58 protein-coding genes (2 of these 58 running past the window's edge) are annotated in these 54,109 nt (G+C 72.3%); 34 read left to right on the top strand and 24 right to left on the bottom strand.

What is annotated here, in order from left to right:
• Together ACH4TL_RS21950 and ACH4TL_RS21945 are read left to right on the top strand one after the other, a co-directional pair.
• Positions 1-59, top strand: partial view of a Uma2 family endonuclease gene (locus tag ACH4TL_RS21950; protein WP_398316239.1) — the end only. It extends 550 nt beyond the left edge of the window; the window shows 59 of its 609 coding nt (coding positions 551-609); its start codon lies off the left edge, out of view; its stop codon occupies positions 57-59.
• Between the two features lie 76 nt (positions 60-135).
• Positions 136-819 (top strand): vancomycin high temperature exclusion protein, encoded by a 684-nt coding sequence (locus ACH4TL_RS21945; RefSeq protein WP_398316241.1) that lies wholly within the window; start codon positions 136-138, stop codon positions 817-819.
• Between the two features lie 23 nt (positions 820-842).
• Here ACH4TL_RS21945 and cutA read toward each other — a convergent pair whose 3' ends face one another.
• Positions 843-1,166, bottom strand: coding sequence for a divalent-cation tolerance protein CutA (cutA, locus tag ACH4TL_RS21940; RefSeq protein ID WP_398316243.1), 324 nt, complete (start codon positions 1,164-1,166; stop codon positions 843-845).
• Between the two features lie 108 nt (positions 1,167-1,274).
• On the opposite strand from cutA, the gene ACH4TL_RS21935 reads away from it, so the two are divergent.
• The gene (locus tag ACH4TL_RS21935) at positions 1,275-1,634 is read left to right on the top strand and encodes a cupin (protein ID WP_398316245.1); all 360 of its coding nucleotides are present in this window, start codon (positions 1,275-1,277) and stop codon (positions 1,632-1,634) included.
• 105 nt (positions 1,635-1,739) lie between these two features.
• Here the strand turns inward: ACH4TL_RS21935 and ACH4TL_RS21930 are convergent, their stop codons facing one another.
• Positions 1,740-4,292: a CBM35 domain-containing protein gene (locus ACH4TL_RS21930; protein WP_398316247.1), complete on the bottom strand. Its 2,553-nt coding sequence runs from the start codon at positions 4,290-4,292 to the stop codon at positions 1,740-1,742.
• On the bottom strand, positions 4,289-5,344 hold the full coding sequence (locus ACH4TL_RS21925) for a LacI family DNA-binding transcriptional regulator (protein WP_398316756.1): 1,056 nt from the start codon (positions 5,342-5,344) through the stop codon (positions 4,289-4,291). Before ACH4TL_RS21925 ends, ACH4TL_RS21930 begins: the two co-directional genes overlap by 4 nt.
• A gap of 108 nt (positions 5,345-5,452) precedes the next feature.
• On the opposite strand from ACH4TL_RS21925, the gene ACH4TL_RS21920 reads away from it, so the two are divergent.
• Both ACH4TL_RS21920 and ACH4TL_RS21915 read left to right on the top strand, forming a co-directional pair.
• Positions 5,453-7,585 carry an alpha-galactosidase gene (locus ACH4TL_RS21920; RefSeq protein WP_398316249.1) on the top strand — a complete coding sequence of 711 codons (2,133 nt, stop codon included), beginning with the start codon at positions 5,453-5,455 and terminating at the stop codon, positions 7,583-7,585.
• Positions 7,586-7,629: 44 nt separating this feature from the next.
• Entirely contained in the window at positions 7,630-7,980 is a 351-nt protein-coding gene (locus ACH4TL_RS21915) for a hypothetical protein (protein WP_398316251.1), read from the top strand.
• A gap of 34 nt (positions 7,981-8,014) precedes the next feature.
• Here ACH4TL_RS21915 and ACH4TL_RS21910 read toward each other — a convergent pair whose 3' ends face one another.
• Complete coding sequence (locus ACH4TL_RS21910; RefSeq protein ID WP_398316253.1) at positions 8,015-8,923, bottom strand: hypothetical protein; 909 nt, start codon at positions 8,921-8,923, stop codon at positions 8,015-8,017.
• A 53-nt stretch (positions 8,924-8,976) separates the two neighbouring features.
• Positions 8,977-9,582 carry a TIGR04222 domain-containing membrane protein gene (locus tag ACH4TL_RS21905; protein ID WP_398316254.1) on the bottom strand — a complete coding sequence of 202 codons (606 nt, stop codon included), beginning with the start codon at positions 9,580-9,582 and terminating at the stop codon, positions 8,977-8,979.
• A 176-nt stretch (positions 9,583-9,758) separates the two neighbouring features.
• Between ACH4TL_RS21905 and ACH4TL_RS21900 the strand changes: the two genes are divergently transcribed.
• Entirely contained in the window at positions 9,759-10,931 is a 1,173-nt protein-coding gene (locus ACH4TL_RS21900; RefSeq protein ID WP_398316256.1) for a GDSL-type esterase/lipase family protein, read from the top strand.
• Here ACH4TL_RS21900 and ACH4TL_RS21895 read toward each other — a convergent pair.
• On the bottom strand, positions 10,912-11,556 hold the full coding sequence (locus ACH4TL_RS21895) for a 1,4-alpha-glucan branching protein (RefSeq protein ID WP_398316258.1): 645 nt from the start codon (positions 11,554-11,556) through the stop codon (positions 10,912-10,914). The two genes, ACH4TL_RS21900 and ACH4TL_RS21895, sit on opposite strands and share 20 nt — an antisense overlap.
• Positions 11,557-11,610: 54 nt before the next feature.
• Complete coding sequence (locus ACH4TL_RS21890) at positions 11,611-12,273, bottom strand: hypothetical protein (protein WP_398316260.1); 663 nt, start codon at positions 12,271-12,273, stop codon at positions 11,611-11,613.
• A gap of 98 nt (positions 12,274-12,371) precedes the next feature.
• Between ACH4TL_RS21890 and ACH4TL_RS21885 the strand changes: the two genes are divergently transcribed.
• Positions 12,372-12,647, top strand: a complete 276-nt coding sequence (locus tag ACH4TL_RS21885) for a hypothetical protein (protein WP_398316262.1) — start codon at positions 12,372-12,374, stop codon at positions 12,645-12,647.
• A gap of 36 nt (positions 12,648-12,683) precedes the next feature.
• Here ACH4TL_RS21885 and ACH4TL_RS21880 read toward each other — a convergent pair whose 3' ends face one another.
• Complete coding sequence (locus ACH4TL_RS21880; protein WP_398316264.1) at positions 12,684-13,157, bottom strand: rhodanese-like domain-containing protein; 474 nt, start codon at positions 13,155-13,157, stop codon at positions 12,684-12,686.
• Between the two features lie 92 nt (positions 13,158-13,249).
• Here ACH4TL_RS21880 and ACH4TL_RS21875 point away from each other — a divergent pair, with 92 nt between their 5' ends.
• Positions 13,250-13,714 carry an Lrp/AsnC family transcriptional regulator gene (locus tag ACH4TL_RS21875; protein WP_398316266.1) on the top strand — a complete coding sequence of 155 codons (465 nt, stop codon included), beginning with the start codon at positions 13,250-13,252 and terminating at the stop codon, positions 13,712-13,714.
• Here the strand turns inward: ACH4TL_RS21875 and ACH4TL_RS21870 are convergent.
• Both ACH4TL_RS21870 and ACH4TL_RS21865 read right to left on the bottom strand, forming a co-directional pair.
• Entirely contained in the window at positions 13,709-14,260 is a 552-nt protein-coding gene (locus tag ACH4TL_RS21870) for a YciI family protein (RefSeq protein ID WP_398316268.1), read from the bottom strand. The two genes, ACH4TL_RS21875 and ACH4TL_RS21870, sit on opposite strands and share 6 nt — an antisense overlap.
• 75 nt (positions 14,261-14,335) lie before the next feature.
• Positions 14,336-14,791, bottom strand: coding sequence for a nuclear transport factor 2 family protein (locus tag ACH4TL_RS21865; RefSeq protein ID WP_398316270.1), 456 nt, complete (start codon positions 14,789-14,791; stop codon positions 14,336-14,338).
• A 126-nt stretch (positions 14,792-14,917) separates the two neighbouring features.
• Here ACH4TL_RS21865 and ACH4TL_RS21860 point away from each other — a divergent pair, with 126 nt between their 5' ends.
• Positions 14,918-15,535: a TetR/AcrR family transcriptional regulator gene (locus tag ACH4TL_RS21860; protein ID WP_398316272.1), complete on the top strand. Its 618-nt coding sequence runs from the start codon at positions 14,918-14,920 to the stop codon at positions 15,533-15,535.
• Here ACH4TL_RS21860 and ACH4TL_RS21855 read toward each other — a convergent pair.
• Positions 15,514-16,296, bottom strand: a complete 783-nt coding sequence (locus ACH4TL_RS21855) for a sulfite exporter TauE/SafE family protein (protein WP_398316274.1) — start codon at positions 16,294-16,296, stop codon at positions 15,514-15,516. The genes ACH4TL_RS21860 and ACH4TL_RS21855 overlap by 22 nt on opposite strands.
• A 152-nt stretch (positions 16,297-16,448) precedes the next feature.
• On the opposite strand from ACH4TL_RS21855, the gene ACH4TL_RS21850 reads away from it, so the two are divergent.
• From ACH4TL_RS21850 to nirD, 8 genes are all read left to right on the top strand, one after another.
• Entirely contained in the window at positions 16,449-17,756 is a 1,308-nt protein-coding gene (locus tag ACH4TL_RS21850; protein ID WP_398316276.1) for an ATP-binding protein, read from the top strand.
• Positions 17,756-18,199 carry a roadblock/LC7 domain-containing protein gene (locus ACH4TL_RS21845; protein WP_398316278.1) on the top strand — a complete coding sequence of 148 codons (444 nt, stop codon included), beginning with the start codon at positions 17,756-17,758 and terminating at the stop codon, positions 18,197-18,199. Before ACH4TL_RS21850 ends, ACH4TL_RS21845 begins: the two co-directional genes overlap by 1 nt.
• Positions 18,196-18,555 carry a DUF742 domain-containing protein gene (locus ACH4TL_RS21840; RefSeq protein WP_398316280.1) on the top strand — a complete coding sequence of 120 codons (360 nt, stop codon included), beginning with the start codon at positions 18,196-18,198 and terminating at the stop codon, positions 18,553-18,555. Before ACH4TL_RS21845 ends, ACH4TL_RS21840 begins: the two co-directional genes overlap by 4 nt.
• Positions 18,539-19,258, top strand: coding sequence for a GTP-binding protein (locus ACH4TL_RS21835; RefSeq protein WP_398316282.1), 720 nt, complete (start codon positions 18,539-18,541; stop codon positions 19,256-19,258). Before ACH4TL_RS21840 ends, ACH4TL_RS21835 begins: the two co-directional genes overlap by 17 nt.
• The gene (locus ACH4TL_RS21830; RefSeq protein WP_398316284.1) at positions 19,255-20,547 is read left to right on the top strand and encodes a cytochrome P450; all 1,293 of its coding nucleotides are present in this window, start codon (positions 19,255-19,257) and stop codon (positions 20,545-20,547) included. Before ACH4TL_RS21835 ends, ACH4TL_RS21830 begins: the two co-directional genes overlap by 4 nt.
• On the top strand, positions 20,544-21,770 hold the full coding sequence (locus ACH4TL_RS21825) for a cytochrome P450 (protein ID WP_398316286.1): 1,227 nt from the start codon (positions 20,544-20,546) through the stop codon (positions 21,768-21,770). The genes ACH4TL_RS21830 and ACH4TL_RS21825 overlap by 4 nt, the downstream gene beginning before the upstream one ends.
• Before the next feature lie 98 nt (positions 21,771-21,868).
• Positions 21,869-24,481 carry a nitrite reductase large subunit NirB gene (nirB, locus tag ACH4TL_RS21820; protein ID WP_398316288.1) on the top strand — a complete coding sequence of 871 codons (2,613 nt, stop codon included), beginning with the start codon at positions 21,869-21,871 and terminating at the stop codon, positions 24,479-24,481.
• Complete coding sequence (gene nirD, locus ACH4TL_RS21815) at positions 24,478-24,852, top strand: nitrite reductase small subunit NirD (RefSeq protein ID WP_398316290.1); 375 nt, start codon at positions 24,478-24,480, stop codon at positions 24,850-24,852. The genes nirB and nirD overlap by 4 nt, the downstream gene beginning before the upstream one ends.
• Here the strand turns inward: nirD and ACH4TL_RS21810 are convergent.
• The 4 genes from ACH4TL_RS21810 to ACH4TL_RS21795 form a co-directional block, all read right to left on the bottom strand.
• The gene (locus ACH4TL_RS21810) at positions 24,835-26,040 is read right to left on the bottom strand and encodes a CU044_5270 family protein (RefSeq protein ID WP_398316292.1); all 1,206 of its coding nucleotides are present in this window, start codon (positions 26,038-26,040) and stop codon (positions 24,835-24,837) included. The two genes, nirD and ACH4TL_RS21810, sit on opposite strands and share 18 nt — an antisense overlap.
• A 1-nt stretch (position 26,041) precedes the next feature.
• Positions 26,042-26,578 (bottom strand): RNA polymerase sigma factor, encoded by a 537-nt coding sequence (locus tag ACH4TL_RS21805; RefSeq protein ID WP_398316294.1) that lies wholly within the window; start codon positions 26,576-26,578, stop codon positions 26,042-26,044.
• Positions 26,579-26,721: 143 nt separating this feature from the next.
• A complete protein-coding gene (locus tag ACH4TL_RS21800; protein WP_398316296.1) occupies positions 26,722-28,155 on the bottom strand; it encodes an endo-1,4-beta-xylanase in 1,434 nt (477 codons plus the stop codon).
• Between the two features lie 15 nt (positions 28,156-28,170).
• Positions 28,171-29,241 carry an endo-1,4-beta-xylanase gene (locus ACH4TL_RS21795; RefSeq protein ID WP_398316298.1) on the bottom strand — a complete coding sequence of 357 codons (1,071 nt, stop codon included), beginning with the start codon at positions 29,239-29,241 and terminating at the stop codon, positions 28,171-28,173.
• A 121-nt stretch (positions 29,242-29,362) separates the two neighbouring features.
• Between ACH4TL_RS21795 and ACH4TL_RS21790 the strand changes: the two genes are divergently transcribed.
• The 5 genes from ACH4TL_RS21790 (at position 29,363) to ACH4TL_RS21770 (ending at position 36,462) form a co-directional block, all read left to right on the top strand.
• Positions 29,363-30,406, top strand: a complete 1,044-nt coding sequence (locus ACH4TL_RS21790) for a LacI family DNA-binding transcriptional regulator (RefSeq protein WP_398316300.1) — start codon at positions 29,363-29,365, stop codon at positions 30,404-30,406.
• A gap of 544 nt (positions 30,407-30,950) precedes the next feature.
• Positions 30,951-32,261: an ABC transporter substrate-binding protein gene (locus ACH4TL_RS21785; protein ID WP_398316302.1), complete on the top strand. Its 1,311-nt coding sequence runs from the start codon at positions 30,951-30,953 to the stop codon at positions 32,259-32,261.
• Positions 32,261-33,160 carry a carbohydrate ABC transporter permease gene (locus tag ACH4TL_RS21780; protein ID WP_398316304.1) on the top strand — a complete coding sequence of 300 codons (900 nt, stop codon included), beginning with the start codon at positions 32,261-32,263 and terminating at the stop codon, positions 33,158-33,160. The genes ACH4TL_RS21785 and ACH4TL_RS21780 overlap by 1 nt, the downstream gene beginning before the upstream one ends.
• Positions 33,161-33,216: 56 nt before the next feature.
• On the top strand, positions 33,217-34,065 hold the full coding sequence (locus ACH4TL_RS21775; RefSeq protein WP_398316306.1) for a carbohydrate ABC transporter permease: 849 nt from the start codon (positions 33,217-33,219) through the stop codon (positions 34,063-34,065).
• Positions 34,066-34,101: 36 nt separating this feature from the next.
• Positions 34,102-36,462 carry a glycoside hydrolase family 3 N-terminal domain-containing protein gene (locus ACH4TL_RS21770; RefSeq protein WP_398316308.1) on the top strand — a complete coding sequence of 787 codons (2,361 nt, stop codon included), beginning with the start codon at positions 34,102-34,104 and terminating at the stop codon, positions 36,460-36,462.
• 25 nt (positions 36,463-36,487) lie between these two features.
• On the opposite strand, the gene ACH4TL_RS21765 is transcribed toward ACH4TL_RS21770, so the two are convergent.
• Positions 36,488-36,877 carry a hypothetical protein gene (locus ACH4TL_RS21765; protein ID WP_398316310.1) on the bottom strand — a complete coding sequence of 130 codons (390 nt, stop codon included), beginning with the start codon at positions 36,875-36,877 and terminating at the stop codon, positions 36,488-36,490.
• A 203-nt stretch (positions 36,878-37,080) separates the two neighbouring features.
• Positions 37,081-37,209, bottom strand: a complete 129-nt coding sequence (locus ACH4TL_RS21760; RefSeq protein ID WP_398316312.1) for a hypothetical protein — start codon at positions 37,207-37,209, stop codon at positions 37,081-37,083.
• A gap of 167 nt (positions 37,210-37,376) precedes the next feature.
• Between ACH4TL_RS21760 and ACH4TL_RS21755 the strand changes: the two genes are divergently transcribed.
• On the top strand, positions 37,377-38,306 hold the full coding sequence (locus ACH4TL_RS21755; protein WP_398316314.1) for an oxidoreductase: 930 nt from the start codon (positions 37,377-37,379) through the stop codon (positions 38,304-38,306).
• 162 nt (positions 38,307-38,468) lie between these two features.
• Complete coding sequence (locus tag ACH4TL_RS21750) at positions 38,469-39,263, top strand: putative protein N(5)-glutamine methyltransferase (RefSeq protein ID WP_398316316.1); 795 nt, start codon at positions 38,469-38,471, stop codon at positions 39,261-39,263.
• Between the two features lie 5 nt (positions 39,264-39,268).
• On the opposite strand, the gene ACH4TL_RS21745 is transcribed toward ACH4TL_RS21750, so the two are convergent.
• The 6 genes from ACH4TL_RS21745 to ACH4TL_RS21720 all read right to left on the bottom strand — a co-directional run bounded on the left by ACH4TL_RS21745 (position 39,269) and on the right by ACH4TL_RS21720 (position 43,994).
• The gene (locus ACH4TL_RS21745; protein WP_398316318.1) at positions 39,269-39,643 is read right to left on the bottom strand and encodes a hypothetical protein; all 375 of its coding nucleotides are present in this window, start codon (positions 39,641-39,643) and stop codon (positions 39,269-39,271) included.
• Positions 39,643-40,143, bottom strand: coding sequence for a roadblock/LC7 domain-containing protein (locus tag ACH4TL_RS21740; RefSeq protein ID WP_398316320.1), 501 nt, complete (start codon positions 40,141-40,143; stop codon positions 39,643-39,645). The genes ACH4TL_RS21745 and ACH4TL_RS21740 overlap by 1 nt, the downstream gene beginning before the upstream one ends.
• A gap of 38 nt (positions 40,144-40,181) precedes the next feature.
• Positions 40,182-41,009: a transcriptional regulator gene (locus ACH4TL_RS21735; protein ID WP_398316322.1), complete on the bottom strand. Its 828-nt coding sequence runs from the start codon at positions 41,007-41,009 to the stop codon at positions 40,182-40,184.
• Positions 41,006-41,413, bottom strand: coding sequence for a hypothetical protein (locus ACH4TL_RS21730; RefSeq protein WP_398316324.1), 408 nt, complete (start codon positions 41,411-41,413; stop codon positions 41,006-41,008). Before ACH4TL_RS21730 ends, ACH4TL_RS21735 begins: the two co-directional genes overlap by 4 nt.
• Positions 41,414-41,612: 199 nt before the next feature.
• Positions 41,613-42,962: an MFS transporter gene (locus ACH4TL_RS21725; RefSeq protein ID WP_398316326.1), complete on the bottom strand. Its 1,350-nt coding sequence runs from the start codon at positions 42,960-42,962 to the stop codon at positions 41,613-41,615.
• 45 nt (positions 42,963-43,007) lie between these two features.
• A complete protein-coding gene (locus ACH4TL_RS21720; protein WP_398316328.1) occupies positions 43,008-43,994 on the bottom strand; it encodes a zinc-binding dehydrogenase in 987 nt (328 codons plus the stop codon).
• Between the two features lie 252 nt (positions 43,995-44,246).
• Between ACH4TL_RS21720 and ACH4TL_RS21715 the strand changes: the two genes are divergently transcribed.
• Positions 44,247-45,038 (top strand): IclR family transcriptional regulator, encoded by a 792-nt coding sequence (locus ACH4TL_RS21715; RefSeq protein WP_398316330.1) that lies wholly within the window; start codon positions 44,247-44,249, stop codon positions 45,036-45,038.
• A gap of 19 nt (positions 45,039-45,057) precedes the next feature.
• On the opposite strand, the gene ACH4TL_RS21710 is transcribed toward ACH4TL_RS21715, so the two are convergent.
• Complete coding sequence (locus ACH4TL_RS21710) at positions 45,058-45,495, bottom strand: MarR family winged helix-turn-helix transcriptional regulator (RefSeq protein WP_398316332.1); 438 nt, start codon at positions 45,493-45,495, stop codon at positions 45,058-45,060.
• Between the two features lie 220 nt (positions 45,496-45,715).
• Here ACH4TL_RS21710 and ACH4TL_RS21705 point away from each other — a divergent pair, with 220 nt between their 5' ends.
• The 9 genes from ACH4TL_RS21705 to ACH4TL_RS21665 form a co-directional block, all read left to right on the top strand.
• Entirely contained in the window at positions 45,716-46,537 is an 822-nt protein-coding gene (locus ACH4TL_RS21705) for a CoA transferase subunit A (RefSeq protein WP_398316334.1), read from the top strand.
• The gene (locus ACH4TL_RS21700; protein WP_398316336.1) at positions 46,534-47,322 is read left to right on the top strand and encodes a CoA-transferase subunit beta; all 789 of its coding nucleotides are present in this window, start codon (positions 46,534-46,536) and stop codon (positions 47,320-47,322) included. Before ACH4TL_RS21705 ends, ACH4TL_RS21700 begins: the two co-directional genes overlap by 4 nt.
• Positions 47,319-48,527, top strand: coding sequence for a thiolase family protein (locus tag ACH4TL_RS21695; RefSeq protein WP_398316338.1), 1,209 nt, complete (start codon positions 47,319-47,321; stop codon positions 48,525-48,527). The genes ACH4TL_RS21700 and ACH4TL_RS21695 overlap by 4 nt, the downstream gene beginning before the upstream one ends.
• Before the next feature lie 52 nt (positions 48,528-48,579).
• A complete protein-coding gene (gene pcaH / locus ACH4TL_RS21690) occupies positions 48,580-49,347 on the top strand; it encodes a protocatechuate 3,4-dioxygenase subunit beta (protein WP_398316340.1) in 768 nt (255 codons plus the stop codon).
• Positions 49,347-49,931, top strand: coding sequence for a protocatechuate 3,4-dioxygenase subunit alpha (gene pcaG / locus ACH4TL_RS21685; RefSeq protein WP_398316342.1), 585 nt, complete (start codon positions 49,347-49,349; stop codon positions 49,929-49,931). The genes pcaH and pcaG overlap by 1 nt, the downstream gene beginning before the upstream one ends.
• Positions 49,918-51,207 (top strand): 3-carboxy-cis,cis-muconate cycloisomerase, encoded by a 1,290-nt coding sequence (pcaB, locus tag ACH4TL_RS21680; protein ID WP_398316344.1) that lies wholly within the window; start codon positions 49,918-49,920, stop codon positions 51,205-51,207. The genes pcaG and pcaB overlap by 14 nt, the downstream gene beginning before the upstream one ends.
• A 189-nt stretch (positions 51,208-51,396) precedes the next feature.
• Positions 51,397-52,587, top strand: coding sequence for a 4-carboxymuconolactone decarboxylase (gene pcaC, locus ACH4TL_RS21675; RefSeq protein ID WP_398316346.1), 1,191 nt, complete (start codon positions 51,397-51,399; stop codon positions 52,585-52,587).
• 95 nt (positions 52,588-52,682) lie between these two features.
• A complete protein-coding gene (locus ACH4TL_RS21670; protein ID WP_398316348.1) occupies positions 52,683-53,948 on the top strand; it encodes an ABC transporter substrate-binding protein in 1,266 nt (421 codons plus the stop codon).
• Positions 53,948-54,109: the 5' end (the start) of a carbohydrate ABC transporter permease gene (locus ACH4TL_RS21665; protein WP_398316350.1), read on the top strand. The gene runs 741 nt beyond the window's last position; the window shows 162 of its 903 coding nt (coding positions 1-162); the start codon lies at positions 53,948-53,950; its stop codon lies beyond the right edge, outside the window. Before ACH4TL_RS21670 ends, ACH4TL_RS21665 begins: the two co-directional genes overlap by 1 nt.

Here is a 54,109-nt window from a genome sequence, read left to right as displayed (position 1 = left end):
TCGACACCAGCGAGTTCGTTGTGCCCGAGGAGCCCGAAGGGGACGACTCCGCCGAATAGCCCGGCGCAACCGCCGCGCCCCTTGATCGCGTCACACAGCGCGATGGTGCTGGTGGGGGGCCAAGGGGAGGCGGGCATGCTAGAACGGGCACGGCGGCGGTTGCCGCGGACGCGGGGTGGGTGGCGGCGGGCGTTTCAGGTGACCGTGCTCGTCAGCGTACTGGCGCTGCTTCCCGCGACCTGGCTGCGGCTGAGCACCGACGGGCGGGTGCGGGCGGCGGTAGGGGACGTGCCGTCGGCGCCGGTCGGGGTGGTGTTCGGGGCGGGGCTGTGGAACGGGGAGCCGTCGCCGTATCTGGCCCACCGGCTGGACGCGGCCGTCGCGCTGTACCGGGACGGAAAGGTACGCGCGCTGCTGGTCACCGGGGACAACAGCCGCGACGACTACGACGAGCCGAACGCGATGCGCGCCTATCTGGTGAAGCGGGGCGTGCCGGACCGGCGGATCGTCAGTGACTTCGCGGGCTTCGACACCTGGGACTCGTGCAGCCGGGCCCGGCGCGTGTTCGGGGTGCACCGGGCGGTACTGGTGAGCCAGGGGTTCCATATCCGCCGGGCAGTGGCGCTGTGCGGGGCGGCGGGGATCGACGCGTACGGTGTCGCGGTGGACGAACCGCACGACGTGACGTGGGGCTACGGCGGGCTGCGGGAGACCGTGGCGGCGAGCAAGGCGGCGCTCGACGCCACGTTCCGGCCCGACCCGCATTTTCTGGGACCCCGGGAGCGGGGTATCAGTGATGCGCTGGCGGATAACAGGTAGCGGGTGACAGATTTTGATTTCCGTCAGCCGATTGTTGTTTCCGCGACCACCCACGCCAGATAGTCCTCGCTGCCCTGGGTGATCGGCGTCGCGATCACTTCCGGGGTGTCGTAGTCGTGCGCCTCACGGATGTGCGCCTCCAGCTCGTCGTACCGCGCGGCGGTCGTCTTGAACAGCACCTGCCACTCGGCGGCGGTCTCGATGGTGTCCTGCCATCGGTAGACGGAGGTCACCGGCTGACTGATCTGCGCGCAGGCCGCCAGCCGGGCCTCCACGGCGCCGCGCGCCAGGGCCTCCGCCTTCTCGGGGGTGTCGGTGGTCGTCAGGACGGTCAGGTAGTCGGCCACGGCTGCCTCTCTCCATGTCGCGCGGGTGCGAACTGGCGCGCATCACGCTAGCCGGTGACGATTGAGGGAACCCGGCGACGATCAGATCAGGCCGATCTAGGGGCACTCATGGATGACCTCACCGCGCTCGCGCGCCACCATCTGGACCAGGCGAAGGCCGATCCGCACGGGCGCAGCGCACATCTGTTCCTGCACGACGGGCCGCTGCGGCAGAGCGTGATCGCGATGGTCTCCGGTTGCGAGCTGGACGAGCACAACGCTCCCCCGGCGGCGAGTCTGCACGTGCTGCACGGTCATGTGCGCCTCACCGGGAGCGGGGTGCGCACGGACCTCATCGCCGGGCAGGTGGAGCGCATCCCGCACGAGCGCCACGGGATGCTCGCGCTGGAGGACTCGGTGGTGCTGCTGACCGCCGTGACCGCCACCGTGGGCTGCCCCACCCCCACCGAGGACGCGGCGACCGCCTGAGCGGCACGAAAGCGCGCCGCCCGGCGTCGTACCGCGCTGACGCCGGGGCCGGCGCTCGGTCCCCGGTGCGGTGCGCGTCGCACCGGGGCCATCATGTGCGCCGGGTCAGCCGATGACCGGGGCCAGGTCGATCCGGTCGAGGTTGGGGGCGTACGCCCCCGGGTTGGCGAAGGTGACCTTGTTGGTGCCCTTGGCGAGGTCGACGGGGACGGCGAGGGTCCAGTAGTCGTCCCAGCCCCAGGTGTTCTTGAACATCACGCGCCGGGGCTTCCCCTGGCCGACCGTGATGTCCGCACCGCGCGAGACGATGTCGGTGTTGTACGCGTGGCCGTTGTCGCGCCGCTCGTTGTTGGCGTAGCGGACGGCCATCAGATAGCGACCGGCTGAAGGGGCCTGGACGGTGAGGGTGGCGGTGTTGGACGCGCCGTTGCCGAGCCAGCCGACGTACGCGCCGCCCGAGGCGTGCGCGCCGGTCTCGGGCTTGGCGGTACCGGACAGGGCGCCGCTCTCCGCCTCGTACCCGCGCACGCCCGCCGTGTCGTCGCCCGCGCCCGTGACGTCCAGGGAGCTCAGCCGGACGGGGGTGGCTCCGGCCGGGGTGGCGGTGACGCGGTTGTTGCCCGCGGTCAGGTAGAGCCGCTGGGAGGTGGTCGTGGCCGCCCCGTGGGCGGTGAGCCTCAGCGGGCCGCCGGTCGCGCGCGGGGTCACCGTGTAGTAGCCCTCGCGGGGCGCGTAGACGTCGAAGACGGCACCGTCCCGGCCGTCCAGGACCAGCGCGCCGGTGCCGGTGCCGCTCGCCGAGCCGTAGTCGTAGGAGGGGCTGCCGGTGGTGTCGGCGAGCGTGGCCTCGTACGCGGCGGTGGGCTTCGTGGCGGCTGTGAGGTCGATGCGGTCGAGGGTCACCTCGGCGGTGTCATGGGTGAGGGCGATCTCGTGGCGGCCCGCGGAGAGGCGAACGGGGAGGGACTTGAGGCCGCGGTAGGTCCAGTTCTCGGTGGACGGGTAGCTGATGGTCCGGGCCGCACCGCCGTCGACGGTGAGCCGCTGGGTGGCCGGACCGCCGCTGTGATTGCCGTAGAGGACGCCCAGGTCGTAGTCCCCGGAGCGGGGCACGTCCACGGTGAAGGCGACCTTGCTGGTGTCCTGGTCGAGGGAGCCGACGTCCTTGGTGCCGGAGGCGGCGTAGCCGTTGGCGTCCGCGACGGTGCCCTGGGTGTAGACCTTGCCCGCCGTGATCGCCGCGTCCTCCGCCTCGTGCGCCGCGTGCCACGGCACCCGCGCGGGCTGCGGGGTGCCGCTGCCCGCCGGGGTGAGCACGATCCGGTACGCGGACATCCGGTCCATCGCCGTGAGCGGCACCCGCACCGAGCCGTCGGCCCCGACCGTGAGCTTCATCCGCGCCAGCGTGCGGGGGGCTGCGTGCGCGCCCTCGTAGCCGGACCAGGTGGCTTCCGAGACGGCGGCGGTGACCTGGCGGCCGAAGACCTTCGGATCGACATGGCCGATCGTCACGTCCGCGTCGCCCGACGCCCCGCCGAGCAGCACCTGCGCCTGCCGTTTGGCGGTGTCGTACGAGGCGAGGCCCTGGAGGGTGTCGACGGCGTTCGCGGTGGGCGGGGTGACCTTGACGGTCCGGCCGCTCATGGTGGCGTACCAGCGGAAGAACCACCACGCGCCGTTGGGGATGCTGGACTGGGCGACGCTGCCGGAGAGGTTGCCCGCGGCGTCCCAGTACGCCTGGTCGGCGTGGACCTTGTTGCGCTCGAACATGGAGACCCACTGGACGAGTTGGCCGGGGACCGACAGATCGCGGCGGTTGGCGTACTCGTCGATGTTGATCGGGCGCGGTGTGATCCCCGCGCGCTTCTCCAGCGCGCGGTAGTCGTCGTAGTGGCCCTGGAAGTCGCGCAGGGAGTCCGGCCCCAGCTCATGCCAGGTGGTGACCTGGGGCAGCACGTTCTCCTTCTTCGCCCAGGTCAGGAAGTCGCCCATCAGACGGGAGTGGTACGAGGACTCGTTGGGGCCCGCGATGCGGGCGTCCGGGTCGATGGCGCGGATGCGGTCGTGGACGGTCTTCCAGTCGCGGAAGAAGCGGTCGCGGTTCTTCTCGTACGTGGCCTGGTCGGCGACGCCGAGCTTGTACCAGATCTGGTCGGGCTCGTTGAACGGGACGTAGACGAAGCGCTCGCTGTTGGGCGCGTCGGCGATGTCGCGCACGACCTTGTCGACCTTGGTGAGGTAGTCGTCGATGCCCAGGTCCTCGTACGGCCACTTCGCGTAGATGTCCTGCATCATCACCAGGACGTCGCCGCCACCGTTGCGGAAGAACGACTTGGAGACGGTGACCGCGTCGCCGTTCGGGTGCTGGGCGCCGCCCTCCGGCTTCTGGGTGACGGTGGTGAGCTTCAGCGGCGCGAGGGCGGCGTCGGTCGGCACGCCGTCGTCGCTCAGGCCGTAGAGCGAGCCGTTGGCGCCGCGCAGGACGGGGCCCTCGGGGGCGGCGAGGTCGACGGAGAGGGGCTGGGCGGCCGTGGCCTTCGGAGCGGCGGGCGTGTCGGCGTCGGCTGGGACGGCCGCCGCGAGGAGCGCGGCTGCGAGGGCGGTGGCCGTGGCGGCCGTTCGTATCCGGTGTCCGGTGGGCCTGCTGGGCGTTCTCATGCGCGGGGGACCTCCGAGGGTGGGTTCGGCGGGGGGCCGGAGCTTTCGCGGACGATCAGCAGCGGTACGGAGACGGGGCGCGGCGCGATCGGTTCGGCCTCCTCCAGCAGGCCGTACAACCGGCCGAAGGCGGCCCGGCCGAGGCCCGTGAAGTCGAGCCGTACGGTCGTCAGGGAGGGCGTGAGGAACGCGGAGTGCGGGGCGTCGTCGAAACCGGCCACGCTCACCTCGTCCGGGACCGCACGGCCCGCCTCGTGCAGCGCGCGGATCACGCCGAGCGCGAGGTCGTCGTTGCCGCACAGGATCGCCGTGACGGACGGGTCGCGGGCCAGCCGCCGCCCCGCCCTGTACCCACCGGCCGGATCCCAGCTCCCGGCCAGCGGACGCGGCTCAGGCGCCCCGGCGGCGCGCAGCGCGTCCCGCCAGCCCGCGGTGCGCTGGCCGGTGCGGCGGGTGCTGGAGGGGATGGCGACGTAGTGCACGGTCTCGTGGCCGAGGTCCAGCAGATGGCGGGTGGCGGTGCGGGCCGCCTCGCGGTCGTCCGTCCACACCCAGGGGCGGTGCGCGGCGGGCGGCCGGGCGGGGGTCTCGACCACGCCCACGACAGGGAGTTCGGCGGGTACGGCGGCCAGGGCGCGTTCCCCGGCGGTGTCGTACGCCATCACGATCAGCCCGCCGCCGGTGTCGGCGGCCCGCCGCACCCCGGTCCGGACGTCGGCCACGGTGTCGGACTCCAGGACGCCGATGGCGACGGTGTAACCGGCCGCGCGGGCGGCCTCCTCGATGCCCTGGAGGGTGGCGGCGTAGCCGTAGTGGGTGGTGTTCGCGGTCAGCACGGTGACCGCGCGGGTCCGTCCGCTGGCCAGCGCGAGGGCGGTGGCGCTGCGGCGGAAGCCGAGGGTCTGGATCGCGGCGAGGACGCGTTCGCGGGTGGCCGGTCTGACGCTCGGATGGTCGTTGATGACCCGGGAGACGGTCTGGTACGAGACGCCCGCCGCGGTGGCGACGTCGCGGATGCCGGGCCGCTTGCCGCCTCTTGTGTGACCGGTCACATGCACGCCAGGATTGTGACTGGTCACACAGGGGCCGTCAAGAGATCTCGGCAAGACACCCCGAGGGCTCCGTACTCGTCAAGTGGCCGTCAACGGAAGGGGCGTGGCGTGCGGGAGACGTTCACATGGGGCCATGCGGGGCTGGCGGCCGCGTTCGCGACCGGGGCGGACGGGGTGCTCCGGCTGCTGCGGCTGGGTCCCCCGGACGACACCGCCGCGTCGGACGACGCCTCGCCGCTCCCGGTGGTGGAGGTGCTGGCACTCGGCCACGGCAGCGACTGGTCGGGGCAGCGCGGCATCGAGACGATCCTCGGCGCCCGCCTGCGCTACCGCGGCCACCGGGCCGGGACGGACGAGCACGGTGGACACCGCTGGCATCGACTGACGCTCGACCTCCACGACCCCGGCTCCGGCCTCGCCGCCGAGGTCCGGCTCTCCTCCCCCGACGGCCTGCCGGTGCTGCGCTCCGAGGTGCGGCTGACGAACGAGGGCGCCGACCCGCTCGTCGTGCAGGCCGTCCCCAGCCTCGTCCTCGGCGGCCTCCCCTCCCCCGACGCGCTCGACGTCCACTGGGCACACAACGAGTGGCTGGCCGAGTGCCGTTGGGCCGCCGTACCGCTGCGCGACCGGATCGTGGACGTGTCGCGCGCCGCCCACGGCCGGGACAGCCGCGCCGCCCTCATCCTCGGCAGCGTCGGCAGCTGGCCCACCGACGGCCATCTGCCGATGGGCGCCCTGACCGAGCGCGCAACCGGCCGGGCCTGGCTCTGGCAGGTGGAGTCGCCGGTGGGGTGGCGGTGGGAGGCCGGGGAGCGGGCCCACGGTACGTACGTCGCGCTCGGCGGCCCGACCGACGCCGAGCACCAGTGGCGCGAACGGCTCGCGCCCGGTGCGTCGTTCACCACCGTCCCGGCCGCGCTCGCGCTCGCCGCGCGGGGCGGTTTCGACGCGGCGATGGCCCATCTCACCGCGTACCGCCGGGCCGTGCGGCGACCGCATCCCGACCACACCGCCCTGCCGATCGTGTTCAACGACTACATGAACACCCTGATGGGCGACCCCACCACCGAGCGGCTGCTGCCCCTGATCGAGGCCGCCGCGCGGGCCGGGGCCGAGTACTTCTGCATCGACGCCGGCTGGTACGACGACACCGGCGAGTGGTGGGAGAGCGTCGGCGCCTGGCAGCCCTCCGGCCGCCGCTTCCCCGGCGGATTCCAGCTCGTCCTGGACCGCATCCGCTCCCACGGCATGGTCCCCGGGCTGTGGCTGGAGCCCGAAGTCGTCGGCGTGCGCAGCCCGGTGGCCGCCGCCCTGCCGGACGACGCCTTCTTCCAGCGCGACGGTGTGCGCCTCGCCGAAAACGGCCGCCACCACCTCGACCTGCGCCACCCCGCCGCGCGCCGCCACCTCGACGCGACCGTCGACCGTCTCGTCGGCGAGTGGGGAGTGGGCTACCTCAAGCTCGACTACAACATCAGCATCGCCCCCGGCACGGACTGGGACCCGGAGCACGGCCGTGCCGCCCCCGGCGCCGGCCTGCTCGCCCACGCCCGCGCGTATCAGCGCTGGCTGGCCGCCGTGCTCGACCGTCACCCCGCCCTCGTCATCGAGAACTGCGCCTCGGGCGGTCTGCGCATGGACGGTTCCTCGCTCGCCCTCACCCAGCTCCAGTCCACCAGCGACCAGCAGGACCCGCTCCGCTACCCGCCCATCGCCGCCGCCGCGCCGACCGCCGTGCCGCCGGAGCAGGGCGCGGTGTGGGCGTACCCGCAGCCCGGCTTCACCGACGACGAGATCCGCTTCGCGCTCGCCGGTGCGCTGCTGGGCCGCGTCCACCTCTCGGGCCACCTCGACCGGATGAATCCGGCCCAACTGGGCCTCGTACGCGACGCCCTCGCGGCCTACCGGCAGGTGCGCCCCGACCTGCCCTCGGCCGTCCCCTTCTGGCCGCTGGGGCTGCCGGGCTGGACGGACGCGTGGCTGGCGCTGGGGCTGCGTACCGGTGGCGGTCCGACCGGCCGGACGTACGTGGCGCTCTGGCGCCGCGAGGACGGGCCGCACGAACGGACCGTGCCGCTCCCCCACTTGGCGGGCCACCCGCTCCGCGTCGAACGCCTCCACCCGGCCGCCTCCCCCGCCGGGACGGCCTGGGCACCGGACCGCGCCGAACTCACCGTCTCCCTGCCGCAGGCCCCCGCGGCGCTGCTGCTCCGCCTGACCGCCGTAACAGAGGACGGCTGACAGAAATCAATCCATGTCATCCGCAAAGTGGCTAGGCTCGCCGCATGTCTTCCGTTCTCCTGGTGGGTTTCGATCCGCGGCTGGCACCCGGCGCGGACGCGGACGCCGTTCACTCCCTCATCGACACGGACCTGGGCCGCCTGCGGGAGCGCGGCGTCGACACGGCCACGGCGCTGATTCCGCTCGACGAGTCGGCGGAGTCCACGCTCGTCGGCGCGCTGACCGAGCGCCCCTGGGACGTCGTCGTCATCGGAGGCGGCATCCGTAAGCCCGCGGAGCTTCTGACCTTCTTCGAGAAGGTCGTGAACCTGGTCCGGCAGCACGCGCCCCAGGCGGCGATCGCGTTCAACACCAGCCCCGGCGACAGCGCGGAGGCCGCGACGCGCTGGCTGTGAGCGCCGTCCGGTCAGGCGGCGGGGCGTCGTACGGTCAGGCGGCAGGGCGCCGTAGGGCGCGGAGGACTTCGGCGTCGCTGGCCGGGTGGGCGGTGTGCAGCATGCGCCGCAGTTCGTCCCGGTCCGCGGGGCCGCTCGCGCCGTACGCGGTCACCGTGAGCCGCATCCCGTCGCGGTGCGCCGACAGGACGATCTCGACGACCCCGCCGCCGAGGTCGCGGGTCGCCTCGGTGACGCCGTCGCCGTCCTGACCGATGCCGTGCGGCAGCCGGGTCACCATGAACGCCACATCGGGCCGGGCGGCGCCCGCCGCGCTCGGGATGTACGGGAGGTAGTGCACCCGGAAGCCGTCGGCCGTCAGGGTCCCGTTGCCCTCGTCCACGCGGTATCCGGCGGGCGGGTCGGGCAGCAGCAGCTCCTGGCGGGCCAGCGAGGTGCCGGACATCAGCCCCCGCATCTCCTTCTCCTGCTGCGACTTGTGTGTGACGGCCGTGCCGTACGCCATCACCCCGAGCACCGCCACACCCGATATCAGACGGACCGTCACCCCCGCGATGAACAGCGCCGCCACCAGCGCGTACGGCACTCCGCACAGCGCGGCGCGCTGCGCGGGCCCGCCCACGTCCAGCGCGCCGGAGTGCCAGGCCCCGATCCCGGCCGAGAGCCCGACCGTGCCGCCGAGGAACACGGTCACGGCCCAGCCGAGCCGCCCGCTCGCCGTACGGCACGGCCGCACCACATGGCCCACCGGGGCCACGCCGACCGCGAGCACGCTGACCATGGCCGCCGCGCCGATCCCGATCGCGGGCAGCCGGTCGACGTCGAGTCCGAGCCCCTGGCCGAAGCTGATGCGGTAGGCGCGCGGCACCACCAGCGCCCCGGCCGCCCACACCAGCCCCAGGTACAGGGCGAGGTGCGTCCATCGTTTCCCCGTGGCCTTCACGCCTCGATCATGTCAGGGCGCCCATGGCGAACGCCTGAGCACCCCTACCTACTTCAGTCGCCGCCCCCGCCACCGCCACCGCCACCGCAGGAGTGGTGGCCGCCACCGGTGTCGTGGCCGTGGTGCGCTCCCCACTCGTCGAGGGTCTCGCCCAGGCGGATCAGACGGTGACCGAGGCCGGGCGTCGGCGGGGTCACCTCGCCGATGTTGCGCCGCAGGACGGCGTCCGGCAGTGCGGCGGGACCCTCGAAGACGTACGCGGGGTACGCACCGCCGCGCTCGGCCGCTTCCAGGTGCTGCCTGCCCGCGCGGGTGAGCCGCAGGCGCCTGGAGGTGAGCAGGCCGGAGGAGACCATACGGCGCTCGGCCTCCTCCACTTCTGGCCCGATCTCCATGGCGTTGAGCAGGGAGAGCGTGCTCCGGGAGCGGCGTCGGCACAGCGCGGCGACCGCGTACTCGATCGGGTGGGCGCCGGCGTGGTCGACCGGTCCGTCCAGCGTACGGACGCGGGAGGCGCGGATGCGCACCGCGCCGCGCTCGTGCAGCGCGACGAGGGCGGCTTCCACCATGCGCTGCGGCCCGCCGGTCAGATAGGCGACGTCGTAGAGATCCAGCGTCCGTGGTGCGGGCTCGGTGCCGCGCCGGAAAATACCCCTCATCGGAATGCCCCCTTCCATCCCTACTGCTTCCTCATCGCGGGTTTTGTCCGGTCGACAGGGTGACGAACCGTGATCGCGCCACTTCAGAGGGAGATTTGAGGTTGACTGATCGACTCCGCTTTGCCTAAAGCTATTAGGCAGATCCATAATCGCTTATGGCAACGGGAAGGATCGACATGACTGCCATGACCATCCCCATCACCGCGGAACTCCTGCGCGGCGCAATCGACTTGGAGCACACCGAGCACGGCCTGCTGCCGCACCGGCTGCCCGCCCGGGCCCGTGCGCAGTGCGCCGACGGGCAGTTGGCGATGGCGGAGGCCCAGCCCTCCGGCGTACGGCTGGTGTTCCGTACCCGGGCCACCGCCGTCGAACTGGACGCGCTCCGCACCAAGAACGCCTACGTGGGCGCCCCGCCACGCCCCGACGGCGTGTACGACCTGCTCGTCGACGGCCACCTGGCCGCGCGGGGCAGCGTGCCCGGGGGCAACGTCCGGACGATGGACATGACCACCGGGGCCGTCGACACCACGCCGGGTCCGGTCGGCACCGTACGGTTCGCCGGGCTGCCCGACCGCATGAAGGACGTCGAGATCTGGCTGCCGCACAACGAGATCACCGAGCTGGTCGCCCTGCGCGCGGACGCGGCCGTCGAGCCCGTGCCGGACCGGGGCCGCAGGGTGTGGCTGCATCACGGCAGTTCGATCAGCCATGGCTCCGACGCCGAGAGCCCCAGCACCACCTGGCCCGCGCTGGCCGCCGCGCGCGGCGGCGTGGAGCTGATCAACCTCGGCCTGGGCGGCGGCGCCCTGCTCGACCCGTTCACCGCCCGCGCGATGCGGGACACCCCGGCTGATCTGATCAGCGTCAAGATCGGCATCAATCTGGTCAACGCCGATCTGATGCGGCTGCGCGCCTTCGCCCCGGCGGTGCACGGCTTCCTCGACACCCTCCGCGAGGGGCACCCCGCCACGCCGCTGCTGGTCGTCTCCGCCACGTACTGCCCCATCCACGAGGACACCCCCGGCCCCTGCGCCCCGGACTTCTCCCGGATCAGCGAGGGGAGGCTCCAGTTCCGGGCCACGGGCGACCCCGCGGAGCGCGCGGCGGGCAAGCTGACGCTCACCGTCGTACGGGACGAACTGGCCCGCATCGTGCGGCAGCGCGCGGCCGACGACCCCCAGCTGCACTACCTCGACGGACGTGACCTCTACGGCGAGGCCGACTTCGCCGAGCTGCCGCTGCCCGACCAGCTGCACCCGGACGCGGCCGCCCACCGCCGCATCGGCGAACGCTTCGCCGACGCGGCGTTCGGGAGCGGCGGACCGTTTACCGCCGCGCCCGCGTGAGGGCGGCGAACACGCCGCGCTCCTCGCCGCCGTCCGGCAGCTGCCAGGTGGCGGTGGCATGCCCCTCGGCGGCCTCGGGCGCCTGCCCCGCCGCCCTGAGAACGCGCGTCACGTCGAGCGTCACGTCCTCCCCCACCACGACACGGGTCCCGTCCGGCCCGTTGGTCACGGACGCGGTGCCGTCCGTGACCGATCCGTCCGTCGCCTGGACGGTGACGGACGGGTCGGGGGCGTCGGACACGCTCTGCATCTGCGGCGTGGCGCGGCCCTGGAGCAGCGCGAGCAACTGGCCGACGAGCACCGGGTCATGGCCCCCGTCGTACACCCACCGCTGCCCCAGCACCCCGTGCTCCGAGGTGCCGACGAGCGCCTGCTCGGCCCCGGCGAGCGGGGCGCCGCGGTAGGTGAGCGGGAGGTGGTAGTGGACGGGACGGTCCCCGGCATCGTCCCGGACCACCATGAACTCGATCCCCACCTCCCCCTGCGGATCGTCGAGCCGGAAGCCCCCGACCCTGGACAGCTCCGGCGCGCCGCCCGCGCCGAGGTACCACGGCTGGAGGGGAAGCCAGGGCGTCAGAAGCTCCAGCTTGGTGGGCTTCATCGTGGTCTTGTGAATGACAGCCATGCCTCCTGAACCCCCTCGGCCGACGTGGTGTTCCCCGACCGGCACGGCGGCAGGTCAGCCGGGGTCCGGCATCTCGATGCCCCGGCGGCGCCGGACGTGACCACGGCGCCCCGCGAGGACCGCCATCAGGTTCCACGTGACCGTGCCCGCGATCAGACTGCCCAGGCGGCCCGTGGCGTCCACATCGTCCGCCTGCTCCATCGGCAACTCACCCTCCGGGTCACGGAGGACGTCCAGCCGTTCGCCCACCTTCGGAACCCAGGCGTCACCGTCGTACCCCAGCTTCTCCTCCAGCTCCTTCCCGTCCGTGCCACGGAGGGTGAAGCGGTGCTTGTCGCTGGACGTACCGGCCGCGCTGTCCGCCACGATCACCACGCTCTCGCGCACCCCACGCCGCTCCAGGGCCGCTTCGGGCGCGTACTGGACCGCCCCGACGAGGACGAACAGCGAGGGCGCCACGGACAGGACAGCCAGCCAGAACGCGCGGTGGAGCAGGGCGAGCAGAACGGCGAAGGCGAGGCACAGGAGCACCCCGACCGCGATGGGTACCGCCTCCGTACCCACCGCCAGGTAGGCGGCGCAGGTGGTGCCCGCCGCGGCGGCCCACGCGTACACCACCAGCGCGACCGTGCGGCGCGCCGATGTCCACGGGCTGACGGCCTGCCCGACCAGCCCGTTCCCCGGAGGGACCCCGTTGCCCCGTATCCCCGTTGCCATCCCCGCTCCTTGCCTTCGGCCCACCGCCCCCGCGGGTCTCATCCGCCAAGGGCGCCTGGTCGAGCGAACAGTATGAGACCGATGGCTAGAGTTGCCACATGACCTGGAGCGAGGAGGAGTACGTCGCGTATCTGCACGAAGAGCGGCGCCGCTACGCGTGGGTCATGCAGCGGTACGGCGGCCTCGCACCGGCCCGGGCCCGGGAGGCCGCCGTGGAGCACTACCCGTACGAGCCGCGCGAAGCGCCCTTTCGCGGGCTCGTCTTTCACGACGAAGCCTGGCACTGGGCGATGCGGGCGCTCCACGGGGACGGCTACTCGCTGGAGCGCCCCGACCTGATCGATCCACCAGCCGAGTACCTGGCTCTCGACTGACCTCTCATCGGTCCGTCGGCGCGCGAGAGGGCCCTCCTAGCAAGCGCAGTGGGCGGCCCCGACCGGCGCCGTCAAAGGGTCGGCCGCACGTCGCACCACGCCATGCGCGCCCTCGACGGGGAATCCCTCACGGACCCAGTACTCGATCCCGCCGATCACCTCCTTGACGTGGTAGCCGAGCCGGGCGAATGCGAGTGCCGCGCGGGTCGCACCGTCGCAGCCGGGCCCCCAGCAGTAGGTGATGACCGGAACAGCGGCATCCAGCAGCCCCGCAGCACGCTCTGGAATCTCGGCGGTCGGCAGGTGCAGCGCACCCGGCACATGTCCCTGCGCCCACGCGTCCTCTCCGCGTGAGTCGATCAGGACGAAGCCCGGATCGCCGGAATCCAGGGCGGCATGGACATCGGACACGTCTGCCTGGAAGGACAGGCGTGCGGCGAAAAAGGCCGCGGCCTCCGCGGGTGCTGCCGGCGGCATCCGCAGGGCCGCGCTGATCTGGGTTTTGGTCATACCTGGACGCTAGTTCGCACGCCCCTTCCCCAGAACCTCAGATCAACGGTCCCTCCCGTTCGAGGCCGGGTAATCCGTGGTATCAATCGGCGATGGCCGCTGATTCCCTTGACGCTACCGATGTGCGCCTCCTGGAAGCCTTGCAACGCAACGGGCGGGCCAGCTTCGCCGAGTTGGCCCGTAGCGTCTCCATGTCGCCGAGCGCCGTTACAGAGCGAGTCCGACGTCTGGAGGAGAGCGGCGTCATCTCCGGCTACTGCGCGACCGTGAGCCCCGAAGCCCTGGGGCTCGGCATCCTGGCCTTCATCCGGCTCCGCTACCCCACGAACAACTACAAGCCGTTCCACGACCTGCTCGATGTCACCCCCGAAATCGTGGAAGCCCACCATGTGACGGGCGAGGACTGCTTCGTCCTCAAGGTCGTCGCCCGTTCCATGCGGGACCTGGAACACACCACGGGCCGCATCGCCGCGCTGGGCTCCATCACCACGAACGTCGTCTACTCCAGCCCGCTTCCAAGCCGCTCAGTAGCGACGCCCCTGTCCCGGGGCTCATGACGGCCGCCCGCCGAACTGCCAACGGTGGACCTCGACGGCCGCGTACCGGTCCGGCGTCAGGACCGCGCGCGCCGCTTCCGGGTCCGGCGCGCGGACCAGCGCCGCCGTGCCCAGCCACGTGTCTCCGTCGTCGGACAGCAGCGGCCCGTAGGCGATCAGCTCGTCCCGGTCGGGCGGCACGGCGACGTCGACGGCCGCACCCGAGCCCAGGCCGAGCACCAGGAATCGGTTGCCCCCGCTCCGGCCCCCGGGGAAGTCCCACATCGTGCGCCCCAGCATGTTGCGCCACCGCCGCAGCAGGACGTCCCGGTACACACCGGCCTGGTAGCCCGGCTCGTCGAAGACGAACGAACGGGCGGCGGCCGGGTCGGCCAGGTCGACGATGTGCACGCTGCCGGTGGGCACCACGTCGGCACCGGAGAGCGTCGGCCCTCGGGCGATCATCTCCGACGCGTACCCGTCCATGTACGACCAGTGCTGTTGGACCAGCTCTTGGCGCAGCGTCAGCGAGCCGGGCCGATCCCGGTGGTAGCAGAAGAACTCCATGCCCGGCAGTCTTTCGGCCCTCGGGCCCCCGGTACAGCGGAAATCGGCGGGAGCCGATCCCGACGGCCCTGGCCTTCAGCCCGGTGTGGCGCCGCTGCCCCGCACGGCTGCGACGAGTTCGTCGAACTGCCCGCGGACCCGGGCGGCGGTGACGTGGTCGAAGTAGTCGCGAGAGCTGACGATCTGGCCGTCGCGCACCCGGAGCACGAAGATGCCGGGCAGCGCGAAGGGTTCTCCGGTCTCCGCGATCGTTCCCTGGTACTCGAACTCGGCGACGATGACCTCGGGGTCGGTCGTCTCGTGGATCGTGATGTTGGTTGCCCGACGGGGCAGCCGGGGGACTGTGTCGGTCGGCCTGAAGTGTTCGCGCAGTTCGTCGCGGGTGCGGAGCGCGGCGACGCGAAGTGGGTGGAAGGGGTGCACGACGTGGGTCTGCTCCGCGTACAGATCGGGCAGTTCGTTCCAACGGCCCTCCGCGACGCCGTTCACGAGCGCGAGGAAAACCTCTTGTGGGCTGGGGGGTTGGGGCATGGCACTCTCCTGTCGTCCGCGCCGACGTGCGGTGGTCCCGAAGTACGATCCGAAGTGCGGACTCCAATTATACGGAGTCACGACTCCGGATAGCAGCGGCGACAGCGGGATACGAGCGAAAGCGCGATGAGCACACCAGGCAACCGGGAGACGGGCGGCGGGCGGCCGCAACGCTCTGACGCGCGGACCAACCGCGAGCGGATCCTGAGCGTTGCCGAAGAGGTCTTCGGCAGGGGCGGCCGGTCCGCGTCCAGCGAGGAGGTGGCCCGCCTGGCGGGCGTCGGCATCGCCACTGTCTTTCGGCACTTCCCCACCAAGGCGGCGCTGCTGGAGGCCGTTCTCGTGCAGCGGTTCGATCGCCTGCGGGAACAGGCGGAGGCGCTGCTTGACGCGACAGACCCGGGGGTGGCGTTCTTCGGCTTCTTCCGCCATCTCGTCGCCGACGCCTCCGGCAAGATCGCCATCGGCGAGGCCCTGCGCGAGGCCGGTGGCGACGGCGGCGGCGACGCCGCCCGGGCATCGGACGGCATGCGTCGAGCCGTCGGCGCTCTGCTTCGGCAGGCCCAACGCGCCGGCGCCGTCCGGGACGATGTCGAACTGCCGGAGGTGTACGCCTTGCTCGTGGCCACGTCACGGGCCTCCGCGCACATCCAGCTCGCGGAGGAGGTACGGGACCGGATGCTCGCCATCGTCTTCGACGGCCTCGCGCCCGGTGGGGCGGGTCAGGACAGCCACTGGTCGTAGCCCAGCTTGATCACCAGCGAGACCACGACCAGGACCAGTACGCCGCGGACGAAGCCGCTGCCCCGCTTGAGGGCCATGCGGGCGCCGAGCATGGCGCCCGTCAGGTTGAAACAGGCCAGCAGGGCGGCCAGGCCCCAGAGCACCGTGCCCTGGGAGCCGAAGGTGATCAGCGCGCCCAGGTTGGTGCAGACGTTGACGACCTTCGCGGTGGCCGAGGAGGTCACCAGGTCGGTGCCCAGCGTGGCGGCCAGCGCGATGACCAGGAAGGTGCCGGTGCCGGGGCCGATCAGGCCGTCGTAGAAGCCGATGCCGAGGCCCACGCCCAGCACCGCGGCGAGGACGCGGTGGCGGGAGAGGGGGCCGGTCAGGGCCGGGGCGGTGCCGAAAGTGGGGCGGAGGAGGACGAACGCGAGGACCGCCAGCAGGACGACCATGATGAGGGGGCGCAGCACCGCGCCGTCGATACCGGAGGCGAGGGAGGCACCGGCGAGGGAGCCGAGGGCGGCCGCGAGGCCGATGCGTACGGCGGTCCGGACGTCCACCGGGGCCTTGCGGGTGTACGTGACGGCGGCGCCCGTCGTACCGCAGATGGCGATCGCCTTGTTGGTGCCGAGGATGTACGTGGGCGGGAAGCCCGGCAGCCCGACCAGCAGGGCGGGGAGCAGCAGGAGTCCCCCGCCGCCCACCACGGCGTCGATCCAGCCCGCCGCCCCGGCGGCCAGGCAGAGCAGGAGCAACGTCATCAGGGATATGTCAGGCATGGTCGGGAGCCTATGAGGCCCGGCGGGAGGGCGATCGGGCGGCCGTGCCTACCGCATATTCGGGCCGCTGTGAAGGCGTGATCCGTCACGGGTGAGAGTTTGGCAACTACCAGACGCAACTGATCAGTTGATGAGTAGTATCTGCCCGGTTCATGGCCGTGTCCCGGATGGAGGTGTCAACGGTGCTGTCGGGGACGGTGGCCGTCATCGTGGCGTTGTCCGTCACTCTGGCGCTGGTGCTGCTGTGGGTCTCCAGACTGCGCGGGGCCGTCCGCGGGGCCCGGGCGGCGACGGAGCGGGAGCGGGCCGTCGCCGGGCAGGAGCGCGCGACCGCCGAGCGGGAGCGGGCGCGCGCCGCCGAGCGCGCCGAGGAGATCGCCCGGCTGGCGGCCGTACGGGAGGAACTGGACGAGGCGGCCCGCCGCGAGCGGATGCTGCGCGACTCCATACAGGCGTCGTTCGAGTCCGTGGCGCGGAACATGCACGCCATGTCGACCGTCCAGCAGCAGGTACTCGACGGCCTGGAGCAGCACGTGGCCGACGCGCGGCTGATGGCCGAGGTGATGAAGGCCGACCACGCCGCCGCCCAGATGACCCGCAAGGCACAGACGCTGCTGGTGATGTGCGGGATCTGGCCCGCGCGGCGGGAGACCCGGCCGGTGACGCTCTTCGACTGCGTGCGCGGCGCCCAGTCGCGGATCGTGGAGTTCGGGCGGGTGGAGGTGCACGGCGGGCAGACGCTGTACGCGGTGGCACCGGCCGTCGAGGGGCTGATGCACGCGGTGGCCGAACTGCTGGAGAACGCGACGGTGTTCTCGCCGTCCCGTACCCAGGTGGCCGTCTCCGTCCGGGAGGTGGCGGCGGGCGCGGTGATCGAGATCGACGACGCGGGGCTCGGGATGCCGCCGGACGTCCTCGAACAGGCCACCGGACAGCTGCGCGAGGGTCTGGATCTGGCCCAGTTGGGAGCGGTCCCACGGCTGGGGCTCGCCTGTGTGGGACGCTGGTCGCGGGAGCTGGGCTTCGGTGTCGAGCTGTCGACCGCCTCGGCGTACGGCGGGACCCGGGTCGTGGTCTTCGTACCGCACCGGCTGCTGACCGAACCGGTGGAGGGCGCCCCGGAGACGGACGCCGAGCCGGTGGTGATCGAGCCGCCGGGCACGGAGCGCGCCGACGGGGCGCAGGCCCGGGACACCCCCGCCGCTCCGGCGGGCGGCGGCGGCCTTCCGCAGCGGCGCAACCGGCGCCGTTCGAACCCCCAGCGCACGGACACCCGGCCTGCGGAGGCCCCGCGTACGGACCTGCGTACGGACCCGCGTGCCCGGAGCGCCGCCGACCCGTGGACCCCCGAGGCCGCCCGGGCCTCCATCGCCAGCGTGGTGTCCGGCACGCTCCGCGGGCGGGCCGAGGCCGCGGAAGATCACGAGAATCGAGAAGAGGATCGAGAAGGAGGCCGGTAGTGGCCGGAACCATATCCAGACTGCCCGACGTTGGATGGATGCTGCGTCCTTTGACCCAGATTCCGGGGGTGCGGCACGCCGTCGTCGTCTCGGAGGACGGTCTGCGCATGGGGCACGGCTCCGCCGAGGGACTGACGGGAGAGGTTTCCGAACTGGGCGTCGCCGAGGCCGAGTCGCTGGCCGCGGCCTGCGCGGCGCTGACGGTGACCAGCCAGTCCACGGTGTCGCTGCTCTTCGGCGAGGAGGCGGGGGTGAGACAGCTGATGATCGAGTCGGACGGCGGATTCGTGCTGTTCACCTCGGCCGGTCAGGGCGCCTCGCTCGGGGTGGCCACCGGCACGGAGGCGGACGTCGGCCTGGTGGCCCAGCAGATGCAGGTGCTGGTGGCGAGAATCGGCGCCCATCTGAGCAGTCGGCCACGGGAGCAGATCAGCGCGCCATGACCGAGCCCGGGGAGGAGCGGACCACGGCCGCGGTGCGCCCGTATGTGATCACACGGGGGCGCGCGGGTTCCTCACGGGCTGCTCTGCCGCTGGAGACGCTGGTGAGGGCGTCCGGAAGCGCGCTGCCGCCGACGCTCCAGCCCGAGTACCGGCGCATCGTCCGCCGCTGTGAGGGGCTGTTGTCAGTGGCGGAGGTCGCCGCTCACCTCGGTCAGCCACCGGCCGTGGTGCAGGTGCTGCTCGCCGATCTCATCGACTGGGGGCACATCGTGGCGCGCCCGCCCGTCCGGCTGGCCGAGCGCGCCGACATGGACTTGCTGAGGAAGGTGCTCGATGGGCTTGAAAGCAAGCTCTGAGATCTCGATGCCCGACACGGGCCGCACCGGCGGTGCGAACGGCGTGGACGACGACATGGATGACACCCACGGCATGAACGGCACGGACAGCGCGGACGGCGTGGACGGCATCGACGACATGGACGACGCGACGGTCATGTACGTCCAGCCCAGCGTGTCCGGCGCGGCGAAGATCCTGGTCGTCGGGCCGATGGGGGTCGGCAAGACCACGTTGATCGGCACCGTGTCGGAGATCAAGCCGCTGTCCACCGAGGCGACCATGAGTCGCGCGGGGGCCCGGCTGGACACGCCGGTGCGGCCGAATAAGTCCACCACCACCGTCGCGCTGGACTTCGGGCGGATCACGCTGGGCGGCGAGTTGGTCCTGTACCTCTTCGGCACCCCCGGCCAGCAGCGCTTCCTGCCCGCGTGGAAGGACCTGGCGCGCGGCGCCCTGGGCGCGCTCGCGCTGGTCGACACCCGCGACCTGGAGGCGTCCTTCGACGCCATCGGCCATCTGGAGGACCTGGACGTACCCTTCTCGGTGGCCGTCAACTCCTTCCCGGACAGCGTGCTGCACAGCGAGGTCGATCTGCGTTCGGCACTCGACCTGCTCCCCCACACGCCGCTGGTCATCTGTGACGCGCGCGAGCACAGGTCGTCGGTCAAGGCGCTGATCTCGCTGGTGAGCCATCTCATCGAGTCCGTCACGGAGGCGACATGACGGCGGCGGGCGCTTCCACGAAGCGGCGGGTGCCGCTGCACGGGGCGGCGCTGGACGGGCCGCTGACCGAGCTTTACGAGCGGATGCGCCGCGACCACGGCAATGTGGTGCCGGTCGAGATCGCGCCCGGGATCGAGGCGTGGCTCGTCATCGGCCACCGCGAGCTGCTCCATCTCACCCGCGACGAGCAGTACTTCTCGCACGATCCGCGCCGCTGGACGCCGCTGCGCGACGGCCGGGTCCCGGCGGATTCGCCGCTGATGCCGCTGGTGGGCTGGCGTCCGGCGCTGCTGTTCGCGGACGGCACGCAGCACCGCCGGATGCGTTCGGCGGTGGCCGACGCGCTGGGCCGGGTGAACGGTCACGAGCTGATCCGTACGGTGCGGGCCACCGCGGAGCGGCTGGTCGCCGGGTTCGCCGATCAGCACCGGGCCGATCTGGTGCCGCAGTACGCGCGCGTGCTGCCGCTCCAGGTCGTCACCGAGCTGCTGGGGCTCGACGAGGAGAGCGGGCCGCGGCTGGTCGACGCGATCGCCACCATCGTCGCCCCGACCGTGGCCGCCACCGGCGCCAACAAGCGGATGGGCCGCATCCTGCTGGAGCTGATCGCCTGGAAGAAGCAGCGGCCGGGCGCGGACCTCACCTCCTGGCTGCTGGAGCACCCGATCGGGCTGAGCGACGAGGAGGTGCTGCACAACCTGGTGGTGATCATCGTCGCGGGGAACCAGACCACCGTGAACTGGATCGCCTCCACCACGCAGATCCTGCTCACCGACCCCGCGTTCCGCTCGTCCCTCGCCCATGGCCATCTCACCGTGGACGACGCGCTCGACCTGGTGCTGTGGCGCCAGCCGCCGACCCAGAACTTCCCCGGCCGCTACGCCACCCGCGATCTGCGCCTCGGCGGTCAGGACATCCGCGCGGGCGACATGCTGATCCTGGGTCTTGCCGGGGCGAACGCCGATCCGGAGGTGCTGCCGGAGGACGGCCGTCCGGTGGTCGGCAACCGCTCGCACCTCTCGTTCGGCGCGGGCCCGCACACCTGCCCGGCGCAGGATCCGGCCCGGCTGATCACCCGTACCGCCGTGGACACCCTCCGCCACCGGCTGCCCGATCTGGAGATCGCGGTGCCGGAGGAGGAGCTTCCGTGGATCACCTCGCCCTGGTCCAAGGGGCTGGCCGGGCTGCCCGTACGGTTCTCCGCGCCGCAGCTCGCCGCCGACGCCCCGGCCCCGGCCCCCTCCCCGGCGCCCCGCGCGCCCGACTCACCTCCAGGAGACCGCAGATGACCGACGGCCACCCGCCCGTACCCCATCGGCTGGACCCCGACGACCAGCACGCGGTCAACGCCGGGTTACGCGCCCGCGGGGCCGCGGTCCCGGTCCTGCTGCCCGGTGACGTACCGGCGTACGCCGTCACCCGGCACGAGGAGCTGAAGGGCTTCCTCACCCACCCCGACGTGGCCAAGAACGCCTGCCACTTCGCCGCCCTCCAGAGCGGCGGGATCCCGCCCGGCTGGCCGATGCTGACCTTCGCCACGGTGCGCGGTATGACCACCGCCGACGGCGACGACCACAAGCGGCTGCGCTCGCTGGTGACCCGCGCGTTCACCCCGCGCCGGATGGAGGCGCTGCGTCCGGTCGTGCACGACCTGACCGGCACGCTGCTGGACCGGCTGGCCGAGGCCGCCGCAGCGGACCCGGACGGGGTGGCGGATCTGCGCCGCCACTTCGCGCTGCCGCTGCCGATGAGCGTGATCTCCCGGCTGCTGGGCGTCGACGAGGCGTACCAGGACCGGCTGCACGAGCTGTCCAACGAGATCGTCTCCACCGCCACCGCCCGCGAGCGGGTGCCGGAGGCCAACCGCGAGATGGTGGCGATCCTCGGCCAGGTGGCCGCGGCCCGGATGAAGGAGCCGGGGGACGACCTGACCAGCGCGCTCATCGCCACGCGGGCGGAGGACGGGGACCGGCTCAGCGAGGAGGAGCTGATCGGCACCCTGATGCTGACGATCATCGCCGGGCACGAGACCACCCTCAACCTGATCACCAACGCGGTGCGGGCGCTGTGCGGCGACCGCGATCAGCTGGAGCTGGTCCGCTCCGGGGCCGCGAGCTGGGACGACGTGGTCGAGGAGACGCTGCGGTACGACAGCCCGGTGAGCCACTTCCCGTTCCGCTACCCCACCAGGGACCTGCCCGTCGGCGACACGGTGATCCCCAAGGGTGCGCCCGTGCTCGCCTCGTACACCTCCGCCGGGCGCGACGAACGGGAGTACGGACCGGACGCGGACCGCTTCGTGGTGACCCGGGGCGCGCGCCATCTGTCCTTCGGCCACGGCGCGCACTTCTGTCTGGGCGCCCCGCTGGCCCGGATGGAGGCCGTGATCGCGCTGGAGGCGCTCTTCACCCGATTCCCCGGCCTGGACCTCGCCGTCCCGGACGATCAGCTCGTGCCGCACCGCAGCTTCGTCGGCAACAGCCCGCAGAAGCTGCCGATCACGCTGGCGTAGGGGCTCACAGCCACCCGGGCGGCGCGCTGAGGGCAGCGTTGCGTACGGGAAACGACCGTGATGCGGTCGGGAAACAGCGCTCCCGCAGGCTTCCTGGCATGACGAAGAGCGCACCGAAGACCGAGACCGCCCCCACGATCGTGCTCGTCGGGCACGGCATGGTCGGCCAGCGCTTCCTGGAGGCCCTGGCCGACCGGGGCGTGACGACACGCGCCCGGGTCGTGGTGCTGTGCGAGGAGCCCCGGCCCGCGTACGACCGGGTGCAGCTGACCTCGTACTTCTCCGGCCGGACCCCGGACGATCTGTCCATGGTCGAGGACGGCTTCATGGAGCGGCACGGCATCGAGCTGCACCTGGGCGACCCCGCCGAGAGCATCGACCGGGAGGCGCGCACGGTCACCGCGCGCTCCGGGCTCACCGTCAGGTACGACACGCTCGTGCTGGCCACCGGCTCGTACCCGTTCGTACCCCCGGTGCCCGGCAAGGACAGCGAGGGCTGCTTCGTCTACCGCACGGTCGAGGACCTCCTCGCCATCGAGGAGTACGCCAAGGACCGGGCGACCGGCACCGTGGTCGGCGGCGGACTGCTCGGCCTGGAGGCGGCGGGCGCGCTGAAGGGGCTCGGACTGACCACGCACATCGTGGAGTTCAACGCGCGGCTGATGGCGCTCCAGGTGGACGACGGCGGCGGCGCCGCGCTGCGCCGCACCGTCGAGGACATGGGGCTGATCGTGCACACCGGCGTCGGCGGCAAGGAGATCACCGCCGACTCCAAGGGCGCGGTGACGGCCATGGCGCTCTCCGACGGCTCGTCCATCGACACCGACCTGGTGATCTTCTCGGCCGGGGTCCGCCCCCGCGACCAGCTGGCCCGCGACTGCGGGCTGGACGTCGGCGAGCGCGGCGGCGTCACGGTCGACGAGCGCTGCCGCACCAGCGATCCGGCGGTGTACGCGATCGGCGAATGCGCGCTGGCCGCCGACGGCAGGGTGTACGGGCTGGTCGCGCCCGGGTACGAGATGGCGCAGACCGTCGCCGACGACCTCGCCGAGGTCGGCTGCGAGGGCTTCACCGGCGCCGACACCTCCACCAAGCTCAAGCTGCTCGGCGTGGACGTGGCGTCCTTCGGCGACGCGCACGGCACCGCCGACGGCTGTCTCGACGTCGTCTACTCCGACTCCCGCGCGGGCGTCTACAAGAAGCTGGTGATCGGCGCGGGCGGCGAGCTGCTCGGCGGGGTGCTCGTCGGCGACGCCGAGTCGTACGGCATGCTGCGGCCGCTGACCGGTTCCGTACCGCCCGTCGCGCCCGAGCAGCTGGTGCTGCCCGCGGGGCTGGGCGCGCCCGCCGCGCTCGGCCCGTCCGCGCTGCCCGACGAGGCGGTCATCTGCAGCTGCCACAACGTCACCAAGGGCTCGATCCGCTCGGCCGTCACCGATCACGAATGCGCCACCGTGCCCGAGGTGAAGAAGTGCACCAAGGCGGGCACCGGCTGCGGCGGCTGTCTCAAGACGCTCACCACGCTCGTGAACGACGAGCTGGAAGCGAGCGGGATCAGCGTCGACAAGGGGCTGTGCGGCTGCTTCGCGTACACCCGCGCCGAGCTGTACGAGATCGTCCGCACCCTGCGCATCACCACCTACGCGCAGCTGCTGGAGGGCCACGGCCGCGACGAGGCGCGCAGCGGCGACGGCTGTGAGGTGTGCAAACCGGCCGTCGGCTCGATCATCGCCTCGCTCGCCCCGACGCTGGGCGCCAGCGGCTATGTCCTGGACGGCGAACAGGCCGCGCTCCAGGACACCAACGATCACTTCCTGGCCAACCTCCAGCGCAACGGGTCGTATTCGATCGTGCCGCGCATCCCCGGCGGTGAGATCACCCCCGAGAAGCTGATCGTGATCGGCGAGATCGCCAGGGACTTCGGCCTCTACACGAAGATCACCGGCGGTCAGCGGATCGACCTGTTCGGCGCCCGCGTCGACCAGCTCCCGGTGATCTGGTCCAAGCTGGTGGACGCCGGGTTCGAGTCCGGGCACGCGTACGGCAAGGCGCTGCGCACCGTGAAGTCCTGCGTGGGCCAGACCTGGTGCCGCTACGGCGTGCAGGACTCGGTACGCATGGCCATCGACCTGGAGCTGCGCTACCGGGGCCTGCGCTCCCCGCACAAGCTGAAGTCCGCCGTCTCCGGCTGCGCCCGCGAATGCGCCGAGGCGCGCGGCAAGGACTTCGGCGTCATCGCCACCGCGGGCGGCTGGAACCTGTACGTCGGCGGCAACGGCGGCGCCGAACCGCGCCACGCCGATCTGCTCGCCCAGGACCTGGACGACGAGGAGCTGATCCGGCTCATCGACCGCTTCCTGATGTTCTACATCCGCACCGCGGACCGGCTGGAGCGCACCTCGGCCTGGCTGGAGCGCATCGAGGGCGGCCTGGACCACGTACGGGACGTGGTGGTCCACGACTCGCTGGGGCTGTGCGCCGAGCTGGAGGCGCTGATGGCCGACCATGTGGCGGGCTACCGCGACGAATGGGCCGAGACCATCAACGACCCGGAGCGGCTGCGGCGGTTCGTCTCCTTCGTCAACGCGCCCGAATCCCCCGACCCGACCGTCGCCTTCGTCCCCGAGCGCGACCAGGTCAAGCCGGACCTGACGCTGCTGTCAGGCCCCACCCTCCCCGTCCGTACTCTCGAAGGGACCTCCAGCCGATGACCATGGCGCCCGAGCGGATCGACCTCCGCGTGGAACTCCTGATCGACCAGCGCTGGTTCGCGATCTGCGGCCTCACCGACCTCATCCCGGGCCGCGGCGTGGCCGCCCTGCTGCCGGACGGCAGCCAGGTGGCGGTCTTCCTGGACCGGGCGGGCCGCCCGTACGCGATCAGCAACCGCGACCCGTTCACCGGCGCTTACGTCCTCTCCCGGGGGCTGCTGGGCTCGGCGGACGGACGGCCCTTCGTGGCCTCGCCGCTGCTCAAGCAGCGCTTCGACCTGGAGACCGGGCGTTGCCTGGACGACGAGACGGTCACCGTCCAGGCCTACGCCACGCGAACCGCCGATGTGGTGTCAGCGCGGGTCGCCTGAGGGCGCCGTACCGGTCCAGCGGGGCTTCAGCTGCCGGTCCGTCCACTTCGCCGTGACGGTGGCGGTGTAGTTGACCACGGTGCCCGCCGTGAGCCCCGCCCCGGCGGCCTTCGCGTTCGGCTTGGTCAGCGTCTGACGGTCGGCCAGCAGGGCGCCGGTCGCCGGGTCCACGATCAGCTCCGACCGCACGGCACCGTAGTCGGGAACCTCGTTGGCGGGCAGGGCGAAGCCGATCCCCTTGCGGCCCAGCGGGTCGGTCACCTCGCCGAGCGACCGGATGCCCGGCAGCCCCGCGATGACCCGGTACGCGGCGGCCCGGACCGCGGGCTTCACCGGCAGGGTGATCAGCCCGGCCGCCTGCTGCCACATCCACTCGGTGCGGTCCTTGACCTCGCTCCCGCCGTCCTCCGCGTACAGGTCGGCCAGCCTCGCCTTCAGCTTCGCGGTGTCACCCGGGAGTCTCCGCAGATCCGCGTAGGTCACATTGCGCGCGCCCAGTGCGGCGATCTCGTCACCGAGGTTCGTCCGGTCCACCATCGGCCGCTTCCCGGCCCCGGTCCCCATCCGCAGCGTCAGCTTGCCGCCCTTCTCGGCGGCGAGCGTCACCTCCTTCGGCAGCCCGGCGTCCCGCCAGCGCTCCCGGTCCCGCGCGGTGCGGGGTTCGACGGCGGCGTCGAGCCCCCTGATCTCCAGGCTCTCCGTGCCGGGCCGCACTCCGACGGACCGCTGTCCCTTCTCGGAGTCGACGACCGCGAAGGTCTGCCCGGAGTCCGCGACGACGCCGGTCCAGGCGGACCGCGTGGTCGTCTGCCAGTACGTGCCTTCCTCGGCCGGACGATCCGCCCGGGCGGCCACGTTCAGCAGCGCGAGACGGCCGTTCCCGGGGGTGTGGCGGGGGGCGCCGGCGGCGGGCCCGGCGGTGGCGAGGGCTCCGTCGGCGCCCCGGGTGCCCTGGGGCAGGGCCGCCACGACCACCCCGGCCGCGGCCGCCGCCACCGCGACGGGCAGCGCCAAGCGCCAGGTGAACGGCCGGGCGGGGAGTCGGGTTTCCGGCACCTCCGGCGCCCCGGCCAGGATGGTGATCAGGTCGTTCCGGGCGCGCGCGGAACCGGCCGGCCGGTCCGGGTCCAGTGCCGGGGGCCGCGCGTTCGCCAGCGTCCTCATGACATCGGGCCGATTGCGTGCCATGTCAGTGCTCCTTCGCTGTCACTGTCGGGTGAGCGTCGCGAGAGAGCCCGACCGCGTCCACGGCCCGCTCCAGCCGCCGCCGGGCCCGGTGCAGCCGCACCGAGAAGGTGGCGGTGGTGCAGCCGAGCACGCGTGCGGCGTGCCGGGGGCCCAGCCCGTGCCAGGCGACCAGCGTCAGCAGCTCGCGGTCGGCGGCGGACAGCCCGGCGAGGGCCTGCAGCACCGCAGCGCGTTCGGTCACATCGTCGGCCACGTCGTCGACCTGGGCGCCCGAGGTGATGAGGCGCTGTGCCTCCTCGGCGGCCAGGGCGTACTGCCTGCCGTCGCGGCGCCGCAGCTCACGGGTCAGATTGCGGGCCACGCCGAGCAGCCACGGCAGCGGCGGCGCGGGAATGTCCCGCATCCGGCGCCAGGCGACGGTGAAGGTCTCGCTGGCGATGTCCTCACCGACCTGCCGTCCCACCAGGCTGGAAGCGTAGGCCAGCACACGGGGGTGGCACTCCTCGTACAGGTCCCGGAAGCGTTGGGCGTCGGTCACGCGCCGTCTCCTCATCTTGGCTCTCTCACCTGGGAATGGCCGGGAGCCTCGATTTCTTACCGGCGCGATTTCTTACCGCCGCAATCGCCTGGGCGGCGGGACGGTGTCACCGCCCCCGGCCGCCCAGGCGGACAGCAGGGCGCTCAGCCCGTGGCGCAGGCCGCGCCGTTGAGGGTGAACGCGGCGGGCGCGGTGTTGGCGCCGGACCAGGCGCCGTTGAAGCCGAACGACACCGAGCCACCGGCGCCGATGGTGGCGTTGTACGGGGCGTTCGCGGCCGTCACCTGGGCGCCGGACTGGGTGACGGTGGCGTTCCAGGCGGAGGTCACGCGCTGGCCCGAGGGGTAGGCCCAGGCCACCTGCCAGCCGTCGACCGGGCTCGATCCGGTGTTCTTGACGGTGACGTTCGCGGTGAAGCCGGTGTTCCACTGGCTGGTGACGGTGTAGCCGACCGTGCAGCCGGTGGTGGGGTCGGGACCGGGGTCGCCGGGGTCGCCGCCGTCGCCGGTCCAGCCGAGGGATTCGGCGATGCCGTAGTAGGCGGGTTTGGGGCGGTAGCCCTCGTCGTACGGGGTGGCAGCGCCCTGGCCGTCGAAGACGTCCGGGATCCAGGAGTCGGAGTCGGTGAAGCCCCAGACGGTGACGCCCCTGCAGCGGGAGACGGCCACGCACGCGTCGGTGACCGCCCGGAAGTCGGCCTTCTGCTGGGCGAGCTTGGCATCGGTCGCCGGGAGGGTCATCCGGATGTCCAGCTCGGTGACGGCCACGTCGACGCCGAGGTCGGCGAAGCGCTGGAGGTTGGCCCGCATCGTCGACGGCACCTGGCCGAGGATCAGATGGCCCTGGAAGCCGACGCCGTCGATCGGCACACCCTGCGCCTTGAGCGACTTGACCAGGTTGTACATCCCGTCGCTCTTCGCGCCGAGGCCGTCGGTGTTGTAGTCGTTGAGGTACAGCTTCGCGTCCGGGTCGGCGGCGCGGGCGGCGCGCAGCGCGTCCGCGATGTACGACTGGCCGAGCTTGGTGTAGAAGAGCGACTGGCGGAAGGTGCCGTCCTCGTTGAACGGCTCGTTGACCACGTCCCAGTGGGTGATCCGGCCCTTGTAGCGGCCGACCTCGGTGGTGATGTGGTCGGTCATGAGGGTGCGCAGCTGATCGGCGGTCCAGGAGCCGTTCGTCAGCCAGCCGGGCAGCTGGCTGTGCCACACCAGGGTGTGGCCGCGTACCCGCATGTCGTGTGCCTCGGCGAAGCCGACGACGGCGTCCGCGCCGGACCAGTTGTAGCTGCCGCGGCTGGGCTCGACGGACTCCCACTTCATCTCGTTGCCGGGGGTGATGGAGTTGAACTGGGAGCCCGCGATGTCGGCGTAGGTGCCGGTCAGCTTGGACGCGGTGACGGCGGTGCCGTAGTACTTCCCCTTCGCCTGGGCGAGGTCGCGCAGGACGGGGTCGGCGGCGTCCGCCGCGGTGCCCGGTGTGGCGAGGCCGATCAGGAGGGTGGCGGCGGCCGCCAGACCCAGGGCGGCCCTGCGCAGGCCGTGGCCGCGGGGCTTGCCGCGCTTGAGGTGCAGTCTCATGGCCCGTGTCCCTTCCTAGGATCCGGCGAGTCCGTCGCGGAAGGCGTTGTAGGCGGGTTTGGGCTGGTAGTTGGAGTCGTACAGATCGGCCGCGCCCTGGCCGGGGAAGGTGCCCGGCACCCAGGAGTCCCGGTCGCCGAAGCCCCACACCGTGATGCCGGTGCAGCGGGCGACCGCCAGACAGGTCCGGGCGACCGTCTTGTAGTCGGCCGCCTGCTGCTGGAGCTTGGCGGCGTCCGCGGGGGTGGCCATCCGGATGTCCAGCTCGCTGATCACGACGTCCACGCCGAGGTCGGCGAAGCGCTGGAGGTTGGCCTTCATCGTCGACGGGACCTGGCCCACGATGAGATGGCTCTGGAAGCCGACGCCGTCGATCGGCACGCCCTGCGACTTCAGCGACTTGACCAGGTTGTACAGGCCGTCGCTCTTCGCGTTCGCGCCCTCGGTGTTGTAGTCGTTGATGAAGAGCTTGGCACTCTGGTCGGCGGCGCGGGCGGCCCGGAAGGCGTCGGCGATGTACGACTGGCCGAGCTGGCTGTAGAACTTGGACGCGCGGAGGGTGCCGTTCTCGTTGAACGCCTCGTTCACCACGTCCCAGCGCTGGACCTTGCCCTTGTAGCGGGCGACCTGGGTGGTGACGTGGCCGGTCATGATGGAGCGCAGCTCGGTGTTGGAGAACGAGCCGTTGGCCAGCCAGTTCGGCATCTGGCTGTGCCAGACCAGGGTGTGGCCGTACACCTTCTGGCCGTTGCCTTGCGCGAACGAGACGAGGCGGTCGGCGGCGGCCCAGTTGAACTGACCGCGGTTCGGCTCGACCGAACCCCACTTCATGGCGTTCTCGGCGGTCACGCTGGAGAACTCGCTCTTGGCGATGTTCGCGTAAGTCCCGTCGCCGAGCCTGCCGTCGCTGACGGCGGTGCCGACGAAGCGGCCGGTGCGGTTGGCCACTTCGCGCAGGGTGGGGTTGGCGGCGTGGGCTTCCTGGACCGGGACGGCGAGCCCGAAGGCGAGCGCCGCGGCTGCCAGCGCCGCGGTGACGTGGGCTCTGCGTAAGCTCAGGAGCTGGCGTTGGAGCGTGAGCTTCATGGGAGTGTCCCTCTCTTCTCTTCACGTCTGATCCGGTTTTCCGGAAGACTTCTGCAAGGTTCCGAGGGTGCGACCGGAAAGTTAGAGGCGGGTCTGACGCCCGTCAACGGAGGAGGCGGAAATGGCTACGGAGAGCGCGGGCCCCGACGGCGGCCCCAAGCCGAAGGTGACGATCACCGCCATAGCCCAGGAGGCCGGGGTGTCCGTCCCCACGGTCTCGCGGGTCGTCAACGGACGGTCGGACGTCTCCCCCGAGACCCGGGCCCGCGTCGAGGACCTGCTACGCCACCATGGCTACCGCCGCCGCCAGACCGCCCCCGGCGACCGCGCCGCCCTCGTCGACCTCGTCTTCAACGACCTCGACAGCCCCTGGGCCGTCGAGATCATCCGCGGCGTGGAGGAGATCGCGCACCAGGACGGGGTCGGTACGGTCGTCTCCGCCATCCACGGGCGGGCGGGCGCCGCCCGGCAGTGGATGAAGAACCTGCGGGCCCGCGCCTCGGACGGGGTGATCCTCGTGACGTCCGTCCTGGAGCCGGTCGTCCACGCCGAGCTGCGGCGGCTGAACGTCCCCATCGTGGTCGTCGACCCGGCGGGCTCCCCCGCCCTCGACGCGCCGACCATCGGCGCCACCAACTGGGCGGGCGGCATGGCCGCCACCGAACACCTGCTGAGCCTGGGCCACCGGCGGATCGGCCTCATCGCGGGCCCGCCCCGGCTGCTGTGCAGCCGGGCACGGCTGGACGGACACCGGGCCGCGCTGGAGGCGGCGGGGGTCCCGTTCGATCAGGCTCTCGTCGCACAGGGGGACTTCTACCACGAATCCGGTTTCCACGGCTGCGATCAGCTCATGGCCGCCCCCACCCCGCCGACCGCCGTCTTCGCCTCCAGCGACCAGATGGCGCTGGGCGCCATCGAGGCCCTGCGGAGGCGGGGGCTGCGGGTACCGGAGGATGTGAGCGTGGTCGGCTTCGACGACCTCCCCGAGGTCCGCTGGTCCGCGCCGCCCCTGACGACGGTGCGCCAGCCCCTGGCCGACATGGGCAAGCTGGCCGCCCGCACGGTGTTGCGCCAGGCGCGCGGGGAGGAGATCGACGCCCCGCGCGTCGAGCTGGCGACCCAGCTGATGGTCCGCGCCAGCACCGCGCCCCCGACCGCAGGGTAATTCCCCCACCCCGTCCCTTCCCGATACCGGGTCTCCGCCCCGGCCCCCGGTCCTCAAATGCCGGACGGGCTGACAACGCGGCCTCGGCGCCGACGCCCCAACGCGACGCCCCAGCCGGGCAGCCCGGACACCAAGGCGGTGGCACGGTCCCACCCCCCCCCAGCCCCCGACGGGGGCTGGGGGCCGAGCCCCTGAGTACCGGGGCCGACCCTCCGGGGCGCAGCCCCTCGGGGTCCGGGGCACAGCCCGACGGGGCTTGGGTGCTAAGCCGCCGGGGCCAGGGCCAGGCCTCCGGGGCCGGCAGAGGCGAGGGCGCAGCCCCGGTTTGGGACGGGGGCAGGCCCGGTCCGGGGGTGGAACTCCGGTGGGGGTCCGGGGGCTTGCCCCCGCCACGCGGCGGAGCCGCATATCGGATGCTGCGGGAAGGGGCGGGGTGGGGGACAAGACCCGTCCGCTGCCGGAGGTATTGACACCGCATCAGGCCACCCATACCGTCCACGCATCCACTTCCGAGAATTATCGGGCTACTTCCGGAAGGCACGTGATGCGCATACCTCGGTCAAGGTCATCCCTCCGTGCGACGGGCCTCGCGGCGGCAGCCGCGCTCGTGGTGGGGGGAACGCTCAGCGGCTGCGGAAGCAGTGGGCCCGGCGGCTCGGGCGACGGAAACATCAGCGTCTGGGTCTACCAGGACCCCTCGACCAAGGTGCAGCGCCAGGTCGTCGAGCGGTTCAACAAGACCTCGAAGATCAAGGTCAAGCTCACCCAGGTGCCCGGCGACGGCTATTCGGACAAGCTGCGCACCTCCATGGGCACGCCCAACGCCCCCGACGTGTTCTTCAACTGGGGCGGCGGCAGCATCAGCGAGTTCGTGAAGAAGGACATGCTGCTCGACCTCGGGCCCGCGATGGAGAAGGACCCGTCGCTGAAGAAGGGCTTCATCCCCTCGATCCTCGACGCGGGCGGCATCGAAGGAAAGCACTACGGCATCCCGATGCGCGGCATGCAGCCGGTGATCCTCTTCTACAACAAGGACGTGTTCAAGCAGGCGGGCGCCCAGCCACCCACGTCGTGGAACGACATCATCAAGCTCATCGGCACCTTCAAGAGCAAGGGCGTCACCCCCTTCGTCGTGGCCGGTACCGACCCGTGGACCGAGCTGATGTGGGTGGAGTACCTGGTGGACCGCTACGGCGGGGCCGGGGTGTTCAAGAAGATCCAGAGCGAGGGCAAGGACGCCTGGGGCGACCCGGCGGTGCTGAAGACGGCGCGGACCATCAAGGACCTGGTGGACCGCGGCGCGTTCGGCAAGAACTACAAGTCGGTCAACTACACGGCCGACGGCGCGTCCACGTACTTCGCCAAGGGCAAGGCCGCGATGCACCTCATGGGCAGCTGGGAGTACGCCAACCAGAAGGCCAACCAGCCCGCGTTCGCCAAGTCGGGCCTCGGCTGGACCACCTTCCCGTCCGTCTCCGGCGGCACCGGCGACCCCAAGGACGTGGTCGGCAACCCGACCAACTACTGGTCGATCAGCAGCAAGCTGAAGGGCAAGAAGCAGCAGGCGGCGATCGACTTCGTGAAGTTCGCGGCCAAACAGGACTACGCCAAGGCGCTGATCGCCAACGGTGACGTCCCCACGACCTCCGACGCGTCCTCGCTGCTCAACGGGCACGAGAACCCCACGTACGCCAAGTTCCAGTACGACATGGTGCGGGACGCCCCGGACTTCACGCTCTCCTGGGACCAGGCGCTGCCCGCCAAGTACACCCCGCCGCTGCACACCAACATCCAGAAGCTGTTCAACGGCCAGCTGAGCCCGACGGCGTTCGTCGATGCCCTGAAGGGCATGTAATGGCCCACGCCACAGCACCAAGACGCGTCGGGCGGCCCAGCGCCGCCTGGGCCCTGCCCGGCGCCCTGTTCTTCGTCTTCTTCGCCGTCGCACCCATGGTCCTCGTCGGCGCGCTGGCCTTCACCGACTGGGACGGCATCGGCACCCCGCAGTGGACCGGCGTCAGCAACTGGACCCGGCTGTGGGACGACCCCGACACCCATCAGGCCATCCGGCTCAGCCTCGTCCTGACCGTCCTGACCTGGCTGGTCCAGACCCCGCTGGCGCTGCTGCTCGGGGTCTGGGCGGCGGGGCGGCAGCGCAACCGGGCCGTGCTGTCGGCGATCTTCTTCCTGCCGCTGCTGGGGTCGTCCGTCGCGCTCGCGCTGGTCTGGAAGTCGCTGCTGGACCCGAACTTCGGCCTGATCGCCGACATCGGCCCGGCCCTCGGGTTCGAGGACGGCGATCTGCTGGGCAGTTCGACGGGCGCGTTCGGCGCGATCCTCTTCGTCACCGCGTGGCAGTTCATCCCGCTGCACACGCTGATCTACCAGGGCGGCGCCCGGGCCGTGCCGCGCTCGCTCTACGACGCGGCGGCGATCGACGGCGCGGGCACCGTGCGCCAGTTCTTCTCGATCACCCTGCCGCAGCTGCGGAACACCATCGTCACCTCGTCAGTGATCATGGTGGTGGGCGCGCTGACCTTCTTCGACACGGTGCTGATCCTCACCAAGGGCGGCCCCGGCACGGACACCACGATCATGCCGTATCTGATGTACAAGAACGGGTTCCAGGCGTTCGACCTCGGCTACGCGAGCGCCGTCGCGACCATCCTGGTGGTCGTCGCCACCACCGTCTCCCTGCTGCTGGTGCGCCTCACCGGCTTCACCGCGATGCGCAGCACCCGGGAGGGGATGTGACCGACATCCTGCACAGGCACCCCACAGACGGCGTCCATACGCCGAAAAGGACCCCGGTGGCGTCACGCCCCCGCCGGCGCCGCCGGGGTCTGTCCCGCCGCAACTACCCGGCCGGGCTCGGCTCGCTCATCTGGCTGGGCATCGTCGGGCTGCCGCTGTACGTGCTGGTCGCGGCCACCTTCCAGACCCGTGACGGCTACATCGACGACGGCCCGCTCAGCCTGCCCGACCACCCCACCCTCGCCAACTACCGGCGGGTGCTCAGCTCCGGCTTCCTGCACTACCTCCTCAACACCGCGCTGGTCACGGCCGTCTGCGCGGCGCTGGTGATCGTGCTGTCGGTGACTGTCGGCTACAGCATCGTGCGCACCCGCAGCCGCGCCTCCCGCCGGATCTTCCAGATCTTCCTGCTCGGGCTCGCGATCCCCTCCCAAGCGGTGATCATCCCGATCTATCTGGTCATCACCAAGCTGCATCTGTACGACACCCTCCTCGCCGTCATCCTGCCGACGGCCGCGTTCTCCCTCCCGGTCAGCGTGCTGATCCTGGTCGGCACGATGCGCGACATCGACGAGGAGATGTACGAGTCGATGGCGCTGGACGGCGCGAGCCCGACCCGGGTGCTGCTCCAGCTCGTCGTACCGCTGTCCCGGTCCGGGATCTCCACGGTCGGGGTGATGTCCGCGCTGCACGCCTGGAACGGGTTCCTCTTCCCGCTGATCCTCACCCAGTCCAAGAGCAACCGGCTGCTGACGCTGGGCCTGTACGACTACGTCGGCGAGTTCCGGGTGGACACCCCGGCGCTGCTCACCGCGGTCGTGCTGTCCATCGTCCCGATCTTCCTCGTGTATCTGTTCGCGCGGCGCCAGCTGATCAACGGTCTGATGGGCATGGGCGGCAAGTAGGCCACCCCCAATACGCCGCTCACCTCAAGGAGTTTCATGCCTCAACCCTGGCAGGACACCTCCCTCCCCGCCGAGGACCGCGCGGACGCTCTGCTCGCCCTCATGACGCTGGAGGAGAAGCTCGCCCAGCTGTACAGCGTGTGGCCGGGTTCGGAAGCCGAGGAGGGCGAGGACGTCGCGCCGCTCCAGCACGAGGTGGCGGAGGCCGTGGACCTCGACGGCCTCCTCCCGCACGGCCTCGGCCAGCTGACCCGCCCCTTCGGCACCGCCCCCGTCGACCCCGCCGAGGGCGCCGCCGCGCTCGCCCGCACCCAGGCCCGTATCACCGCGGCGGGCCGCTTCGGGATTCCGGCGCTCGTCCACGAGGAGTGCCTGACCGGCTTCACCGCCTGGCGCGCCACCGTCTTCCCCACCCCGCTCGCCTGGGGCGCCTCCTTCGACCCGGCGCTGGTGGAGCGGGCCGCCGGGCTCATCGGCGGTTCGATGCGCTCGGTCGGTGTCCACCAGGGGCTCTCGCCCGTGCTGGACGTGGTGCGGGACGCGCGCTGGGGACGTACGGAGGAGTCGATCGGCGAGGACCCGTACCTCGTCGCGACCGTCGGCACCGCGTACGTCCGCGGCCTCGAATCCGCCGGGATCGTCTCCACGCTCAAGCACTTCGCGGGCTATTCGGCCTCGCGGGGCGCCCGTAACCACGCGCCGGTGTCGATCGGCCCGCGGGAGCTGACGGAGATGATCCTGCCGCCGTTCGAGATGGCGCTGCGGGACGGCGGCGCCCGCTCGGTGATGCACTCCTACAACGACCTCGACGGCGTCCCCTCCGCCGCCAACCCGTGGCTGCTGACCGAACTGCTGCGGGAGCGGTGGGGCTTCACCGGCACCGTCGTCGCCGACTACTTCGGCGTCTCCTTCCTGGAGCTGGCCCACCGCGTCGCCGACTCCCCCGGGGGCGCCGCCGCCCTCGCCCTCGCGGCGGGCGTGGACGTCGAGCTTCCGGCCGTCCGCTGCTACGGCACCCCGCTGCGGGACGCCGTACGGACCGGGGAGGTGCCGGAGGCGCTGGTCGACCGGGCGGTGCGGCGGGTGCTCACGCAGAAGTGTGAACTGGGCCTGCTGGACCCCGACTGGTCGCCGCGGGCCCCGTCGCCCTCCGGCGGTGTCGATCTCGACCCGCCCGCGATGCGGGCCGTGGCGCGGCAGCTGGCCGAGGAGTCGGTGGTGCTGCTCGCCAACGACGGCGATGTGCTGCCGCTGGCGCCGACCGCCCGCGTCGCCGTCGTCGGACCGCTCGCCGACGACGCCGCGGCCATGCTGGGCTGCTACACCTTCCCCCGCCACGTCGGCATCGAACACCCCGACCTGCCCATGGGCGTCGACGTGCCGACGCTGCTCGCCGCGCTGCGCGCCGAGCTGCCCGACGCCCGGATCAGCCACGCCGAGGGGTGTGCCCCGCCCGGTCCGGCGCCCGCGGCCGGCTCCGGTTCGGCGGGGGCGGCGGCGCTCACCGCCGAGAGCCGCCTGGCGCAGGCGGCCCGGATGGCGGCGGACGCCGAGGTGTGCGTGGCCGTGCTCGGCGACCGCTCCGGGCTCTTCGGCCGTGGCACCTCCGGCGAGGGGTGCGACGCCGCCGACCTCGAACTCCCCGGTGAACAGGGCGCGTTGCTCGACACCCTGCTGGCCACCGGCACGCCCGTGGTGCTGGTGCTGCTCACCGGCCGCCCCTACGCCCTGGGACGCTGGGCGGGGCTGCTGGCCGCGTCCGTGCAGGCGTTCTTCCCCGGCGAGGAGGGCGGCCCGGCGGTGGCCGGGGTGCTGGGCGGGCGCGTCAGCCCGTCCGGGCGGCTGCCGGTGAGCGTGCCGTACGCACCGGGCGGCCAGCCCTGGACGTATCTCCAGCCCCCGCTCGGCCACCACAGTGAGGCCAGCACCGTCGATCCGACCCCGCTGTTCCCCTTCGGTCATGGACTGACGTACACCTCGTTCGCCTGGGAGCGGCCGGGGACGGACGCCACCGAGGTGGCGACCGACGGCGAGACGACGGTACGGCTGACCGTGCGCAACACCGGCGACCGGGCCGGGACGGAGGTCGTGCAGCTGTATCTGCACGACCCGGTGGCCCGCACCGCCCGCCCGGTGGCGCGGCTGGTCGGCTACACCCGGGTGCCGCTCGGCCCGGGCGAGTCGGCCGAGGTGCACTTCACCTTCCACGCCGACCTCGCCTCGTACCCGGCGGGCCGGGACGGCGGCCGGATCGTGGAACCGGGCGCGCTGGAGCTGCGGTTGGCGTCCTCCAGCGCCGACGCCGACGTACGCCACACCGTCCCCCTGACATTGACCGGCCCCGAACGCCGGGTCGACCACCGGCGGCGGCTGGTATGCGAGGCGCGCGTGAAATAGCGGATTGGGCCGGGGGACGGAACCGTCAGGCCGGGCCCTCCCCCGCCTCCACCCGCGCCCAGCCTTCCGCGAACAGCTCGGGCAGGGTGCGGGTGGGCAGCGGAAGCTCGTCCTCCACGCGTCCGCCGTAGCGCAGCCGCAGACCCAGGAGGTCCGCCTTCCACACCTCGATCGGCTGGTAGAACTTCTTCGGCGCGGGCGCCCAGTCGCCGGGCAGGAAGAGCTGGCGCCCGGCGCGGGCCCGCTTGTCCTCGACCGCCAGCCCGCGGGCGACGAGTGCGGCGGCGGCCTCCCGGTGACGGGCGGCGGTCCAGCCGTTCCAGGTGCGGACGCCGCGGTCGGTCGGCCGGGGCAGGACCAGGAGCTGGAGATAGAGGACCGCCGGGTCGTGGTCGAGGCCCAGCTTCCCGGCCACCGACGCCACCACGCCGGAGGCCGAGGCCGCCGGTCCGTCTCGTACCGCCCGGCGGGCAGCGCCGCGGAGGCGATCCGGTCGACGATGCGGGCGCAGACCGGGCCGCGCAGCCACTCCACGGCCTCCAGCTCACGGCGGCCGATGCCGGACGCGGACGCCGCCGCTCAGCGGCTTGGCTCCGCCGGATCCCACGCGCCGCGCAGCTACGCCCCGGTCCGCTCGATGTGGCCGAGCGCCCCTGGCCGCCACATGCCCATGCCCTCGATGAGCCCCGACAGCGCGGGCACCAGCCCGTGGTCGTCCAGAGCGGCCCACGCCCGCGCGTCCGTCATCGGTCCTCCCCCGTTCGATCCCGTTCCCGGCAGATCCTCCCTCATGGGTCCGACAACGGGCCGCCCCGCGTGGGAGCGGTGGCCTCGCACCTTCGCGGCCGCGCGCTTAGGCTGTCGCTCCGAGCGTGGGCCACCGGCGCGTAACGCAGACCGCGAAGGAGCGCGTGATGAAGGGCTGGACCGCGAGCGACATCCCCGATCAGACCGGCCGCACCGCCGTGGTGACCGGCGCCAACAGCGGCCTCGGCTACGCCACCGCCCGCGAGCTGGCCCGGCACGGCGCCCACGTGGTGCTGGCCTGCCGGGACGCGGGGCGCGGCAAGGACGCCGAGGAGCGGATCCGGGCCGAGGCGCCGGGCGCGGACGTGCGGTTCGCACCGCTGGACCTGGCCGACCTGGCGTCCGTACGGAACTTCGCGTCCGAGTACAAGGGCGACCGGCTCGACCTGCTCATCAACAACGCGGGCCTGATGGCCCTCCCCTACCGCAGGACCACCGACGGCTTCGAGATGCAGTTCGGCGTCAACCACCTCGGCCACTTCGCGCTCACCGGACTGCTGCTGCCGAAGCTGCTGGCGGCCGGTCCTGGCGCCCGCGTGGTCACCGTGTCCAGCTTCATGCACCTGCTGGGCACGGTCGATCCCGCCGACCTCTCCATGCAGCGCAAGTACCGGCGTTGGGCCGCCTACGCCCGCTCCAAGAGCGCCAACCTCCTCTTCACCCACGAGCTGGCCCACCGCCTGCGTGCCACGGGCGCCCCCTTGGTGGCCGCCGCCGCCCACCCCGGCTACGCCGCGACCAACCTCATGTCCGCCGCGCCGAAGATGGAGGGCAACCGGGCGAAGGAGCGCTTCATGGCGATCGGCAACCGCTACTTCGCCCAGCCCCCGGAGCGCGGCGCCCTCCCCACCCTCTACGCGGCCACCGCTCCCGGCGTCCAGCAGGACGACTACTTCGGCCCGCCCCTCCAGGGCCTCTGGCCCGGCGCCCCCACCCACGCGGCCCGCGCCAAGTGGACCCGCAGCGACAAGGCCGCCCGCCAGCTGTGGACGGCCTCGGAACACCTCACGGGCGTCCGGTACGCGGCGCTCGGGTGACCCGCCATGATGTCGGCGCGTCGGGTAATGTGGCCGTCACCCGTACGCACCAAGGAGGTGAGACCCATCAACGCCAGTTCAGGCTGGGTGCTCTCGCCTACAGGGCCGTATGCGGCATAGCTGACCGCCGGGAGCGCCCCAGGGGCATCCCGAAAGGCTTCCATGTCGGCTTCACCTTCACTCATCAGCTTTTCCGCCGTCGTCACCAGGCTCCGCGCCGCCGGGTGCGTGTTCGCCGAGGACGAGGCGCGACTGATCCTTTCCACGGCGCGGGGTCCGGCCGAGACGGACGGCATGGTGGACCGGCGCGCCGCCGGGCTGCCGCTGGAGCACGTGCTCGGCTGGGCGGAGTTCCGGGGGTTGCGGATATCCGTGGACGCCGGGGTGTTCGTACCGCGGCGGCGCACCGAGTTCCTGGTCGAGCGGGCGGCCGCGCTGGCGCGGCCGGGCGCGGTGGTGGTCGACCTGTGCTGTGGGTCGGGTGCCCTGGGGGCCGCGCTGGTGGCGGCGCTGGGCGGGCGGGCCGAGTGGTACGCGGCCGACATCGACCCGGCCGCGGTGCGCTGCGCCCGGCGCAATGTGGAACGCGCGGGCGGCACGGTGTACGGGGGTGATCTGTACGAGCCGTTGCCCGCCGCGCTGCGCGGCCGGGTCGATGTTCTGCTGGCCAATGTGCCGTATGTGCCCACCGAGGAGGTCGGGCTGCTGCCGCCGGAGGCGCGCGTCCATGAGGCGCGGGTGGCGCTGGACGGGGGCGCGGACGGGCTCGACGTGCTGCGCCGGGTGACCGCCGGGGCGCCGGGTTGGCTGGCGCCGGGCGGCAGCCTGCTGTTCGAGACGAGCGAGGGGCAGGCGTCGCGCGCGGTCGGCATCGTCGCCGGTGACGGGCTCGTTCCGCGGGTGGCGGTGTGCGAGGAGCGGGAGGCGACGGTGGTGATCGGGACCCTCGGCGGTTGAAGTGCTCAGACCTCCAGTTCGGCCTCGATCTTTCTCAGCTGGTGGCGGGCCATCGCGAGGTTCGCGCGCCCGGCGTCCAGTACGAGGTAGAGGAAGAGGCCGTTGCCGCCGCGGCTCTTGAGCAGCCGGATCAGGTGGTACTGGGTGCTCAGGGTGATGAGGATGTCCTCGATCTCGTCGTTGAGGCCGAGGTGTTCCATGGTGCGCAGCTTGGCGCGGACGACGTCGGTGTTGCCGGCGGCCGCCACGTTCAGGTCGAAGCTCGTGCCGCCGCCGACGGTGCCCAGCGCCATTCCGCTGGTGTAGTCGACGAGCGCGGCTCCGGTGGCGCCCTCGATCGTCGAGAGCGCGTCCTTGAGTGCGGTTTCGGTGTTCGCCATCACGGTTTCCTTCGGGTTGCGGTGTGGTGCGGGGCGGCCCCGCCGGTGCGTTTGGAGGTGGGTCGTACGGGCAAGGGGGGCGGGTCGGTCGTGGCGGATGGCTGTTGCCGGGGGCGGTCGGGCTGCGGAACGCCTGCCTCCAGCAGTTCGCTGATGCGGCTGCTGGAGCGGCGTCCCTCCAGGTGCAGTCGGCCGACGTTCACCTGTCCCTCGGCCAGCAGGGTCAGCACCGCGGACGGTCCGGCGGCGTAGGTGGCCACATAGCCGTGGTCGCTGCGGACGAGGAGTTCACGGAAACCGCCCTGTCCGGTGGCGTCGGTGAGCCGTAGGGCGATGCCCAGGGCGGCCGCGGTGAGCGCGGCCACTCCCTCCGGCTCCACGCCCCGGGAGTCCTGCGCCAGCACGAGGCCGTCGACACTGGCCGCGAGCGCGCCGGTCAGTTGCGGCATGCGGGACCGGAGCCGGTGGAGTTCGTCGAGGATTTCCGCCTCGGCCGACATGAGCTTTCTCCTTTCGGCACGCTGTACGAGCGCGCGGATCACAGGCCGTCCAGTGCGTTCCTGAGCCGGCGCAGGAGGCCGAGGTCGGGACCGGCCGGGGCGTTCGCGGGCGGGGCGGGCACCGCGCCGGGCCGGGGTGGCCGCCGGGCGGGCGTCACGATCCCGGCGGCGGCGAGTCGGCGCACGTCGACGAGGGTGTGGAAGGCGGGGCGGCCCAGGAGGCGGGCGATGTCGGCCGCGGTGCGCACCCCGTCGACGTGTTCGAGGACCGCGCGCTGCCGTCGCGGCAAGCGGGCGTCGAGGGGGAGGCGGGTCCGTACGAGCGGTGCGGTGTCCGCCTCTTCCTCCGGCCAGATCCCGTGCAGCAGCTCCCGTCGGCGCACCGCCTCGCGCTGCACCGCGCCGACCGGTACGGGACGCACCGTCCCCATCCAGTGCGCGGGCCCGTACCGGAAGCGTGCCGGGCCGCCGTCCGGGCCGAGCACGAAGAACGCCGCGTCGTGCAGCGCCCCGAGATGGCACAGTTCCAGCGCGCCTTCGGGGAAGCGGCCGCTGTCCACCAGGAACCGTCCCACCCGCTGTTCGGGTCCGGCCTCGTCGAGGGCGTGCCGCCACTCCTCGGGGGACAGGGCGCCGCCCGTGGTGAGCAGCACTTCGAGATCGGGCGTGTCCGGGCTCTCCGCGTGGACCACGTGGCCGTCGGAGAGATGCAGCGTGCCCCGCTCCCGCAGGAACGAGCCGGTGGCCTTCTCGGCGGCGAGCCGGTGCAGCATGGGCGAGCCGGCCGGGGCGCCGTCGTCGGTGTCGTCGGTGATCGCGGGGCGCCGCCGGGGCAGACCGGAGGAAAGTGACCGCAACGCACTCATCCCAGCACCAGTTGCCGCGCCATCTCGCCCAGCCGGATGCGGGCCAGGGCGAGATTGCCGTCCGCGCGGCCGAGCCACAGATGCAGGAAGACACTGCTGTCGAAGGTCGTGCGGACGAACCGGAGGACGTGGTAGCTGTCGCGGTTGCTGACGATCAGATCGTCCACGGGGGTGTCACCGTCGGAGGAGTCCGACCAGTCGGAGCCGTCGGCGGGGGCGAAGGTCGGGTATTCCGCCGCCATCCGGGCGAGTTCCGCCGCCTCGGCCGCCGTGGTCTCGTGGTCGCCGCTCGACGACTCCCCGACGGTGCCCAGAGCCAGACCGCTGGTCCAGTCGACCACCGCGGCACCCCGGGCGCCGGGCAGCTTCATGACTTCCAGCAGACATTCGTCGATTCCGGGCACCGTGACATCCCTCCCCGTGTGCGTCGCATGAATATGGAGAACCTAGACTCCATATGTGGAGGAGATGTGAAGGCACAGGTAAACTTCTGTGGAACCTGTGATCAATGGGTAGCTGATGTCAACGTTCTGAGATTCCGTCACTCGCCGACAAGCCTGGCAAGGCCGACAAAACGGCGTCCGGGACCCGTGGATCGGCGGGTTACGCCTCCACGCGCTCCACCCGGTCGATGAGCAGCGCGTACGCCAGCAGCCCGACCGCGACGACGATGGCGATGTAGCCGAGCGCCCAGGTGAAGGAGCCCGTCGCGTCGACGATGAAGCCGATGACGAGCGGGGTGAGCACACCGCCCGCGTTGGCCATGAAGTTGAAGACGCCGCCACCGGTGCCGGTGAGCCGCCGCGGGACGGAGTCCGCGAACAGCGCCCAGCTGTTCTGCATCAGCCCCTGGGCGAAGAACGCGATCGACATGAAGGTGATCACGAGTGGTGCGGAGTCGGTGAAGTTCGCGCAGACGATGATCGAGGCGAGTACGAAGCCGATCATCACCGGGAGCTTGCGGGCGACCGTACGGGACCGGCCGTTGTTCAGCATCCGGTCCGACCAGGCGCCGCCCGCCAGCGTGCCGACCAGCGCCGCGAGGTAGGGCGCCGAGGCCCAGAACCCGGCCTTGATGATGCCCATCCCCTTCTCCTCCACCAGATAGCTGGGGAACCAGGTGAGGAAGAAGAAGAGGACGGAGGCGCTGGCGAACTGCCCGATGTACATGCCCCACAGCCGCTTGTCGGTGAGCAGCACCCGCAGATCGGCGCCCAGGGTGGACAGTTCCGCCTCGGCCGCCTTCTCCGCGGCGTCGGACGGCTCCCGCTCGTCGGCCTGCTGGATGTGGGCCAGCTCCTGGGCGCTGACCCTCGGGCTCTGCTCGGGACGGTCGTACACCCGGCGGAACCAGACGACGGAGAACAGCAGCCCGACCACCCCGGTGACCAGGAACACCGAACGCCAGCCGAAGTGCACGGTGAGCAGGGACAGGACGGGCGCGGCGACCGCGAGCCCGATGTACTCGCCGGAGGTGTACGTGGCGGTGGCCCGGCCGCGCTCGCTGCCCGGGAACCAGTGGACGACCAGCCGGTTGTTGGACGGGAACGCCGGTGCCTCGAAGGCGCCGAGCGCGACCCGGATGCCGACGAGCGAGCCGAAGCCGCGCGACAGGGTCACGGCGGCGGTCGCGAGCGACCAGCCGACCAGGGCGTATCCGAACGCCAGCTTGGCGCCGGCCTTGTCGATGAACCGCCCGGTGGGGATCTGGAGCAGCAGATAGGCCCAGCCGAAGGAGGAGAGCAGGATGCCCTGCTGGGTGGCGGTGAGGTGGAGGTCGTCCTTGATGTGCGGGAGGGCGACCGAAAGGTTCGTGCGGTCCAGGTAGTTGATCGCGGTGATGATGAAGAGGGAGGTGAGCAGCCCGTAGCGGGCCCGGCTGACGGCCGGGCGGGCGGAGTCGGGGACGACTGGCGGGGACGCGGCGGAGGCGGGCGTGCCGGTGGTGCTCATGGCGAGACTCCTTCGTCTCGGGGCGCGAAGAGGGGGACGGGCGGCTCAGTCGGCGGCGGTGAGCGAGATCCAGGTCTTGCCCGCCCGCTCACGGGCCCCGGCGAACGCCTCCTGCGCCCGCTCCAGCGGGAAGCACGCGTCGATCGAGGCGCCGGGCCGCACCGCGCCCGAGGCGATGTCGGCCAGGGCGGCGGTGAAGTCGCCCGGGTGGTCGTAGATGAGCGAGCCGCGGAGGGTGAGTTGGGCGCGGACGAGCTGGTTCAGGGTGAGCGGCAGCGGGTCGGCGCCCAGCCCGACCAGGACGAACGTGGCGCCCGGCGCCGTACGGCCCAGCGCGGCGCGCAGCGCGGCCTGGGCGCCGGATGACTCGAAGACGTACCCGAACCCGCCCTCGCCCTCGGCCGCCGCGCGGGCGCCGAGGGCCACGGCGTGCGCCAGGCGCAGCGGATGGGGTTCGACGACGGCCGGGCGCACGCCGACGGCCAGCAGCGCCTGGCACAGCAGCAGCCCCTGGGCGCCCGCGCCGACGACGAGGGTCTTGTCGTCGGCGGTGACGCCTCCGCGGCGTACGGCGGTACGGGCCACCGTGTACGGCTCGGCGCAGGCCAGGTCGGCGGCGTCGGCGGAGTCCGGGACCGGGTGGGCGAAGGGGGCGGGGACGGCGATGCGCTCGGCGAGGAGGCCGGGGGCGTTCAGGCCGACGATGGTGCGTTCGGCGCAGGCGGAGGTGAGCCCGCGGGCGCAGTCGGCGCACTGGAGACAGGCGTAGTTGGGCTCGATGACGACGCGGGTCCCGGGGACGGGCGCCGCTGTGGCCCGGGCGCCGACGGCGACGATCCGGCCGAAGCCCTCGTGGCCGACCACCCAGGGCAGTTCGGGGACCTGCCGTGTGCCGTCGAAGACGGCCAGGTCGGAACCGCAGACCCCCATGCCGTCGAGCTGGACGAGGACATCGTGGGGGCCGCATACGGGCTCCGGCCAGTCATCGGCGATCCGGAGGCGGCGGGGTGCGGTGAGAACGGCTGCTTTCACCGTGACTCCTGACATTGGTCCGCTGGATGGACCTTGAGGTCCGAGTGACGGTGACGATAGGACGTATGCTGAGCATCGACAAGAGGGTGCGGACGAGTATCCGCGCGGCGAGACGGGCCGCGACCCCCTGATGGTGCCCTGACGTGCCCGAACACCCGTGCCGGCACCGAAGTCGCTGGTCCGCGCAGCGGACCAGGGCCCATACTGGGGCGTCGGTGGACCAGCCGACGGACCGGCGCGAGGAGTGGCGGCATGGACAGGGACGCGGAGCCGGAGGACACGAGGTCCGGCGGAGGCAGCGGCGGCATGCGGACCGTCCAGCGGGCCATCGACGTCCTCGGTCTCTTCAGCGAGCACCGCCCCGCCCTGTCCATCCGCGAGATCGTCGAGGCCAGCGGGCTGCCGAAGACGACCGTGCTGCGCATCCTCCAGACCCTGCGCCTCAACGGGCTGCTCTGGCTCGACGAACACGGCCGCTACACCGCAGGGCCCACCTTTCTGCGCTGGGTCCGCATGGCGGACCAGGGCTGGCGGCTGCCCGCCCCCGCCCGGCGGGCCCTGCGCGAGCTGGCCGCCGAGCACCGGGAGACGGTGCATCTGTACGTACGGCGCGATGTGCACCGCGTGTGCGTCGCCCAGGAGGAGGGGCCGCAGGCGCTGCGCCACATCGTGCAGGTCGGGGACGAGCTGCCGCTGTGGGCGGGCGGCCCGTCCAAGGTCCTGCTCCTCGGCGCCGACGACGCCCTGCTGGACCGGATCGCCCAGCGCTCCCCGAACGGCCCGGCCCACGCGGAGACGCTGCGCCGCTGGGCTGCGGAGACGGCCCGTCAGGGGTACGCGGCGAGCCACGGCGAACACGAGGAGGGGCTGTCCTCGGTGGCCGTCCCCGTGCGCGGCCGGGGCGGCGACGTGGTCGCGGCCCTCTCCTTCGGCGGCCCGTCGGCGCGCTTCACCCCGGAGCGGCTGCCGAGGTTCGTGGCGTCGCTGACCGGTGCGGCCCGTACGGTGGCGGGCGGCCTGGGCGCGCTCCCCACGGAGGGGTGACCCGTAGCGGCGGCGCCCCCTACGCCCGCAGTTCCTCCGCCGCGTCCGCGACCCGCCCGATCAGCCGCAGCAGCAGCTCCCGCTCGTCCTCGTCCAGCGGCGCCAGGAACACCCGGTTCATGCGCGCCGTCCGCGTCATCAGCTTCCGGTGCAGCCGCTCGCCCTCGTCCGTCAGCTTGAGGACGTTGCGCCGACCGTCGCGCGGGTCGCGGACCCGCTCCAGCAGGCCGCGGCGGCCGAGCCGGGCGACCAGGTCGGCGATCGTGGAACGGTCGAGGTGGACGTGTTCGCTCAGGGTGCGCTGGTCGATGTCCGGCTTCTCGATCAGCGCGTTGAGCACCGCGAACTGCGGCGAGGTCGTCTCCTCGGAGACCATCGCGCCCCACAGCAGCGAATGCGCCTGCTGGAGGCGACGGGCCAGATGCCCGGGGTGTGTACTGAGATCGACCGCACCCATGCCCTGACCTCCCCGGTCCCCGCCTTTGGTACGTGTACTGAATGATTCTGCCCTGTGGAAGCACCGGTGTCGAGCAGCGGGCATTCGCCCTAGACTCCCTTGACGAGCACACCGAGCGATGGGAACGTTCGGGAACGGCAAGAAAATAGTCAGCACACTGAGCATCCCGGAAGCGAACAAGCACCCGTGTGCGAACGTGTGCGATCACCGCGGAGTGACGATGGCCGACATCCGAAGCCTGCACGACGCCGTGGCGGACCTCGTCCATGACGGGGACACCGTCGCGATGGAGGGTTTCACCCACCTGATCCCGTACGCCGCCGCGCACGAGGTCATCCGCCAGGGCATCACCGACCTCACCCTCGTCCGCATGACCCCCGACGTCGTCTACGACCAGCTCATCGGCGCCGGGCTCGTCCGCAAGCTGGTCTTCTCCTGGGGCGGGAACCCCGGCGTCGGCTCACTGCACCGCTTCCGCGACGCCGTCGAGAACGGCTGGCCCCGGCCGCTTGAGCTGGACGAGCACAGCCACGCGGGCATGGCCAACCGCTATGTGGCGGGCGCGTCCAAGCTGCCGTTCGCCGTGCTGCGCGGCTACCGCGGCAGCGACATCCCGACCCGTACGGACACCATCTCCACCGTCACCTGCCCCTTCACCGGTGAGGAACTGGCCGCCGTCGCCGCGCTCAACCCGGACGTCACGGTGATCCACGCCCAGCAGGCCGACCGCGCGGGCAACGTCCAGCTGTGGGGGCTGACCGGGGTACAGAAGGAGGCCGCGCTCGCCGCCGAGCGGGTACTGGTGACCGTCGAGGAGGTCGTGGCGGAGCTGGAGCCGCGGCCGGGCGGGATCGTCCTGCCGACCTGGGTGATCGACGCGGTGTCGGTCGTCCCCGGCGGGGCGCACCCCTCGTACGCCACCGGGTACTCGGTCCGCGACAACGCCTTCTACCAGGCGTGGGACCCGATCGCCCGGGACCGCGAGGCGTTCACGCAGTGGATCGAGGAGAACGTGCGTACCGAGAAGGCTGCCGTGCGATGACGGACAACACCGTGACCCCCACCGAAGACTTCACCCGCGACGAGCTGATGGAGGTCAACGCCGCCCGCGCGCTCGCCGGGGCCAAGACCTGCTTCGTCGGCATCGGCCTCCCCAGCACCGCCGCCAACCTCGCCCGCGCCACGGTCAACCCGGGCCTGGTCCTCATCTACGAGTCCGGCACCATCGGCTCCAAGCCCACCCGGCTCCCGCTGTCCATCGGCGACGGCGAACTCGCCGAGACCGCGGACTCCGTGGTCCCGGTCCCTGAGATGTTCAACTACTGGCTCCAGGGCGGCCGGATCGACGTCGGCTTCCTCGGCGCCGCCCAGGTCGACCGCTACGCCAACATCAACACCACCGTCGTGGACCGCGGCCCGGACAAGCCCGAGGGGCGGCTGCCCGGCGCGGGCGGCGCCCCCGAGATCGCCTCCAACTGCGGCCAGGTGCTGATGGTCCTGCGCCACACCTCCCGCAACTTCGTCCAGAAGCTCGACTTCGTGACCACGATGGGCCACGGCAGCGGCCCCGGCGACCGCACGAAGCTCGGCATGCCGGGCGCGGGCCCCGTCGCCGTCATCACCGACCTCGGCATCCTGCGCCCCGACCCGGCCACCGCCGAACTGGTGCTGACCGAGCTGCACCCGGGCGTCACCGTGGAGCGGGTGCGGGACGCCACCGGCTGGGAGCTGACCGTCGCCGACGCCGTGCACACCACCGAGCCGCCGACCCCCGACGAACTGGCGGCGCTGCGCGCGCTCAAGGCCGCCGGGAAGGAGCCCCGTTGACGACCCCCTTGCGTGACGTCTACATCGTGGACGCCGTCCGCACGCCCATCGGCAAGTACGGCGGCGCGCTCGCGGGCGTGCGCCCCGACGACCTCGCCGCCCATGTCGTCCGCGGCCTCCTCGCCCGTACCCCCGCCCTCGACCCGGCGCGCGTCGACGACGTCTACCTCGGCAACGCCAACGGCGCGGGCGAGGACAACCGCAACGTCGCCCGCATGGCCGCCCTGCTCGCCGGGCTGCCGGTCACCGTGCCCGGCGCGACAGTCAACCGGCTGTGCGCCTCCGGTCTGGAGGCCGTGCTCCAGGCCGCCCGCGCCATCGCCGTCGGCGACGCGCACATCGCGCTCGCGGGCGGCGTGGAATCCATGTCGCGCGCCCCCTGGGTGCTGCAAAAGCCGGAGCGCGCCTTCCCCGCCGGGCATCAGCAGATGTACTCCACCACCCTCGGCTGGCGCATGACCAACCCGGACATGCCGCCCGAGTGGACCGTCGCCCTCGGCGAGGGCGCCGAGCTGATCGCCGACAAGCACGGCATCACCCGCGAGGCGCAGGACGCGTTCGCGCTCGCCAGCCACGAGAAGGCGGCGCGGGCGTGGAAGGACGGCGCGTACGAGGCCGAGGTGCTGCCGTACCCGGACACCGAACTCGTCCGCGACGAAACCATCCGCGACACGACGTCGATGGAGTCGCTGGCCAAGCTGAAGCCCGCCTTCCGGCCCAAGGACACCGGCACCGTCACCGCGGGCAACGCCTCCCCGCTCAACGACGGCGCCGCCGCCCTCCTCCTCGTGGACGACGAGGGCCTGAAGGCCACCGGACGCGAGCCGCTGGCCCGCATCGGCGCCTCCGCCGTCACCGGCATCGAGCCGCAGTACTTCGGCCTCGGCCCCGTCGAGGCCGTACGCCGCGCGCTGGCCAAGGCGGGCCGCAGCTTCGCCGACCTCACCACCCTGGAGCTGAACGAGGCGTTCGCCGCCCAGGCGCTCGGCTGCCTCGCCGAATGGTCAGCCCAGGACGACGGCCTCGACCCGGAAATCGTCAACCCGCGCGGCGGCGCCATCGCCATCGGCCACCCCCTCGGCGCCTCCGGCGCCCGCCTCGCCGGAGCCGTCGCCCATCAGCTCGCCGCGGCGGGCTCGGGCACGGGCGTGGCGTCCCTGTGCATCGGCGTCGGGCAGGGCATCGCCCTCGTACTCGAGCGGTGACTCGTACCTCGTACCTCGTACCTCGTACACGAAAGGTAGGGCGCAGGCTCCCATGGCACTCACCCAGGCCGACATCGACCGCGAACTCGCCGACAGCCGCGTCGCGTACGACAAGGCGCGCGCCGACGGCGCCCCCGCCGCCGACCACCCCGCGCGCGACTTCGCCCCGTACCGCAGCAGCCTGCTGCGCCACCCCAAGCAGCCGCTGGTCGCGGTGGAGGGCGACCCCGAGACCGTCGAGCTGCACACGCCCGTCTTCGGCCACACCGACATCACCGATGTCGACAACAACTTGACCATCCAGCACCAGGGCGAACCGCTGGGCGAGCGCATCACCGTCTCCGGGCGGCTGCTGGACAGCCGCGGACGGCCGGTGCGCGGCCAGCTCATCGAGCTGTGGCAGGCCAACGCCGCCGGTCGCTACGCCCACCTCCGCGACCAGCACCCGGCCCCGCTCGACCCCAACTTCACCGGCGTCGGGCGGACGCTGACCGACGACGACGGCTCGTACCGCTTCACCACCATCAAGCCCGGCGCCTATCCGTGGCGCAACCACGAGAACGCGTGGCGCCCCGCGCACCTCCACTTCTCCCTCTTCGGCACGGCGTTCACCCAGCGCCTCATCACCCAGATGTACTTCCCCGGCGACCCGCTCTTCGCCTACGACCCGATCCTCCAGTCCGTGACGGACGACTCGGCGCGGCAGCGGCTCGTAGCCACCTACGACCACGCGCTGTCCCAGCCGGAGTGGTCGCTCGGCTACCGCTGGGACATCGTGCTGGACGGGCCGTCGGCCACCTGGATCGAGGAAGGCCGCTGATGACCCGCCTCTCCCCCACCCCCTCCCACACCGTCGGCCCCTTCTACGGCTACGCGCTCCCCTTCCCCGGCGGCGGCGACCTCGCCCCCGCGGGCCACCCCGACGCCATCACCGTCCACGGCCGCGTCCACGACGGCGAGGGCGCGCCCGTCCCGGACGCCCTGGTCGAGCTGTGGCAGGCGGGCCCGGACGGCTCCCTGTCCGGCGCGCCCGGATCGATGCGCCGCGACCCGGTGACCGGCGGCTACGCCGGGCGCAACGGCGTCGGCTTCACCGGCTTCGGCCGCATCGCCACCGACGCCGACGGCCACTGGGCGGCCCGTACGCTGCGCCCCGGCGCCCCTGTCTCCGCCGCCCCGTACATCAGCGTGTGCGTCCACGCGCGGGGGCTGCTGCACCACCTCTACACCCGGCTGTACTTCCCCGAGAACATCCAGCGGGGCGCCGCCGATCCGCTCCTCGCCGCGCTGGATCCGGCACGCCGGGAGACCCTGGTGGCGACGGCGGAGCCCCAGCCGGGGACGTACCGCTTCGACATCCGGCTACAGGGTGAGGGGGAGACGGTCTTCCTTGAGTTCCGGTAATGACGACGCGGGGCTGCTGACCCCCGTACGGGTCGGGTCGGCGGTCGAGGACGCCACGGGCGATGTGGCGTTCCTCCAGGCCATGCTCGACGCCGAGGCCGCCCTCGCCCGGGCGCTGGCCCCGGCCGACGCGGCGGCCGCGGTGACGGAAGCGGCCCGCGCCGAACTGTACGACGTGCGCGACCTCGCCCGGCGGGCCCGTTCCGGCGGCAACCCCGTCATCCCGCTGGTCGCCGACCTCACCGCGGCGGTGGTCCGTACGGATGGGGAGGCCGCGGCGTACGTCCACCGGGGCGCGACCAGCCAGGACATCCTGGACACCGCCACCATGCTGGTCGCGGCCCGCGCCCTGCCGCTGATCGTCGCCGACCTGGACCGTACGGCGGCGGAGCTGGCGCGGCTCGCCGCCACCCACCGCGCCACCCCCATGCCGGGCCGCACCCTCACCCAGCACGCCGTCCCCACGACCTTCGGCCTGAAGGCGGCGGGCTGGCGTGCGCTGGCCCTGGACGCCCGTGACCGGCTCGCGACGTTGCGTCCGGTCGCCCAACTGGGCGGTGCGGCGGGCACGCTGGCCGCCTTCGACGACGGAATCCCGCTGCTGGCCCGCTTCGCGGCGGAAACCGGGCTCGCCGAACCCGACCTGCCGTGGCACACCCTGCGCACGCCTATTGCCGACCTGGCGTCCGCGCTGGCCTTCGCGGTCGGCGCGCCGGGGAAGATGGCGGCCGACGTGCTGGTGTTGTCCCGTACGGAGATCGGCGAGGTCGCGGAGGGCGCGGGCGGCGGCTCGTCCGCGATGCCGCACAAGTCCAACCCGGTGCGCGCCACCCTCATCGCCTCCGCCGCCCGCCAGGCTCCGGGCCTCGCCGCCACCCTGTTCGGCGCGCTCGCCGCCGAGGACGAACGGCCCGGGGGCGCGTGGCACGCGGAGTGGCAGCCGCTGCGGGACCTGCTGCGGCTCGCGGGCGGCGCCGCTCGCGACGGCGCGGAACTCGCCTCCGGCCTGCGGGTCTTTCCCGACCGCATGGCCGCGAACCTGTCGCTGACGGACGGCCTGATCGTCAGCGAACGCCTCATCGCCGCGCTCGCGCCTGCGTTGGGGCGCGCGGGGGCGAAGCGGCGCCTGACGGAGGCGGCGCGCGAGGGCAAGCCCCTGTCCGAAGCCCTGTCGGACGTCCTCCCGGGGGACCGCCTCCGCGACCTGACCGACCCCACCACCTACGTAGGCGCGGCGCCCGCCCTCACGGACCGAGCCCTAGACCGCCATGCGTAACGCCTGGCGGCGAGCCTTTCCCCACCCCGCCCCTCCCCGAACCCGGGGCTCCGCCCCGGCCCCCGCTCCTCAAACGCCGGAGGGGCTGGGTTGTACGCCCGGAGGGGCCGCATGTGCACCCAGTTGTGGGCAATCGTTCCGCTGCACCAGCCGCAACCACCCGCCCCCCCCCCCCCGGAGAGCCACCCCGTGACCCACGAACTCCGTGAACTCCACACCACCCTGGACGGCCGCGACACCGCCCCACCCCTCATCCTCGGCCCCTCCCTCGGCACATCCCTGGCCGTCTGGGAGCCCCAACTCCCCGCGCTCACCCGCACGTACCGCACCCTGCGGTGGGACCTCCCCGGCCACGGCGACTCCCCAACCGGGCTGCTCCCGGACGACGGCAGCGCCAGCATCGCCGACCTCGCCACCCTCGTGCTGCACAGCGCCGACGCACACGGCTGGGACCGCTTCGCCTACGCGGGGATCTCACTCGGCGGGGCCGTCGGGCTGTATCTGGCCGCGCACCACCCCGACCGCATCGCGTCCCTCACGGTCGTCTGCTCCTCGGCGCACTTCGCCGAGCCCTCCGTCTGGCGGGAGCGGGCGAAGCTCGTACGGGAGGAGGGCACGGAGGCGATGGTGGCGACGCGGCCGGGGCTGTGGTTCTCGCAGGCGTTCGCCGAAACACCCCGTGGCCGCGCGCTGCTGGACGACCTGCGCCGGACCGACCGCGCGGGGTACGCCGCGTGCTGCGACGTCCTCGCCGACTACGACGTACGCGACGCCCTGCCGTCCATCACCGCCCCCACCCTGGTCGTGGCGGGCCGGGACGACCCGGCCACCCCTCCCCCGCACGCCCGCGAGATCGCGGACGCGATCCAGGGCGCGAGCCTGGTGGAGGTCGCCCACGCGGCCCACCTGGCAGGCGTGGAGTGCCCGGAGGCGGTGACCTCCGCGCTGGTCACCCACATCACAACGCGAGCCACGGACGACGCCTCACGGCACGCCGCCGGAATGGCCGTCCGCCGCGCCGTCCTCGGTGACGCCCACGTGGACCGCGCGGTGGCCCGTACGACCCCGTTCACCGCCCGCTTCCAGGACTTCATCACCCGCTACGCGTGGGGCGAGATCTGGACCGGGGACGGTCTGGACCGGCGGATGCGCAGCGCCATCACTCTCACCGCGCTCATCGCGCACGGCCATGACGCCGAGCTGGCGATGCACGTCCGGTCGGCGCTCACCAATGGCCTCAGCCGCGAGGAGATCGGCGAGGTGCTGCTCCAGAGCGCGATCTACTGCGGCGTCCCGGCGGCCAACTCCGCGTTCGCCACCGCCCAGCGCGTGTTCGACGAGATCGACGAGATCGACAACAAGAAAAGCAGCGGCAGTTGATATACGGCCGCAACCCATCTGTCGCATTCCCGCCGCATCGTTGATCGTTGTTCATACGGTGAGGCGGAGGCGAGGCATAGAGGGGGCGCGGCGACATGTCCATGAGCCGTAGGAGACTGCTCGGCACCGGCGGCGGGCTCGTCCTGGCCGGGGCGACGGCCGCCGGATGCGGGTCGAACACCGGGCGCGGCGGGGACGGCAAGGGCGGCAAGCCGGTGCTGTCGCAGTGGTACCACCAGTACGGCGAACCGGGCACCGAGCAGGCGGTGAAGCGGTACGCGGACGACTTCGGCGACGCACGGGTCGAGGTGCAGTGGCGGCCGGGCAACTACGACCAGCAGACGGCCGCCGCGCTGCTCACCCCGTCCGGCCCGGACGTCTTCGAGGTCAACGGCCCGACTCTGGACCAGATCCAGGGCGGGCAGGTGGTCGATCTGACGGACCTCCTCAAGGAGGCGAAGGACGACATCAACCCGGCCGTGCTCGCCCCGAAGACGTACGAGGGCAAGGTCTGGGCCATCCCGCAGGTCGTGGACATGCAGCTGCTCTACTACCGCACGAGCATGCTGAAGGACGCCGGGGTCGACCCGCCCCGCACCCTCGACGAACTGGTCGACGCGGCGAAGAAGCTGACGACGAAGAACGTCAAGGGGCTGTTCCTCGGGAACGACGGCGGCCCGGGCGTCCTCGGCGGCACACCGCTCCACGCCGCCGGTCTGGAGCTGATCACCGAGGACGGGAAGGTCGGTTTCGACGATCCGGCCGCCGCCCGCGCGCTCGGCAAGCTGCGCGAGCTGTACAAGGAGAAGTCGCTGCTGCTGGGCGCGCCGTCGGACTGGTCGGATCCGGCCGCGTTCACACAGGGGCTGACGGCCATGCAATGGTCGGGGCTGTGGGCGCTGCCGCAGGTGAGGAAGGCGCTGGGGGACGACTTCGGGGTGCTGCCGTTCCCCGCGGAGGGCACGCACGGGCAGCCCGCGGTGCCGGTGGGGGCGTACGGGGCGGCGGTGAGCGCCCGCAGCAGGCACAAGGAGCTGGCGAAGGCGTACGTGAAGTGGCTGTGGGTGGAGAAGACGGAGTACCAGGAGGACTTCGCGCTCACCTACGGCTTCCACATCCCGGCCCGGATGTCGCTCGCGCAGAAGGCCACCAAGCTGCGGCAGGGCGCGGCGGCCGAAGCGGTGCGGTTCGCGAACGAGCACGGCCACGCCGAGCCGCTGCTGTGGACACCGGCGAGCAAGGTCGCGTACCAGGACGCGCTGAGCCGCATCATCAAGGGCGGCGCGAACCCGGAGAGCGAGCTGCGGACGGTGGTCCGCAAGACGGCGGCGGAGCTGCGGCGCGTACAGAAGAAGAGCTGATGCGGGGCAATCAGGGCCGCACGCTCTGGTTCTGGGTGTTCGTCGGCCCGTTCGTCCTCGGTCTGACCCTCTTCACGTACGTCCCCCTCGTCTGGAGCGCCTACCTCAGCTTCTTCGACGCGCACAACACGGTCACGCCGACCCGCTTCGTCGGGCTGGAC

Origin of the sequence: Streptomyces sp. NPDC021115 (assembly GCF_044333065.1) — a bacterium.
In the GTDB taxonomy this organism is placed as follows: Bacteria; Actinomycetota; Actinomycetes; order Streptomycetales; family Streptomycetaceae; genus Streptomyces.
This window is presented reverse-complemented; position numbering and strand designations above follow the sequence as displayed.

What these genes read in the sequence shown, in the direction of transcription:
- ACH4TL_RS21800 (WP_398316296.1), bottom strand. Translation starts at nt 28,155, where the DNA reads ATGAGACTGCACCTCAAGCGCGGCAAGCCCCGCGGCCACGGCCTGCGC.
- ACH4TL_RS21945 (WP_398316241.1), top strand. Translation starts at nt 136, where the DNA reads ATGCTAGAACGGGCACGGCGGCGGTTGCCGCGGACGCGGGGTGGGTGG.
- pcaG (WP_398316342.1), top strand. Translation starts at nt 49,347, where the DNA reads ATGACCCGCCTCTCCCCCACCCCCTCCCACACCGTCGGCCCCTTCTAC.
- ACH4TL_RS21735 (WP_398316322.1), bottom strand. Translation starts at nt 41,009, where the DNA reads ATGAGTGCGTTGCGGTCACTTTCCTCCGGTCTGCCCCGGCGGCGCCCC.
- ACH4TL_RS21770 (WP_398316308.1), top strand. Translation starts at nt 34,102, where the DNA reads ATGCCTCAACCCTGGCAGGACACCTCCCTCCCCGCCGAGGACCGCGCG.
- ACH4TL_RS21855 (WP_398316274.1), bottom strand. Translation starts at nt 16,296, where the DNA reads ATGCCTGACATATCCCTGATGACGTTGCTCCTGCTCTGCCTGGCCGCC.
- ACH4TL_RS21780 (WP_398316304.1), top strand. Translation starts at nt 32,261, where the DNA reads ATGGCCCACGCCACAGCACCAAGACGCGTCGGGCGGCCCAGCGCCGCC.
- ACH4TL_RS21790 (WP_398316300.1), top strand. Translation starts at nt 29,363, where the DNA reads ATGGCTACGGAGAGCGCGGGCCCCGACGGCGGCCCCAAGCCGAAGGTG.
- nirB (WP_398316288.1), top strand. Translation starts at nt 21,869, where the DNA reads ATGACGAAGAGCGCACCGAAGACCGAGACCGCCCCCACGATCGTGCTC.
- ACH4TL_RS21895 (WP_398316258.1), bottom strand. Translation starts at nt 11,556, where the DNA reads ATGGCTGTCATTCACAAGACCACGATGAAGCCCACCAAGCTGGAGCTT.
- ACH4TL_RS21670 (WP_398316348.1), top strand. Translation starts at nt 52,683, where the DNA reads ATGTCCATGAGCCGTAGGAGACTGCTCGGCACCGGCGGCGGGCTCGTC.
- ACH4TL_RS21760 (WP_398316312.1), bottom strand. Translation starts at nt 37,209, where the DNA reads ATGACGGACGCGCGGGCGTGGGCCGCTCTGGACGACCACGGGCTGGTG.
- ACH4TL_RS21915 (WP_398316251.1), top strand. Translation starts at nt 7,630, where the DNA reads ATGTCTTCCGTTCTCCTGGTGGGTTTCGATCCGCGGCTGGCACCCGGC.
- ACH4TL_RS21830 (WP_398316284.1), top strand. Translation starts at nt 19,255, where the DNA reads ATGACGGCGGCGGGCGCTTCCACGAAGCGGCGGGTGCCGCTGCACGGG.
- ACH4TL_RS21745 (WP_398316318.1), bottom strand. Translation starts at nt 39,643, where the DNA reads ATGGCGAACACCGAAACCGCACTCAAGGACGCGCTCTCGACGATCGAG.
- ACH4TL_RS21880 (WP_398316264.1), bottom strand. Translation starts at nt 13,157, where the DNA reads ATGACCAAAACCCAGATCAGCGCGGCCCTGCGGATGCCGCCGGCAGCA.
- ACH4TL_RS21870 (WP_398316268.1), bottom strand. Translation starts at nt 14,260, where the DNA reads ATGGAGTTCTTCTGCTACCACCGGGATCGGCCCGGCTCGCTGACGCTG.
- pcaH (WP_398316340.1), top strand. Translation starts at nt 48,580, where the DNA reads ATGGCACTCACCCAGGCCGACATCGACCGCGAACTCGCCGACAGCCGC.
- ACH4TL_RS21700 (WP_398316336.1), top strand. Translation starts at nt 46,534, where the DNA reads ATGACGGACAACACCGTGACCCCCACCGAAGACTTCACCCGCGACGAG.
- ACH4TL_RS21865 (WP_398316270.1), bottom strand. Translation starts at nt 14,791, where the DNA reads ATGCCCCAACCCCCCAGCCCACAAGAGGTTTTCCTCGCGCTCGTGAAC.
- ACH4TL_RS21755 (WP_398316314.1), top strand. Translation starts at nt 37,377, where the DNA reads ATGAAGGGCTGGACCGCGAGCGACATCCCCGATCAGACCGGCCGCACC.
- ACH4TL_RS21725 (WP_398316326.1), bottom strand. Translation starts at nt 42,962, where the DNA reads ATGAGCACCACCGGCACGCCCGCCTCCGCCGCGTCCCCGCCAGTCGTC.
- ACH4TL_RS21890 (WP_398316260.1), bottom strand. Translation starts at nt 12,273, where the DNA reads ATGGCAACGGGGATACGGGGCAACGGGGTCCCTCCGGGGAACGGGCTG.
- ACH4TL_RS21715 (WP_398316330.1), top strand. Translation starts at nt 44,247, where the DNA reads ATGGACAGGGACGCGGAGCCGGAGGACACGAGGTCCGGCGGAGGCAGC.
- ACH4TL_RS21875 (WP_398316266.1), top strand. Translation starts at nt 13,250, where the DNA reads ATGGCCGCTGATTCCCTTGACGCTACCGATGTGCGCCTCCTGGAAGCC.
- ACH4TL_RS21860 (WP_398316272.1), top strand. Translation starts at nt 14,918, where the DNA reads ATGAGCACACCAGGCAACCGGGAGACGGGCGGCGGGCGGCCGCAACGC.
- ACH4TL_RS21710 (WP_398316332.1), bottom strand. Translation starts at nt 45,495, where the DNA reads ATGGGTGCGGTCGATCTCAGTACACACCCCGGGCATCTGGCCCGTCGC.
- ACH4TL_RS21785 (WP_398316302.1), top strand. Translation starts at nt 30,951, where the DNA reads ATGCGCATACCTCGGTCAAGGTCATCCCTCCGTGCGACGGGCCTCGCG.
- ACH4TL_RS21825 (WP_398316286.1), top strand. Translation starts at nt 20,544, where the DNA reads ATGACCGACGGCCACCCGCCCGTACCCCATCGGCTGGACCCCGACGAC.
- ACH4TL_RS21840 (WP_398316280.1), top strand. Translation starts at nt 18,196, where the DNA reads ATGACCGAGCCCGGGGAGGAGCGGACCACGGCCGCGGTGCGCCCGTAT.
- ACH4TL_RS21795 (WP_398316298.1), bottom strand. Translation starts at nt 29,241, where the DNA reads ATGAAGCTCACGCTCCAACGCCAGCTCCTGAGCTTACGCAGAGCCCAC.
- ACH4TL_RS21930 (WP_398316247.1), bottom strand. Translation starts at nt 4,292, where the DNA reads ATGAGAACGCCCAGCAGGCCCACCGGACACCGGATACGAACGGCCGCC.
- nirD (WP_398316290.1), top strand. Translation starts at nt 24,478, where the DNA reads ATGACCATGGCGCCCGAGCGGATCGACCTCCGCGTGGAACTCCTGATC.
- ACH4TL_RS21935 (WP_398316245.1), top strand. Translation starts at nt 1,275, where the DNA reads ATGGATGACCTCACCGCGCTCGCGCGCCACCATCTGGACCAGGCGAAG.
- ACH4TL_RS21740 (WP_398316320.1), bottom strand. Translation starts at nt 40,143, where the DNA reads ATGTCGGCCGAGGCGGAAATCCTCGACGAACTCCACCGGCTCCGGTCC.
- ACH4TL_RS21905 (WP_398316254.1), bottom strand. Translation starts at nt 9,582, where the DNA reads ATGAGGGGTATTTTCCGGCGCGGCACCGAGCCCGCACCACGGACGCTG.
- ACH4TL_RS21705 (WP_398316334.1), top strand. Translation starts at nt 45,716, where the DNA reads ATGGCCGACATCCGAAGCCTGCACGACGCCGTGGCGGACCTCGTCCAT.
- ACH4TL_RS21900 (WP_398316256.1), top strand. Translation starts at nt 9,759, where the DNA reads ATGACTGCCATGACCATCCCCATCACCGCGGAACTCCTGCGCGGCGCA.
- ACH4TL_RS21885 (WP_398316262.1), top strand. Translation starts at nt 12,372, where the DNA reads ATGACCTGGAGCGAGGAGGAGTACGTCGCGTATCTGCACGAAGAGCGG.
- ACH4TL_RS21850 (WP_398316276.1), top strand. Translation starts at nt 16,449, where the DNA reads ATGGCCGTGTCCCGGATGGAGGTGTCAACGGTGCTGTCGGGGACGGTG.
- ACH4TL_RS21810 (WP_398316292.1), bottom strand. Translation starts at nt 26,040, where the DNA reads ATGGCACGCAATCGGCCCGATGTCATGAGGACGCTGGCGAACGCGCGG.
- ACH4TL_RS21750 (WP_398316316.1), top strand. Translation starts at nt 38,469, where the DNA reads ATGTCGGCTTCACCTTCACTCATCAGCTTTTCCGCCGTCGTCACCAGG.